The following is a 57671-nucleotide window of genomic DNA, read 5'->3' on the forward strand; positions in this document are numbered from 1 at the left end:
ACGAACGCGTCGAGGTCCTCCTCGCCGCGCGCGAGATCGGTGCCCTCGTAGGCGAACGCGACCGCGACGTCGCACTCGCCGGAGCGCAGCGCGGCCAGCGACTCGGGCGGCTCGGCCTCGGTGAAGCTGACGTGCACGTCGGGGAATCGCTCCTTGACCAGCGCGAGGGCTCGCGGCACGAGCGTCGAAGAGGAGGAGGGGAACGCCATCAGCCGCACCCGGCCCGCGCGCAGTCCCGCGATGGCGGCGACCTCGGACTCCGCGGCGTCCAGCGCCGAGAGCACCGGCACCGCATGCCGTGCCAGCACCGACCCGGCCTCGGTCAGCCGCACGTTGCGACCGAGCCGCTCGACGAGCACGGTGCCGGTGCGCTCCTCGAGCCGGCGCACCATCTGCGAGATCGCCGGTTGTGAGTAGCCGAGCGACGCGGCGGCCGCCGTGAAGCTGCCCTCGTCGTGGATCGCCTTGATCACCCGCAGTCCTGCCGCATCAATCATGACCCCAGAATAACCCGATGTTATTGATGATCGCCACTTGCGGTCGATCGCTAATCGAAGGGGTGGGCGCGAAACTCCGCCCCGGGGCTGATGTATGACGGGGGTCTTCGGCATACGGTCGGACCATGCTGATCTGCTGCGAAGTCCTGCTCGCCGCGACGAGTCCCGCAGGCAAGCGCCTGGCCGGTGGTGCGCAGCTCGACCTGGCGCTCGCCGGCGGGGTGCTGACCGAGCTCGCGGCCCACCAGCGGGTGGCGGTCAAGGGCTCGCGGCTCGTCGTGCTCGACGAGCGCCCGGGCGGTGACCCGTTGCTCGATCATGCGCTCGCGATCTTCGCCCAGGGTGCCGGCAAGAAGCCCGAGAAGGTGCTGCCGAGGCTCGCCAAGGGGATGACCGACCGGGTCTATGACCGGTTGGTCGCCGACGGCGCGGTGCGCCGGGACCTGGGTGGCTTCCTGCGGCCGACCAGGCATCCCGTCGTCGACGCGGCGAGGCGGGAGGCGGTGCTGCGCGCCGGCCGCCAGGTGCTCGCCGGGACCGCCCGGCCCGACCTGCACAGCGGCTCGCTGATCGCGCTGCTCACCGCCGCAGACGCAGTGACCACCGTCTACTACGCCGAGCAGTTCGGCGTCTCCGCCCGGGAGCTGAAGAAGCGCGCCAAGGCCGTCGGAGCGCAGGACTGGGCGGCCGGCGCCGCGGAGGCCGCGATCCGAAGCGCGCAGCACGCAGTGTCCGCCGCACTCGCGACCTCGGCGGTGGCGGCCAACATCGCCCTGAACAGCTGATCCGCCGTGACCGGCTGACCCCGGGGCGGCAGATCTCCGCCTCCGCCCGATGTGAGAGCTTGAAGGCGTGGTGACCACCGACCCGGACGCGTTGCGCGACCTGCTGCGCGCGGGCGGCGTCGTCGCTCTCACCGGCGCGGGGCTGTCGACCGAGTCCGGCATCCCGGACTATCGCGGCCCGGACGGCAATCGCCGCTTCCAGCCGATGACGGCGCAGGAGTTGCTCGCCGATCCGGTTGCCCGCCAACGCTATTGGGCGCGTTCGTATGTCGGTTGGCCGCGCTTCGCCGCGGCGCGGCCGAACCCCGGGCACGTCGCCCTCGCGCAGTTGCAGCGGGCCGGGGCACTGGGGCCGATCATCACCCAGAACGTCGACGGGCTGCACCAGAGCGCCGGCGCCGACCGCGTCGCCGAATTGCACGGCAGCCTCACCCATGTCGTCTGCATGCACTGCGGGGAGCGCTACCGCCGGGAGACCGTCGACGAGTGGCTGACGCTCGCCAATCCTGACTTCGACCGCTCGGCGGAAGGCCCGCTGCGGCCGGACGGTGACGTCGCGATCGCCGACGAGCTGATCAGCAGATTTCACATCGTGCACTGCATCATCTGCGGATCGGATCTGCTCAAGCCGGACGTGGTGATGTTTGGCGAGTCGGTCGCTAAAGACCTTGTCGCACAGTGCTTTTCGTATGTCGAGAACGCGTCTTCGTTGCTCGTCCTCGGGTCGTCGCTCGCGGTCATGTCGGGCTACCGATTCGTCCGGCGCGCGGCTCGGCTCGGCATACCGGTGGCGATCGTGACGCACGGGTGGACGCGCGCCACCGACGACGAGGTCAGCGTGCGGGTGGACGCCCCGCTCGGTGCCACCCTGACCGCTCTCGCGGCCGACCTCGCCCGCGCGCCCGGCTGAACCGCCGAACGCGCGCGGGGGCGGTGGGCTGGTGACTCGCGCCGGCTCAGACCCGCCGCAGCACCGCCGTGACCTTGCCGAGGATCGTCGCGTCGTCGCCGTCGATGGGTTCGTATGCCTCGTTGTGCGGCAGCAGCCAGACCTTGCCGCGGGTGCGCTTGAAGGTCTTCACCGTCGCCTCGTTGTCGAGCATCGCGGCGACGATCTCGCCGTTGCTCGCGGTCGGCTGCTGGCGCACGACGACCCAGTCGCCGTCGCAGATCGCGGCATCCACCATCGAGTCGCCGACCACCTTGAGCAGGAAGAGGTCGCCCTCGCCGACGATCTGCTTGGGCAGCGGGAAGACGTCCTCGACGACCTCCTCGGCGAGGATCGGGCCGCCGGCGGCGATGCGGCCCACGACCGGCACGTATGACGCCGACGGGCGCTCGTCGCCGAGGCCCGTCTCGTCGATGCTCGTCTCGTCGGCCGCGGTCACGCTCGACCCACCGCGGTAGCCGCGCTCGTCGCGACCGGCCTCGGGGTCGATGACCTCGATGGCGCGCGGCCGGTTGGGGTCGCGGCGCAGATAACCCTTGCGCTCGAGCATCGTCAGCTGATGTGCCACCGAGCTGGGGCTGGTGAGGCCGACGGCGTCGCCGATCTCGCGCAGGCTCGGCGGGTAGCCGCGGCGTGCGACGGAGCTGCGGATCACCTGGAGCACCTTGCGCTGCCGTGTGGTCAGGCTCTCACCCGACCGGTCCGGCAGCTTGTGAACTTTCGCCATCGCCTCATCTCCTGATCGACCCCGTGTCCACGAAAACCCGCGCCGTTCGGAGTGTTTCGGCGCGATCCCCGTGCGACCGCCGAGGGGCTGTCGGTGGTCGGTGCTTGTCTGATCTTCGTGCAGAACTTGGTACAGAACCCCGTCCAGAACTTCGCGAAGAACGTCGTGCAGCCAGAGTATGGGGTTCGGACACAGTTGCCAAACATCTGTACGACGCGTGTCTCGACAGTGTCGAACGTCCGTGCTATACATCGTACAGAGGTCCTATCGCACACGCGTTCGCAACAGCCAGCAGTGGCGAAGGCCATGGTCCAGGAGGAAGAGATGAGTGCAGTCACCCAGTGGGAGATCCCGGCGACCGTCCCGCCGCGCCCGCGGCGTCGCCTGCGGTCGGTGCCGACCGGGGCCGGTGCGACGGCGAGCGTGGCCGGTGTGCCGCAGCGGCGCGCGGTGCCGGCGCAGATCGGTGTGCGCCTCACCGCCCGCGGCCGCCGGCTGCTGGTCGCGGCTGCGGTCGTGATCCTCTGCCTGTCGGGGGCGTTCGTCGCCCGCGCCTGGGCGGCGCCCTCGGCGCCCGCCGTGCCGTCGGTCACGGTCCAGCCGGGCCAGACGCTGTCCGAGGTCGCCCATCGCGCCTACCCGCAGCTGACCACGGGCGACGCGGTGACCAAGGTGCAGCAGGCCAACTCCCTCAATTCGCTGCAGGTCCACGCCGGCCAGCGGCTCAGCCTGCCGCGCTGATCGACTCTGCCGCCGGAGAGGCGGCAGCACATGCCATGGGTCCAACCGTGTCCCGGGCTCATGGAACGGGCGGGCGCAGCACGGGATTGTGCTGCGCCCGCCCGTTGTTGACAGATAGGTGCGGCGTGGCCAGGTAAGTGCGGCTGCGGCGGCGACTGCGAGCCGGTGAGACCCGCGACACGCCGTACGACACACCCGCAATCGGCCGCTGACCTGCGCAGATTCGACGCGACGCGCCGACGTCTTGCGTGCTTGTGGTCCAGGTGCCTAACATCCCTACATCTAGTAGTTACATCGTTGGGATTCATCCACATCTAGTCCACACGTCATCCCCAAGTCATCCACCGGATACCCACACCTTCATCCACAGGGAGCGGGTTTTTCCGGTGCTTGATCGCCGGGATGGCCACACCTGCACGACCCCGCGACAGCTTCCGAGGAGGACCGCCATGCACTGCCCGTTCTGCCGGCACGACGACAGCCGCGTCGTCGACAGTCGCACCAGTGAGGACGGCACCTGCATCAAGCGTCGCCGGCAGTGCCCCAACTGCGGCAAGCGGTTCTCCACCATGGAGACCGCCAGCCTGACGGTGGTCAAGCGCTCCGGCGCGAGCGAGCCGTTCAGCCGGGGCAAGGTGCTGGTCGGCGTGCGCAAGGCCTGCCAGGGCCGTCCGGTCAGCGAGGACGACCTCGCCCTGCTCGCCCAGCAGGTGGAGGAGTCCATTCGGGCCCAGGGTGCCGCCGAGATCGACGCCCACGACGTCGGTCTGGCGATCCTCGGCCCGCTGCGCAGCCTCGACGAGGTGGCCTACCTGCGGTTCGCGAGCGTCTACCAGGCCTTCGAGGGCCTGGAGGACTTCGAGGCCGCGATCACCCTGCTGCGCGCCGAGCGGGAGGCGACCGGCGTCGAGCCGGGCGCTGTCCGGGAAACCGCTGTCGGTGGTCGCACGGACAATGCATGAGTGGCTGACGTGTGGGCGGTGTGCGACCGGCGCCGCCCACGGGGACTACGCACGAACACCGCGCGTGAACACCCGTATGAACACCGTCGATGAACGACCAGTAGCAAGCAGTTTTCGAGGCAATTTCACCGATCCGGTTCTGGAAGGAAGTTGGACATGACCGACACGGCAGACGCCAGCCCGCAGTCCCGCCGCGCCACGAGCGCAGGGAAGGGGCTGACCGTCGAGCGCATCTTCACCACGCCTGGCGTGCACCCCTACGACGAGGTCACCTGGGAGCGGCGCGACGTCGTCCAGCAGAACTGGAAGACCGGCGAGACGATCTTCGAGCAGCGCGGCGTGGAGTTCCCCGCCGACTGGTCGCTCAACGCCTCGACCATCGTCACCACCAAGTACTTCCGCGGCGCGCTCGGCACCGAGGCGCGCGAGACGAGCCTGAAGCAGCTCATCGACCGGGTAGTGCTTACCTATGTCAAGGCCGGCAAGGAGCACGGCTACTTCGCCACCGACGACGACGCCGAGATCTTCGAGCACGAGCTGACCTGGTCGCTGCTGCACCAGGTGTTCAGCTTCAACTCGCCGGTGTGGTTCAACGTGGGCACCAAGTCGCCGCAGCAAGTTTCGGCCTGCTTCATCCTGTCGGTCGACGACTCGATGGACTCGATCCTCAACTGGTACAAGGAAGAGGGCTTCATCTTCAAGGGCGGTTCGGGCGCCGGCCTCAACCTCTCCCGCATCCGGTCCTCCAAGGAGTTGCTGTCCTCCGGTGGCACCGCCTCCGGCCCGGTCTCCTTCATGCGCGGCGCCGACGCGTCCGCGGGCACCATCAAGTCCGGTGGCGCCACCCGCCGCGCGGCCAAGATGGTCGTGCTCGACGTCGACCACCCCGACATCGAGGAGTTCATCGAGACCAAGGCGCGCGAGGAGGACAAGATCCGCGCGCTGCGCGACGCCGGTTTCGACATGGACCTCGGCGGCAAGGACATCACCTCGGTCCAGTACCAGAACGCCAACAACTCGGTGCGTGTCTCCGACGAGTTCATGCGCGCGGTCGAGGACGGCACCTCGTTCGGGCTGCGTGCCCGGCACACCGGTGAGGTGATCGAGGAGGTCGACGCCCGCACGCTGTTCGACAAGATCAACAAGGCCGCCTGGGAGTGCGCCGACCCCGGCATCCAGTACGACGACACGATCAACGCCTGGCACACCAACCCCGAGACCGGCCGCATCACCGCGTCCAACCCGTGCTCGGAGTACATGTCGCTGGACAACAGCTCGTGCAACCTGGCCAGCCTCAACCTGCTGAAGTTCCTGCGCGAGGACGACACCTTCGACGCCGCCACCTTCCAGAAGGTCGCCGAGCTGGTCATCACCGCGATGGACATCTCGATCTGCTTCGCCGACTTCCCGACCGAGGCGATCGGCGACACCACGCGCGACTACCGTCAGCTGGGCATCGGCTACGCCAACCTCGGCGCGCTGCTGATGGCCACCGGCCACGGCTACGACTCCGAGGGCGGCCGGTCGCTCGCGGCGGCGATCACCTCGCTGCTGACCGGCGCGGCATACAAGCGCTCGGCGGAGCTGGCCGGCATCGTCGGCCCCTACGCCGGATACGCCCGCAACGCCGAGGCGCACCAGCGGGTGATGCGCAAGCACCAGGCCGCCAACGACGCGGTCCGCACGCTGGACGCGATGGACTCCGAGGTGCACCGCTACGCGACCAAGGCCTGGGCCGACGTCGTGGAGACCGGTGCCCGCAACGGCTACCGCAACGCGCAGGCCTCGGTGCTCGCACCGACCGGCACCATCGGCTTCATGATGGACTGCGACACCACCGGCATCGAGCCCGACTTCTCGCTGGTGAAGTTCAAGAAGCTGGTCGGCGGCGGATCGATGCAGATCGTCAACCAGACGATCCCGCGGGCGCTGGCCAAGCTCGGCTACCAGGACGAGCAGATCGAGGCGATCGTCGAGCACATCGCCGAGAAGGGCCACGTCATCGACGCCCCCGGTCTCAAGCCGGAGCACTACGAGGTCTTCGACTGCGCGATGGGGGAGCGGGCGATCGCTCCGATGGGTCACGTGCGGATGATGGCGGCGGTGCAGCCGTTCCTCTCCGGCGCGATCTCCAAGACCGTCAACCTGCCCGAGAGCGCGAGCGTCGACGACATCGCCGAGGTGCACCTCGAGGGCTGGAAGCTCGGGCTGAAGGCGCTCGCGGTCTATCGCGACAACTGCAAGGTCGGCCAGCCGCTCTCCGACGGCAAGAAGTCGGAGAAGCCGCAGGACGAGGCGCAGGAGCAGCCGGAGAAGATCGTCTACCGGCCGGTCCGGCGGCGGCTGCCCAAGCGGCGCAACAGCCAGACCACGTCGTTCGCGGTGGCCGGTGCCGAGGGTTACCTGACCGCCGGCACCTACGAGGACGGCACCCTCGGTGAGCTCTTCCTCAAGCTCGGCAAGCAGGGCTCGACCCTCGCCGGGATGATGGACGCGTTCTCGATCGCGGTCTCGGTCGGCCTGCAGTACGGCGTGCCGCTGGAGACCTACGTCGAGAAGTTCACCAACCTGCGGTTCGACCCGGCCGGCATGACCGACGACCCGGACGTGCGGATGGCGCAGTCGATCATGGACTACGTCTTCCGTCGCCTGGCGCTGGATCACCTGGACTTCGAGACGCGGTCGTTCATGGGCATCCACACCGCCGCCGAGCGGGCCCGCCAGCTCGAAACCGGTTCGTATGCCGAGGAGTCCGACGACGACGAGGTGGCCGACGAGATCGCGTCCTACTCGCAGTCGGTCGGTGCGACCTCCAAGAAGAGTGACGACGTCGAGCAGGTGGAGGACTCCGCGGCGCCGGCCGATGCGGCCGAGGCCGACTTGGAGTCCGGCTCCGGTGCGGCCGACGCCCGCGCGGTGTCCGGCGAGATCCACTCGTCGGCCGAGCTGCTGGAGAAGTTCCAGGGCAAGGCCGCCGACGCGCCGATCTGCATGACCTGCGGCACCAAGATGCGTCCCGCCGGTTCCTGCTACGTCTGCGAGGGCTGCGGCTCGACCAGCGGCTGCAGCTGATCGCCCCGGTGGCCGGGCGCTGAGCCGCCCGGCCACCCACCGGCAACGGTCCCGTCCCGTGGTTCGAGCCACGAGGCGGGACCGTTTCGCGTCTCCTGGCTCCTCATCCGCGACTGAGGGCTCCTCAATCCGCGACTGACGGCTCCCTCGCCGAATGACGCCCCGATCCGGCCGTCGGTCGCCGGGGAAGGCGTCACTCGGCGGGAAGGGTGCCTCCGGCGGGGAAGTGAGCGTCGGCGCGGAAATCGTTTGCCGACCGGTAAGGTCTGCGGTCGAGAGGGAGAGCGTCCCGAACGCACGGCATGGCCGTCGTCGGCCCGGACCGTGTGAGGAGGAAGCGCCATCGTCACCATCAAGGACGTCGCCGCAGCGGCGGGCGTGTCGGTGGCCACGGTCTCCCGCGCCCTCAACAACCAGGCAACCGTCGACGCCGACCTCGCCGACCGGGTGCGGGTCGCCGCGGCCGAGCTCGGCTACCGGCGCAACGGGGTGGCGCGCAGCCTGCGCCTGCAGCGCACCGACGTCTGGGCGCTGATCATCTCCGACATCGCCAACCCGTTCTTCACCGCCGTCGCCCGGGGCCTGGAGGATGTGGCGCAGGAGCAGGGCTACTCGGTGGTGCTCTGCAACTCCGACGAGGACCCCGCCAAGGAGGCGCGCTACCTCGACGTCGCCGTGCGCGAGCAGGTCAGCGGAGTCGTGCTGTCGCCCAACGAGGTGAGCAGCGACATCTCCCACCTGCAGCGGCTCGGCGTCCCGGTGGTCGCGATCGACCGCCCGTTGCGCGAGCCGGTGGACTCGGTGCTGGTGCGATCCGCCGCCGGCGCCGAAGAGGCGACCGCGCACCTGCTGGAGCAGGGTTGGCGCAGACCCGCCTGCATCACCGGTCCGGAGTCGGCCGGCACCGCGGTGCAGCGGCTCACCGGCTACCGCCGGGCGATGGCAGCGCACAGCAGCCGACCACCGAAAAACCTTGTGCGCTATGCCGATTACCGCGCAGACCGCGCGGGCGAGGCCGCCGCCGACCTGTTGGACGGTCGCTACCCGCCGGACGCATTCTTCGTGGCCAACTCCGAGATGGCGCTCGGGGTGCTGGAGGAGCTGCGCCACCGGCAGCTGCTTCCCGGCCGCGACGTCGGGCTGGTGGCCTTCGACGACGCGCCGTGGACGCCGTTCACCGAGCGGCCGCTGACGGTCGTGGCCCAACCGGCATACGAGATGGGCGTGCTCGCCGGGCGCCTGCTGCTCGACCGCATCGGGGTGCCGCTAGATGCGCAGCCACCCGCGCGCACCCGTCGCCTGCGCACCGAACTCGTCGTGCGGGGGAGCTCGCTGCGCGGGTGACGGCCGCCCGGCGGTCTACGTGCCGGTGTACGTGGCGCTACTTCAGCCCGCTGCTCTTCATCGACTCGATCAGCCAGCGCTGCCCGAGCAGGAACACCAGGATCGTCGGGATGACTGCGATCAGCGACCCGGCGAGCACGTAGTTGTACGCCGAGGCGTACTGGCCCTGCAGACTCGACATGCCGACCTGCACCACCGCGAGGTCCGGGTTGGAGGTGATCACCAGCGGCCAGAGGAAGGCGTTCCAGTTGGCGAGGAAGAACAACACCGAGAGCGAGGCGAGCGCCGGCCGGGAGAGCGGCAGCACGACGTGCCAGAACAACCGCGGATAGCCGCAGCCGTCGAGCTGAGCCGCGTCCTCGAGCTCGGTGGGGAAGTTCAGGTAATACTGCCGCAGCAGGAAGATGCCGAACGCGTTGAAGATCATCGGCACGATCAGGCCCGCGAAGTTGTCGAGCAGCCCGAGTGCCTTGGCGATCAGGAACAACGGCACCAGGATGACCGGCAGCGAGACCAGCATGGTCGACACCATCGCGCTCAGCACCAGGCCGCTGCCGCGAAAACGTAGACGGGACAAGGCGTATGCCGCCATCGAGTGGAAGAGCAGCGCCAGAGCCGTGACGACGACCGACACGATCGCGCTGTTGAGCAGGTAGCGGGGGAACGGCACCTCGGTGAGCACGAACGTGAGGTTGTCGAAGGTCCAGCGGGACGGCAGCCCGCCCGAGAACGACTCACCCTCGGGCTTGAATGCGGTGAGCAGCAACCAGACCAGCGGGAACACGGTGATCAGCGCGACCGCCCAGGCGATCACCGCACGGGCCAGGTGACCCGCGCGGGGGCGCCGGCGGCGCACCGGGCGGGGCGGCGTGCGGGGTGGGGCGTCGACGGTCCTGGTGACGTCGGTGGTCTCAACGGGCATGGAGTCGTCCTCCTCCGGTGACCTTGAACAGCGCTGCGGTGACGATCACCAGGAAGAGCACGAGGATCACCGTGATCGCGGCGGCATACCCGAAATGCCCGAAGCTGAAGGCCTGTTGGTAGATGTAGAACACAACGGTCGACGTCTGGTTGTCCGGGCCGCCCTTGGTCAGCACGAAGACCAGATCGAAGGCTTGCAGGCCGGTGACCGACGCCACCAGCGACGTGATGAGCACGAAGAAGCTGGTCGGGCCGAGTAGCGGCCAGATGACGTGCCGGAATCGCTGCCAGCCGCCGGCGCCGTCGACCCGCGCCGCGTCGAGGTGCTCGCCGTTGATGTCGTTGAGCCCGGCGAGGAAGAGCAGCATCTGATAGCCCATCGAATACCAGACACTGATCAGCACGTAGGTCGGCAGCGCCCACTTCGGGTCGCCGAGGAAGGAGACGTCGCCGAGACCGAACGGCCTGCCCATCTTGGTGAGCACGCCCTGCTTGTCCACCAGCAGGAACTGCCAGAGCAGTCCGATCACCACCAGGCTCAACGCATTCGGCAGGAACAGCAGCGTGCGCACGACGCCGACGCCGGGGAACGTGTTCCACACCAGCAGCGCCAGCCCGAGGCCGAACGCGAAGGACAGCGGCACGAAGAGGACGACATATTTGACCGTCACCCAGATTGCCCGGCCGAGCATCGGATCGGACAGCATGCGGTGGAAGTTGTCCAGGCCGACCCACCGGTAGTTGCCGAAGCCGTCGACATCGAACAGTGAGAGTGCAAGGGCGAAAACCATGGGTATGGCGACAAAGACGAGCAGGCCGACCGCGTCCGGCGCAAGGAAGAGCCATGCTGCCCGCGTTTCCCGCTTGTGCCGGTCGGCGGACAGCGCTGCACCGCGCCTCATCGTTTCGGATGTCACAGGATCGACCCGCCTCGGTAGGTGAGTAGGAAGTTGTCGATGACGTCGGACGCCTGGCGTGCCGCGCCGCCCGGCGCGTTGCCGCTGAGCTGGGTGCTCTGGATCGCGTCCGAGATGGCCTTGTAGACCTCGGGCGGATAGCGGGGCTCCGATCGCAGGGTCGGCGCGATGGAGGTCGCGAAGGTCTTCAAGACCCCGGAGGTGAAGTCGCCATGTGCTTCGGCGGCCTTGCGCACGCTCTCGCGCGGCGGCAGGTTGGTCTTGGCGACGGTGTTCCAGCGGCGCGCCCGGTCGACGCCCGCGGCGTCGGTGGAGGCGAGCGCCCAGGCGACGAAACGCGCTGCGGCCTCCGGGTTCTTGCCGCGTGCATTCACCGCGAAGGCCCAGCCACCACCGTCGGTGACCTGCTTGCCACCCTCGGGGATCGGCAGCGGGAAGATCCCGTAGTCGAACTTGGGGGCCTGGGTCTTGAGGTCGGCAACGGCCCAGATGCCCGACTGCTGCATGGCGCAGTAACCGGCGACGAGGTTGGACGGGGTGTCACCCGAGCCGCCGCCGAGGGCCGCCTTGGGCGAGATGCCGCGGCGCTGGGTCTCCCGCCAGAAGCCGAGCGCGTTGCGCGCGGGCTCGGAGTCGAAGATGCTCTTGCCGTCCGCGACCGCGCCACCCCCGCCCTGCCACAGGAACGGATACCAGACGAAGTTCTGGTAGTAGCCGGGCAGGGTCTCGAAGAGGGCGCCGAATCGGTTGCGGCTGGTGAGTTTCGCGCCGACGTCGAGAAACTGGTCCCAGGTGCGCGGCAGGTCCGACTCCGCCAGGTGCGCCTGCTCGAAGGCCCGCTTGTCGTAGTAGATGACCAGCGGCTCGATCTCCATCGGGAGCGCGTAGACCCTGTCATCGACGGTCCTGGTGTCCAGCGCGCCCTTCACGTAGTCCTCCCGGGCGCCCGCCGGCAGGTAGGGCGTGAGGTCGAGCAGTGCCCCGCCGTTCTGATAGCGCAGGAAGTCACCCGGGCTGAGCAGGAAGATGTCCGGGCCCGACCCCGCGGAGAAGGCGGTCTGCAGGGTGTTGCCGTTCATATATGCCGAGCCGGCGATGAACCGGGGACGCACCTTCACGTCGTTGTTGCGGTTCCACTCGTCGGTGACCGACCGGAACCAGTCGCTGGTGGACGACGGCGTCGGGCTCGGGCCGTAGAAGTTCCAGAAGGACAACTCGTGCGGGTTGTCGGATCCGCAGGCCGTGAGGAGCGCCGCAGCCCCGGCCCCGATACCCATGCCGAGCAGGCCGCGACGGGACACCAGGTTGCTGCGTGGGCGCTGTGCCACAGCGATTTTCGTCATCGATGAGCCCTACTGTCGAAGATGCCCGAACGGAGGCAGCACTAGTGCGCACTCGACGGGAAAACGATTACTGACCATAGGTGTGCGGATCCGGGCGGTCAAGCGATTCGCGTGATCCAGATCACCGGATCCGGTTGACCGGCACGGTCGCGGCTGGGTAGTTTCGGACCGTCCTAGAAAACGATTACTCCTGAATGGACCGGCATGACATTCGACCTGGCGCGCCTCCGGGACGCGCGGACGCGTTCGATCTCCCCGGAGAACTTCGACGGCAGGAAGGGCGGTGGCGCGAGGGCCACCGAGGGCACCGGAGCCGACTGCGCCCGAGAGCTGGGCATCGGGTGGAAGATCTCGCCGAGTGTCGACATCGAGCCGGGAGCCACGTTCGTGCTGGCCGAGATCGACGGTCCGGGAGTCATCGAGCACCTCTGGGCGACGACACATCGGGACAACTGGCGCACCCTGGTGTTGCGCGCCTACTGGGACGGGGCGGCGGAGCCGGCGATCGAGGTGCCGTTCGGTGACTTCTTTGCCAACGGATGGGGGCAGTTCGCGCAGGTGTCGTCGGCGATGGTGGCGGCCAACCCCCACGGCGGCTTCAACAGCTACTGGCCGATGCCCTATCGCTCGGGTGCGCGGCTGACGCTGGAGAACCTCGCGGACGAGCCGGTGACGGTCTACTACCAGCTCACCTACGAGGAGGGTGCCACGCAGGACGGGTCCGGCTACCTGCACGCACACTTCCGGCGCTCCAATCCGTTGCCCTACAAGCAAACCCACCCGATCGTCGACGGCGTGACGGGCAGCGGTCACTACGTCGGCACCTATCTCGCCTGGGGCGTCAACAGCCCCGGCTGGTGGGGCGAGGGCGAGGTGAAGTTCTACCTCGACGGCGATCGTGAGCAACCCGACGGGGCGTTCCCGACGATCTGTGGCACCGGCACCGAGGACTATTTCGGCGGGGCCTGGAACTTCGACGTGCCGGGGCAGGGCTACACGTCCTACACGACCCCCTATCTGGGTATGCCGCAGGTCATCGCGCCCGACGGTCTCTATCGCTCGCAACAGCGCTTTGGGATGTACCGCTGGCACGTGCCCGACCCGATCCGCTTCGCACAGGACCTCTCGGTCGACGTGCAGGCGCTCGGCTGGCGGCCCAACCATCGCTATCGCCCGCTGACCGACGACATCGCCTCGACCGCGTTCTTCTACCTCGACCGGCCCACGGCGGAGCGTCCGCCATTCCCCGGCCGCGAGCAGCTGGAGGTCACCGGCGAGCCGATGGCCCCGATGCAGTGAAACCCGATGCAGTGAAACCCGAGGCAGAGCCGTCCGGCGCAATGCCGTCCGGCGCGGAGAGCGACTCATGACCACACCGGCCGTGCTCGGGGTCGACATCGGGACCTCCAGCAGCAAGGGCGTGCTGGTCGGTCTCGACGGACGCGTGCTGGCGCAGGCTGCGCGGGCGCACCGGGTGGACCGTCCCCACCCGGGTCACGTCGAGATGGACGGCCGCATCTGGTGGGACGAATTCCGCAGTCTCGCAGCCGAACTCGTGACGGCCGACATCGGCGTTGTCGCGGTCGGAGTGAGCGGCATGGGGCCGTGCGTCCTGCTCGCCGACGAGGAGGACCAGCCCGTGCGGCCGGCGATCCTTTACGGCGTCGACACCCGCGCCGGGAAGCAGATCGACGAGCTCGACGCAGAGTACGGGGCGCAGGAGATCCTGCGGCGCGGCGGTTCGGCACTGACGAGCCAGGCCGCAGGCGCGAAGATCGCCTGGGTGCGGGAGAACGAACCCGACGCCTATGCGCGCGCACGCCGGCTTTTCATGCCGGCGTCGTGGCTGGTCCGAAGGCTCACCGGCGCATACGTCCTGGACCATCATTCGGCCAGCCAGTGCACGCCGATGTACGACCTGCGCGACGCGGACTGGGCGCAGCCGTGGGCCGCGCAGGTCGCGCCGGGGATCGAGCTCCCGCGGTTGCGCTGGGCCGGCGAGGCGGCCGGCACCGTCACTGCGGCCGCTGCCGCCGAAACTTCTCTGCCGCAAGGGATCCCGGTCATCACCGGCACCATCGACGCGTGGTCGGAGGCAATCAGCGTCGGCGCACACGAGGTCGGCGATCTGATGCTGATGTACGGCACCACCATGTTTCTCGTCAACACCGTGCGGGAGCCGATCGCGGTGCCGTCGCTCTGGGGCCCGGTCGGCGCGCTGCCCGGCACGTTCAGCCTAGCCGGCGGCATGTCGACGACCGGTGCGATCACCGCCTGGCTGCAAGAGCTCTACGGCGCCCCTGACTTCGCCACGCTCACCGAGGAGGCGGCGCAGGTCGCCCCCGGGTCGGACGGTCTGCTGATGCTCCCCTACTTCGCGGGCGAGCGGACCCCGATCATGGACCCGCAGGCGCGGGGCGTGATCGCCGGACTGACGCTCTCGCACGGGCGGGCGCACCTCTACCGATCTGCGCTGGAGGCAACGGCATTCGGGGTCCGGCAGAACATCGAGACGATGCTGGACGCGGGTGCGGACCTGGACCGTGTCGTCGCCGTCGGCGGCGGTGCGGCCAGCGACCTGTGGCCGCAGATCGTCAGCGACGTCACCGGTCGCGAACAGGTGCTCCCGCAGCGCACCATCGGCGCGTCATACGGTGCCGCCTTCCTGGCCGCCTCGCTCGTCGGCACGCCGTCGATCGAGGAGTGGAACCCGCCGCGCGGCACGTCCCGGCCCGATGCCGCGCGGCACCGCGTCTACGACCGGATGTACCCCCTCTATCGGCGCCTGTATGACGAGACGCGCGACGTCGTGCATGCCCTGGCGGACCTGCACTCCTCGCCCGACTGACCAGAATCCCGCTGACCGCAACACGATTGACAACCCAAGGAGAGCGCCCATGACGACCTACGACCTCCCGACCGTCCGACCGGAAGCCGTCGCGGCGCCGGGGGAGGTCTGGACCGTCGCGAGCGGCGACCTGCGGCTGTCGGCCAACCAGACGTGCTGGCCGGTGCAGGAGCAGCTGGAGAAGGATCTGGGCGCGGCGGTCACCGCGCTCGGGCACACGGTGCGTCGCGGCCATCGGTTCGATCCGGACAAGGGGCACGGTTTCATCGACAGCCAGCGCGCCGGCATCGACATCTTCAAGCAGATCCCGCCGGACGCCCCGCTGATCGTCGCCGAGGGCGTCTGGCAGTACTCCCATCACGTGCTCGCCGGTCTGCGATCGCACCGCGGGCCGATCCTGGTCGTCGCCAACTGGAGCGGTGAATTCCCAGGATTGGTAGGCCTGCTCGGTCTTTCGGGGAGTCTCACCAAGGCCGGTGTCGCGCACTCCGTGCTGTGGAGCAAGGACTTCACCGACGAGTGGGCACGCGACGGTCTGCGCACCTGGCTGGAGACCGGCAAGCTGACCCACGACACCAGCCACGTGCGCGACCTCGGTGCCCAACCGGACAGTCCAGAGCGGGAGCTGGGTCGCGCGTTGGCCCGGCAACTGCAGACCGACAAGGCCATCGCCGGCGTCTTCGACGAGGGCTGCATGGGCATGTACAACGCGATCTTCGACGACGAGCTGATCAATCCGCTCGGCATCTACAAGGAGCGGCTGTCGCAGAGCGCGTTGGTCGCCGAGATGCGACAGGTGACCGACCGCGAGGCGAAGGCCGTGCACCAGTGGCTGCTCGATCGCGGGATGACGTTCCACCTCGGTGAGGACGAGGCCACCGAGCTCACCGAGGCGCAACTGCTCAGCCAGTACAAGATGTATGTCGCGGCGCTCCGCATCGCCGACGACTTCGGCCTCGACGCGGTCGGCATCCAATATCAGCAAGGCCTCAAGGACACCGTGGCCGCGAGCGACCTCGCCGAAGGTCTGCTCAACAACGTCGAGCGGCCCCCGGCATACAGCAGGGACGGTGAGCGCGAGCTCTACGCCGGCAAGGCGCTCCCGCACTTCAACGAGGTCGACTGGGGCGTCGCCGTCGACGCACTGGCGACCAACCGGGTCTGGACCGCGATGGGCCTCGACCCGGCGACGACGCTGCACGACGTGCGCTGGGGTGAGGAGTATGACGGGAGATTCGTCTGGGTGATGGAGATCTCCGGCTCGGTCCCGGCCGCGCATAACGGCGGCTACGACAAGTCCTACTCGATGCGCCAGCCCCCGATGTACTTCCCGCTCGGCGGCGGCACGCTGAGCGGAGTCTCGAAGCCGGGGGAGATCGTGTGGTCCAGGGTCTTCATCATGGACGGCGTGTTGCACGCGGATCTCGGCCGGGCGAGCGCGATCGCGTTGCCGGAGAAGGAAACCCAGCGCCGGCTGGACGCAACAACACCGGCCTGGCCGATCATGCACGCGGTGCTGCACGGGGTGACCCGCGACCAGTTCATGGCCCGTCACAAGGCCAACCACCTCAACGTCGCCTACGCGCCGGACGCCGGCGCCGCCGACCGGGCGCTGGCCGCGAAGGCGGCGATGTTCGACGCGCTGGGCATCGCGGTGCACCTGGTGGGTGACGCCGGCTGAGGCCATGGGGTGGTCACCCCATCACGACCTGGGCGTGGCCGACAACCTGAGCGAGTGCTGCGACGTCTCATGGGTGGACGAGCTGCAGGGGGCAGCACGATCACTCGGGGGGAAGCATGTCTCGCAAGGGTTTTCGCACGGGAGCGATCGCGGCCGCACTGGCGGCGACGCTCAGCACCGCGGCGTTCGTGACCGCGTCGGCCGACACTCAGCAGGGTGCGGTCAGCGCGACGCGATCGCTGCTCGGGGTGCCCGCGGCCGACGGCTCGGGCGCGCCGAGTCCGGAGTCGGCACCGACGACACCGACACCGACAACGACAACGACAACGACACCGCCGGCGCCGTCTCCGTCGGAGTCTCCGTTGTCGCCGTCATCGAGGTCGTCGACGCCGGCGCAACCGTCATCGCCAGCGTCGCCGTCAGCGTCCTCGGCGCCGACGCAGGCACCGGCACCCACGCCCGTGCAGGGCGGCGGCGCGGTGCAGCTGACGTTCGACGACGGACCGGACCCGCGGTGGACGCCGCAGATCCTCGAGATCCTGTCCGAGAACAACGCAACCGCAACCTTTTTCAACATCGGCCAGAGCGCCGCGCACTATCCCGACCTGGTGCGGCAGATCCGGGCTCAGGGGTCGCAGGTGGCCAACCACACCTGGGATCACCCGTCCCTGCCGTCGCTCGGCACCGCCGCGATCACCCGCGAACTCGACCGCACCGATGCCGCCCAGGGACGCACACCCTGCGTCCGGCCGCCGTATGGCGCGACGAGCGCGCGCGTGCGGTCGCTCATCGAGGCACGGGGGCAGCGCCAGGAGCTCTGGGACATCGACACCCGCGACTGGGCGCGACCGGGCGTGGCGTCGATCGAAGCTCAGCTGCTCAGCGCGACGCCCGGCTCGACCGTGCTGATGCACACTGGCGGTGGTGACCGGTCCCAGACCGTCGCCGCACTGCGCGACGCACTGCCGAAGCTGCGGGCGAAAGGCATTGCGCTGCAGGGCATCCCGGGCTGCTGACGGGTGCCCGCACGCGCATCAGCGGGCGAGCGTGTCCGCGGCCGTCTGGGCGAGCGCGTTGAAGGCGGCCGGGGCGACGCTGCCTTGCGACGCGGCCATCACCACCAGCACCTGGTCGCCGGCGGGGCTCTCGGCATACCAGCTGCCGGTTTGCACGCCGACGACCGTGCCGCCCTTGAAGGCGGGGTTGCGCCAGGACACCGGCAGGCGGATGCCGGTGTACGGCACCTGCCGGATCGTGCGCAACGGTTCGAGGCCACGCACCTGGGCGAGGCGGTGGAGTGTGACGTGGGCGCGGGCGATGTCCTCGGGCGTGGCGAAGTAGCCCAGGCCCGACTGCCAGCGCGGCACGACACCGGCGCCGGTCGCCGCCGGCACCGGTGATCCAGGTGCCGTCGCCGGCCGCAGCAGCTCGGTGCGCCGCGCGGTGGAGGCGCCGGACCACGCGTTGCGCGCAGCGACCGCCGCCGGAGCGGTCGACCACTCCAGCCACATGTCCTGCCGGATCGTGATGAAGGGGCTCAACCGGTCCGGGTGCGAATGCCCAGTGCTGACAACGGCTTTGGCCAACGCGTCCTGACCGAGGGTCCGGATCAGCAGGTCGGTCGCGGTGTTGTCCGAGATCTGCATCATCAATCGGGCGGCCTCCTGCACCGTGACGGTCGACCCGGGCGCGCGCCCGATCAGGCTCCCGCTCCCGGCGGCCGCGTCGGTGGCCTGCAGGGTCAGCGGCTGCGACCAGCGCAACCGGTCTGATCGCACCGCCTCGGCGACGGCGACCAGCACGAACAGCTTGACCATCGAGGCGAGCGGTTGCGGGTCGGCCGGCCCGCTGCGATGGACCAGTCGCAGGGTGGAGTCACCCGCGAGGGTGCCGGCGAGCACCGAGACCTGCGGTGCGACGGCCGTGGACCGGGCGTCGACCTGTCGCCAGGCGGCGTCGGCCGGGCCGCTCGGCGGCACGATGCGCAGCGCGGCCGGGCCGGACGGTTCGGGGGAAGGGGAGCGCGACGGCTTCGGCGCGGCCGACGTGGACGGGGCTGCCGTCATCCGGGAGCTGCTGCAACCGGCGAGCAGCAGCGCTGCCGCGCCGAGGGTCGCGGTGCGACGGCTCGGACCGTGGGAGCCGCCGGTCACCGGTAGGTCACCAGCGACCGGTCGTGCTCCAGGTGGCCGTGCTCGTTGAAGGTCAGCGCCGTGAGGCCACGGCCGCTCGAGAGCACCTTGCTGATCGAGGCGTTGACCACCACCGTGTTGAGCTGCGCCCACCGGGTCGCGTCGCCGCCGAGCAGCCGCGCGGCGAGCAGCCCGATCACGCCGCCGGAGGTGACCACGACCGCCGTGTCGTCACCGGCCACCGCCTCCAGGGCGGCGGTGCAGCGCGCGTCGAACTCGGCGAACGTCTCCTGCGCGGCAGCCGCACCCGTGGTCCACGCGGCGACCGCCTCGAGATAGGCCCGGTGGAACTCCTTGCTGTCGGTGAAGTCGCCCGACCGGCCCGTGGTGGCGAGGAAGTCGTCCAGCACCGCGGTGTGGTCGAACTCGTCCCAGCGCGCATCGACCCGCGGCTCGAGGTCCCACCCGGCGGCGTCGGCGAGCGCGGCCAGCGTGTCGCGCTGGCGCCGCAGCCCGCCGCTGACCAGCCGGTCCGGGCGTATGCCGCGGGCGGCGAGCGCCGCTCCTGCGATGCGGGCCTGCTCGCGGCCGCGGTCGGCGAGCACGTCGTAGTCGTCGGCGCCGAAGGACGCCTGGCCGTGTCGGACGAGGTAGATGACTCCCACGTGGCTCGACGCTACCGGTCGGTCGGCGGCGCCCGTCATACGAGACCGATGGCCGTATGCCGGACACCGGGCGAGGCCGCCCAGGCCCGGATGGGAGACTGCCGTGCGTGAAGGCGCTGTTGTTGGAAAGCATCCACCCGCTCGCCGAGTCGATCCTGCGCGACGCCGGCATCGAGGTCGACGTGCGCACCGGCGCGCTCGACGAGTCCGAACTCATCGACGCCCTGCGCGGCGTCGACCTGGTCGGCATCCGGTCCAAGACCGAGATCACGCCGGCCGTGCTCGACAAGGCGACCGATCTGAAGGCGATCGGTGCCTTCTGCATCGGCACCAACCAGATCGCGCTCGGCGACGCCGCCGGCAAGGGTGTGGTCGCGTTCAACGCGCCGTTCTCCAACACCCGCAGCGTGGTCGAGCTCGCGATCGCCGAGATCATCATGATGGCGCGCCGGCTGACCGAGAAGGACAGCTCGCTGCACGACGGCGTCTGGGACAAGAACGCCAAGGGCTCGCACGAGATCCGCGGCCGCCGGCTCGGCATCGTCGGCTACGGCAACATCGGCTCCCAGCTGTCGGTCGTGGCCGAGATGCTCGGGCTGCAGGTCTACTTCTACGACACCGACGACAAGCTCGCGATGGGCAACGCGCACCGTTGCGACAGCCTCGATGAGCTGCTCGGCATCGCCGAGGTCGTCACCCTCCACGTCGACGGGCGCTCGGGCAACGCCGGCTTCTTCGGCGCCGAGCAGTTTGCCAAGATGCGTCCGCGCTCGCTCTTCCTCAACCTGTCGCGCGGCTTCGTGGTCGACTACGAGTCGCTGCGCGACAACCTCCGGTCGGGGCACATCGCGGGCGCGGCCGTCGACGTCTTCCCGAGCGAGCCGAAGAAGCGCGGCGACGCGTTCACCTCGCCGCTGCAGGGCATCCCCAACGTCATCCTCACCCCGCACATCGGCGGCTCCACCGAGGAGGCGCAGGAGGACATCGGCCGCTTCGTGGCGACCAAGCTGCGCGACTACGTCGACCGCGGCACGACCACGCTGAGCGTCAACCTGCCGTCGCTGACCCTGGAGGCCCGGCCCGGCGGCCGGCGCATCAGCCACCTGCACGTCAACACCCCCGGTGTGCTGGCGAAGGTCAACAGCATCTTCGCCGCGCACGGGGTGAACATCGAAGGTCAGCTGCTCAACACCCGCGGTGAGAACGGCTACGTGGTGACCGACGTCGCCGAGTTGCCCGACGCGGCGGTGGAGGAGCTGCGTGCGATGCCGGAGACGATCCGGCTGCGCGTCATCGACTGACGGGCCCTCAGCCGTTCGGCGCGCCGGCCAGCGACACCAGCCGGTCGGCGATCTCGTCGACGATCTCGTGCGACGTCGCAAGGGTCAGACGCAGGAATCCCGGTGTGCCGCAAGCTGTTCCGTTGACGCCGAGCACCCCGGTGCGCGCGGCCACGGTCGCCGGGTCGATGTCCAGCCCGCGCAGGTCGATCCAGTGGATGTATGTCGCGGCGGGCGGCGTGTAGCCGAGCCCCGTCGCGGCGGCGAGCTTCCGCGCGAAGCTGTCGCGGCCGCGTCGCAGGTAGTCGACGAGACCGTCCAGGTGCTGCACGCCGGCTGCGTCATACGCAGCAGTGGCAGCGACGGCACCGAGCGGTGAGGTGCCGTGCCGGGTCACCATCGGAGACTTGGTCCAGAGCTCCCGGTGGCGATCGGTGGTGAGGATGAGTTGCGCGCAGGCGAGCCCCGGCAGGTTCCAGCCCTTGGACGCCGAGACCGCGGTGACGGTGTGCGTCGCGGTGCGCTCGTCGAGCGATGCGTAGGGCAGGTGCTCGGCGCCGGGATAGACCAGGGGAGAGTGGATCTCGTCGGCGAACACGGTGGAGCCGGTGCGCTCCACGACGTCGGCGATCTGGAGGAGCTCGTCGCGCGTCGCGACCTGACCGGTGGGGTTGTGCGGGTTGATCAGCACGAGCAGGCCGCCGCCGTCGAGCGCGTCGGCGAGACGCTGCGGGTCGAGCACGTGCCGGCCGTCGACCCGGTCCATCGGCACGGTGCGCAGCTCCCGGCCGAGGGCGCCCGGCAGCTGCAGGAACGGCATGTATGCCGGGGTCGGCAACACGATCGGGGTCGCAGGATCGACCAATTGCGTTGCGGTGTATTGGAAAGCGGCCAGTACGTCGGGCAGCAGCCGCACGTCGCCGGGGTCGACACCCCAGCCGAAACGGCGCTGCTGGAAGGCGGCTGTCGCGGCGGCGGTGGTGGCCGCGACCTGGTCGGGCAGATAGCCGGTGAGGCCGCGATCGACGGCGTCGGTGATGGCGGCCCGGATGCTCGGTGCCAGCGGCAGGTCGGACTCGGCGATGAACGCGCCGAGCTGGTCGCCGCTGGTGACCGACCACTTCACCGATCCGCGCGCGCGAAGTTGGTCGACGGTCACCCGCTGCATTGCCTGCTCGATGTCCACGAACGTCAGGCTAATGGGCCTCGGGTGCGGCTCTAATGACCCCCGCGGCCCGGACCGATCTGCCGCGGTTCACGGTCGATCGTGCGCTCACACCACGCCATCGCGAACGGCAGTGCGCCCGCGACGAGCAGGATGGCCACGATCAGTGCAACTGCTTCATCGATCCCCACGGGGGACAGCATGCCACTGAATCCTTGGGTGGCGCTGGACGCGCTGGACGCGTGGCCAACAAACTCGTATGCCGTCGCCGGCGCGAGGTCTCCTCCACATCCCCGCACGGTGCGTCGGAGCGTCCACAGCTTCGGCGACCGGCCGTGGCGTCCGGTCCTGCGACGGGTGGAGCGTGTGCAGCACATGCCCGCTCGCCGAAGGAGTCATCATGCAGGTCCGTCAGCTGGTCGCCGGTGTCGTCGCCGGTCTCGCGCTCACCGTCGCCGGGGGAGTGCCGCACGCTGCCGCGTCGCCGGCCGTCGCGCGGTCGTCCGATGCGTGGTTGTCCGATTCCCAGTCTGCGCGGTCCGCGCCGGAGCGTGTGCTCGGCGACGTCCGGCTCGGCCGGCTCCCGGGCGGCCTCGGGGTGCCTTCGGATGCCGAATTCAGCTATGACGACGTCGATTTCACCGCGCGCTACTGGGAGTCGACGACGTCCGTCGGCACCCGCGTGGACCTGGTGGCGGAGGTGATGCGCGGGGCGGTGCTCACCGACGACTACGCGCTACGCGACTGGTTCGTGGCCTACCAGGAGCGGCCGGCACCCGAGGCGGTCTACCGATTGCAGCGAGTGGGTCAGTGGACCGCATGGGTCGGGCACGACGAGGCGTTCTGGCTGGTCGGCCCCGGGGAAGCGGTCTCCGTGCGCATCGATGCGTCCCGGTTCGACGCCGATGCGCTGGTCGCGCTGGTCTCGGGCACGCGCCGCGTGAAGTCGAGCATGAACTCCTCGGGCATGAGCGTCAGCCGCTCGGAGATCTTCAGGTCGTATGCCGGGTCGGCCACGAAGTCGTAGCGATGACAGATCCGCGCAAGCACCAGGATCGCCTCGTGGAGCGCGAACTGCCTTCCGATGCAGGCGCGTTCGCCGGTGCCGAAGGGGAAGTAGGTGTGCGCGGGCCGCTTCCGGACGTTCTCCGGCAGGAACCGGTCGGGGTCGAACCGCTCGGGATCGGCGCCCCACACCTGGGGGTCGCGGTGCGCGGCGGTCGCCATCACGATGCACCAGTCGGTCGAGCGCATCCGGTAGCGGTCGCCGATGACGGTGTCGGCCCGTGGCCCGCGCGCGAAACCCGGTGCGGTCGGCCAGAGTCGCAGGCTCTCGTCCAGCACGCGCCGCAGATAGCGGAATTTCGCGACCTGTTCGAACGTCGGCGTGGCGTCGGGGTCGGCGCCGAGGATCTCGTCGGTCTCCGCGGCAGCCCGTGCGCGCACCTCGGGGTTGGTCGCGAGGTAGTACATCGCGAATGACAAGGCGCCGGAGGTGGTTTCGTGGCCGGCGACCAGGAAGGTCAGGATCTGATGACGGATGTTGACCAGGTCGAGCTTCTCCCCGGTCTCCTGGTGGGAGGCGTGCAGCATCAGGCCGAGCAGGTCGTCCTGCGCGTCGTCACCGGAGGCGACTCGCTGCTGGATGATCCCGTCGACGACCTCGTCGAGGTAGGCCTGCTTCTCGGCATACGCCTTCTGGCCGCGGCGCAGCAGCAGCTTCGACCCGGGCACCGGCCCGAGCGTCCCGCGACGCTGACCGCGGCGCAGCGCCGCGACCATCGCGTCGACGAACGGGTCGACCTGTGGGCGGGTGAACGAACCGAAGTCCTTGCTGAAGGAGGTGCGCCCGATCGTCTCCAGAGTCATTTTCGTCAGGCTCGAGGACACGTCCATGCTCGCCGGCGACGCGTCCCAGGAGCCGATGAGTTCGTCGGCGACGGAGGTCATCGTGCCGTGGTAGCGCTGCATGGCCTGCCGGGTGAACGCCGGCCGCAACAGGTCGTGGGCGAGGCGCCAGTTGGGTTCGTCGGAGTAGGCGGTGAACAGTCCGTCGCCCGCGATCGACCGCAGCGCCCGCACCCCCGGGGCGAGCTTCTTCTCGAACCGGCGCTCGTCGCACAACTCCGCGGCCAGCACGGCATCGCGCACGAAGACCAGCTTCTGACCGAAGATGCGCACCTCGAAGATCGGGCCGAGACCGGCCGAGACCTCCATCGCGTGTTGCACCGGCCTGCCGTGCGACCCGCGCAGCATCGTCGGCAGATCACCGGCGAACGGCCGGCGGCCGGGTGGGTGCGGGAAGTCGACCTGAGGCCAATTGGCCACTGCAGTAGGCATTTTGGGGATGCTCCGCTCTGTGGAGGCACGGGACGTGACTGCCACGAGCACTGTACGTCAGATCACACAACAGGTGTAGTGAAAGGCTGCTGTGAGTTTGCCGGGAGCGCGGTCAGTCGGGGGTGGTTCGGGTGGTTCGGGTGGTGCGGTCCTGCAGCGTCACTGCGGCAGGTCGACGTACGGGATGGCGTAGGCGCCGAGGACCTGGATCCGGTGGTCGCTGGTGCCCGGCCACCGGACCTGCAGGCCCTGCGCGCGGAACGTCCCGGCGATGCGCTCGCCGATCGCGGTCGATCCCTCGCCGTGCTCGTTGAAGACACCGAACCCGACATAGAGGCGCTGCTCGAAGATCATCCGTTCCACGTCGGCGACGGTGCTGAAGCAGTAGCCGTCGACCGGGTGGCCGTCGTCGAGCAACGTCTGCGCCGCGCGGATCACCCCGTCGAGCGAGTCGTGTACGCCATACCCCTCACCGAAGCCGAAGACGATGCCGTCCTCGGTGAGCCGGTCGAGGCCGGTGATGAGCCCGACCGCCGACGGGCTCGGCTCGGTGACATGCGTGTTGTGTTCGTCGATCAGCCGGTCGATGACGTCCGGCACCACCGCGTCGGTGAGGCCGGCCGCCCGCAACTCGGCGTCCTGGCCGATCTCCCAGCGCATCCGCTCGACCAGTGCCGCGCGGGAGTCGGTGCCGATGCAGATGCGCACCATGACCCGGCCGACTGCGGTGTCGAGGTCAGGCCGGAACGTCCCGGCGAAATTGGGATCCGTGTCCCGCGGCCCACCAGTCACCGGTGCATCGTGCCAAACCGGGGGGACGCGCCGAAGGCAGACAACTGTCAAGAATCGGTGAGACGTTGATAGCCTGCGGTCCCGTAACCTTGCCAGCGGTTCGCCGATCCGCCCCCTCACACACCCGGAGCGACAACACCGTGGCCCTGTCCGACATCACCCGCGACGACGTTCTTGCCGCCGTGCAGGAATGCCAGGCGCAGGGACGTGATTCCTTCCTGGATGCCTACGGCTTCCGGCCCGATGTCGAACACGTCCTGCTGCACGACGGCGTGGTGTACGACGCTCCCGCCATCGCCGCGGCCGCGCACGGTTTCGCCCGCCCCGAGTTCGGCCCGCTGACTCCGGTGTCGCTGCCCGCTCCCGACGAGGTCACCGAGCACCTGATCGCCCTCGGTTTCGAGGTGAAACGCACCCCGGTGACGCCGACCCCGAGCCCGGGGCGCCAGCGCGACCTGCGCAGGTGGCGTTCGACCTACGAGCTGATCAAGGTCGCCGCCAACAACGACCCGGCGGCGCAGAGCAGCTGGCAGGAGTTGGACGCCCTGCGGCCGGAGCGGGTCGCCGAGGCCCGTGACCTGCTGGCCGAGCTCGCGCACTCCCGCGATCTGCACCCGTTCGTCGAGGGTTTCTCGGTGTGGTCGCGGCGGCCCGGCCCGTTCGCCGCGCAGGCGGCGTCCATGCCGACCTGGCTCGGGCAGCTGCGCGGCAGCGCCGCCGGTTACGAGCGCGACCTCGCCGACCTGCTGGTCGACACGACCCAGACACCCCGGGACGACGAGGAGGCGAGCACCCGGATCCGGGCGCTCGAGGAGTTCGTCGAGGGCAGGCTCGACACCTCGCGGGTGCCGACCCTCCTCTCGATCTTCTGGTCGACCGACGAGCAGGCCGACTGGCCTACCCTCTGGCCGAGCGGCTCCGAGCCGTTCCAGACCCTCGGCTGGATGGGCCGGCACCTCAGCCACTCCGAGCGCTACCTCGCCTTCGCCGACCTGTGTCGCAGCTTCGAGCCGGACGATCCCCGGCTCGCCGAACGACTCGTCGGCTACCTCGGCGGCAAGCAGACGTTCATCGGCCTCGGCACCGCCCTGCCGGACATCTGCGACGAGGCCGCCGACCTGATCGTCGACCACAAGCCGGTGATCGGCTACCCGACCGCCGACGCCGAGGCGCGCGCCGCCGGCCTCGCGCTGCAGCTGCGCGGGGTCGCGACGCTCGCGGTGCGCTCCCTGCACCATCCGCTGCAGCACGCGACCGGGCTGCGCCTGCACGAGACCAACCTGCAGACCCGCGTCGGGCAGAGCAAGGACGCGCCATACCGCGTCGACGCGCACGCGACCTGGACCCTGCCCGGCGGCACCGGGGCGCCCGGGTTCCGGCTGTGGATCACTCGGTCCGGCGTTGCGGTCGGACTCCACTCGGGCTGGGACGGGCCGGGCTCGGTCGACCGGCACGAGGAGATCGGGCGTGCGGTCGAGCCCCGCCTGCCCGAGGGCATGCATTTCTTCCACCTGCGCCAACCGGAGAGCGCCGACCGGGTCGAGGCCGTGGGGGACGAGTATCCGGGCGGGGAGGTGTATGTCGGCCGCTGGTGGCCGCACCCCGAGGCTCTCGGCCGGGCCGACTTCGAGGCCGACATCGTCGACACCGTCCGGCGGCTGGCGCCTCTCGTCGAGGTCATGTCGGGCAAGGAACCCACGCCGACCGGGCCGGTCGACCTCGACCTGCTCGCCCAGGTCGAGCGCTTCGTGGCCGAACGCCCCTACCCCAACAGTCGCGACGCCTGGCACGAGGAGCAGCGGCGTGCGCTCGCCCAGGCGCTCGAGCCCGCCGGGCTGGACGCCTTCGACCTCGCGGCGTTCCGGCGGCTGCTCACCGGCCGCGCCTACGGCCACCCCGGCACCCACTCGGTGCTGCAGGCGAGCCTCGCCACGATGGACGCGGCCGGTCTCGACGCCTTCGCCCGGGCGCTGAAGGAACTGCTCTGGGGCGAGGGTGACGACATCGCCCGCATCGAGCACATCCTCGGCGACGGCATGCCGGCGCCCGGGCTCGGCGAGGCCGTCGTGATGAAGCTGATGGCGATCGCCCACCCCGGCCGCTACCTGCCGATCTACCCGCTCGGCGGCGCGGCCGGCAAGGTCGCCGTCGCCCGCGCCATCGGCGTCGAGCTGCCGCCGATCGACATGCCCAACCGGGCGCGGCTGCACGTGACCGTCAACGACCGGCTGCGGGCCCGGCTCGAACCCCTGCTGCCCGGGGACCCTTGGGGTCAGGTGCAGTTCGCCCTCTGGATGCTGCACAAGGGCGAGTCGGTCGCCGACCCCGAGCGCGACCTCATCGCCGAGGCCGCCGCCGAACTGCTCGTCGACGAGGACTTCCTGCGCGAGGTGCACGGGCTGCTCGAGGACAAGAAGCAGGTCATCTTCTACGGGCCGCCCGGCACCGGCAAGACTTACCTCGCCCAGCGGCTCGCCGCTGCGCTGCAACCGGACTCCACCAAGCGGCACGTCGTGCAGTTCCACCCGTCGACGTCCTACGAGGACTTCTTCGAAGGCTTCCGGCCGCGGTTGGACGCCGACGGCCAGATGGTCTACGAGTTGCGCAAGGGCCCGCTCGCGATGCTCGCCGAGGCGGCGGAGGCCGACCCGACGACGCCGCACATCATGCTGATCGACGAGATCAACCGGGCAAACCTGCCGCGGGTCTTCGGCGAACTGCTCTACCTGCTCGAATACCGGTCGCAGTCGGTGATGACGTCATACCGGCCCGACGAGGGCTTCGAACTGCCGCCCAACCTCTACTTCATCGGCACCATGAACACCGCCGACCGGTCGATCGCGCTGGTCGACGCGGCGCTGCGGCGGCGCTTCCACTTCGTGCCGTTCATGCCGCACGAGGGACCGATGGAGGGCCTGCTGCGCCGCTGGCTCGCGGCGCACGACGGACCGGTCTGGGTGGCCGGGGTGGTCGACGCCGTCAACGACGAGCTGCGCCGGGCGCTGCGCGGCCCGCACCTGCAGATCGGCCACAGCCACTTCATGGTGGAGGGCCTCACCGACGCCGCCCTGGCCCGCATCTGGACCTACAGCGTCTACCCGTTCATCGAGGATCAGTTCTACGGCCGCGAGGACGTGCTGCGCACCTTCACCTGGCAGAGCGTGCTGGAGCGGCACGGCCCCGACGCCCGCGCCGCCGAGGGCGAGCAGCCGCCGCCGGCCGCGACCTGAGCGTTTGAGTATGACGGCAGTGGACCTGCGCCTCCGCGAGCACAGCGAGAGCGCACCGGTGCGCATGGACCGCAGCGCACGCGCCGCGCTGCTGGAGACGGCGGCGGGCAAGATCGACATCCAGGCGACGGCCGACCCCGACCGGGTCGTGCTGCGCACCGGCTCCTGGGTCGGCGCGCTGTCCGTGCCCGGCTGCACGATCCGGGTGCAGCCCAGCGCTCCGATGGAGAACCTCTTCGCGATGTTCTCCGCCGGGCTCCCGGGCGAGGCGTGGAGTGCCGACCAGGTCGGCTGGAGCGCCGACACCGAGGTGGTCGACGGCGTCGCCGCCTTCCTCCTGCGGGCCATCGACACGGTGACCCGGCGCGGGCTGCTGCACGGCTACGTTGCCCTCGAGGAGGACAGTCACGTCATACGGGGGCGGCTGCTGGTGGAGCACCTGGCGAGCCGGCCGTGGGCGGTCGCCACGCCGCCGTGCCGGTATGACGAGTTCACCCCCGACATCCCGGAGAACCGCCTGCTGCTGTGCGCCGTGCGGCAGATCCTCACCTGGCCGGACCTGCCCCCGCTGGTGCGCCGCGACGGCCTGCGGCTCGCGCAACGCTTCGAGGGGGTCACCGTCACCGACCCGTCCGAACACGACCGCGACATCCTCGTGACCCGCCTCAACGAGCACTACGTGCCCGCCCTCGACCTCGCCCGAAAAGCGTTGGCAGGCATCACGATCCGGCACCTGGAGGGGCAGCAGTCGGCACACGCCTTCCTGGTCGACATGGACGACCTCTTCCGGCGGTGGGTCACGCTCGAGCTGAGCGACCGCCTCTGGCCCGAGATCAGCCTCGACGAGCGGCCGCAGCACGCCCTCGACGAGCAGGAGCAGTGGCACTTCACCCCCGACCTGTTGCTCCGGCGGGACCGGCAGGCGGTGCTGGTCGGCGACGTCAGCTATCACCTCGCCTCCGGCAGCAGCGGGCAGTCCGACTTCTACCCGTTGCTCACCTACGCCTCGGCGCTCGGGCTCGAGGCCGGGCTACTCATCTACGCCCAGGCCGACCAGCCGCCGGCGCCCGAGGTCGTCGTGCGCAGCATCGGCACCCGGCTGCTCTGTGTGCCGCTGCGGCTCAACGTGCCCGCCGCTCGGCTCGCCGGTCAGCTCGACACGCTGGCCGAGCTGGTGCGCGTCGTGTCCTACCGCCGCCCGGTGGCGCGCGCCCGCTGACTGCTCCCGCCCGCCGATCGGCGCGGCCGGTCCGGGCAGCGCGCGGCACTCGGCATACTGAACGCGTGGGAAAGATCGTCTTCTTCGTCGTACTGGTGATCCTGGCGTCGTTCGTCTGGTACTTCGTGAAGTCCAAGGTGAGCAACGCCCACCGCCAGGTGCGGGACCGGGCCGTCGAGGGCAACTTCGGCCGGGCGCTGACGGCCGGCCCGGCGACCAAGCACCTGTCGATGATGGGCCGCACGCTGACGCTCGGCGCCGACCCCCAGCGCGCCGGGGAACTCATCGCGCATGTCGCGACGTCGGACGCCCGTGTCACCGACGTGCGGCCCGAGCAGGGTGCGCTCGTGATCCAGATCGACGGCTCCTACCCGCTCGTGCGCGCCCAGCTGCTGCCGGACCGCACGGTGGTCGGGGTGGAGGCGATGACCTGGGAGATGGGGTTCCCGCAGGGCGCCGCCGTCTGGGACCGCATCGCCACGGCGATCGGCCAGGCCGCGGCACATCAGGGCATCCCCGTCGGCGAGGGCTCGCGGGAGTTCGCCAAGGCCGAACGCCCCGCGGGCGAGCAGGAGATCTGGACCGTTCGCGTAGCCTGAGCACGCTCGCGCGGTGACACGTCGTACGCGCAATGAATTTCGAGGGGTCGAGCCCGCTGCGCGGGTTCGCATGGCAGAAGGACTGACATGAGCAAGACACTCACCCGAAAGTTCGCGTTCGGGGTCGCTCCGGCGATCCTCGTCGCGACCGCCGTCGCCGGGTGCAACAACGAGGGGGCACCGTCGGTGCAGGCACCGCCGTCGACCGCGGTGCAGACGTCGAGCGCGGCGCCGGACGCGCCGAGCAGCACCGCCGGCGGGGAGGTGCCCACGCAGAGCGCCACCGACAGCGGGGTGCCGACCGAGAGCGCGACGCCGTCGTCGTCGGCGGACAAGTCCAAGGTGTGCGCCGCGGACACGTCGTTCCGCACGCCGGCCGCGGTGGCGCCCAGCACCAAGAAGGCGGCGTGGGGCAAGCCGCTGGACGTGACGCAGGAGTATGGCGGCACCGTCACCTTCGTGCCGCAGGCGCCGACCACCAAGGACGGCGACCCCAAGGACATCTTCGGCCCCGACGAGGGTCAGACCAACCTGCTGATCACGGTGACGGTCACCTACAAGTCCGGTGACAGCTCGGACGTCAACGACTCGTCGTTCACCCTGCTCGATGCGGCCGGCAACGTCTGCGACTCCGACATCCTCGGCGATGCCGTGCCCAAGCAGCAGCGCTTCGACGACGCCACGGTCGACACCACGACCAAGACCTACACCGGCACGCTCGTTTACCAGGTGCCGAAGGGTCAGGACTACAAGAAGTACACGCTGCTCTACCCGCCGAAGTACGGCTCGAAGGACGCCGCGGTGGCATGGACGGGCTGACCCGAGCCCTGCCGACCTGCACCGTGCCGGGTGATCGATGAGCCTCGGTCCGGTGCTCGGCGTCGCCGACGAGGAACGGCGGCGTGGCCTGCGCAGAATGCGCCTGGTGGCCACGTCGCTGTTGCTCGTCGCCGCCGTCATCTTCGTGCTCACCCACGGGCACGGGGGAGTGTGGGGTTATGTCAACGCCGCCGCCGAGGCGGCGATGGTGGGTGCGGTCGCCGACTGGTTCGCGGTCACCGCGCTCTTCCGGCACCCGCTCGGGCTCAAGGTGCCGCACACCGCGATCATCCCCGAGCGCAAGGACTCCATCGGCCGCAGCCTCGAGGACTTCGTCACCGACAACTTCCTCACCGCCGACAACGTGCAGCAGCGGCTGGCGACCGCGCAGGTGCCGCTGCGCGTGGGCCGGTGGTTGCAGCAGCCGGCCAACGCGCAGCGCGTGGTGTCCGAGTCGGCGCCGGCGCTCGCGCGCGGGGTGTCGTCGATCAGTGACGAGGAGGTCGGTGACCTCCTGCACCGCATCGTGTTGCCCCGCCTGGCAAAGGAGCCCATCGCGCCGCTGATGGGCACGCTGCTCGAGGGGGTCGTGCGCGACGACTCCCACCGCCAGCTGGTCGACCTGGTCGTGCGCGAACTGCACGACTGGGTGCGGGACAACGAGGAGACCGTGTCCTCGATCATCGGTGCCCGCGCGCCCTGGTGGTCGCCGCGCTGGCTGGACGAGACCGTCACCGCCCGGCTCCATCTGGAGCTGGTGCGCTGGCTCGCCGACGTGCGGGACAACCCCGACCACCAGATGCGCAAGGCGGTCGACAAGCTGCTCGCCGAGCTCGCCGACAAGCTGCAGCACGACCCGGCCACGATGGCTCAGACCGAGCAGCTCAAGGAGCAGGCCCTCGCCCACCCGTCGGTCGGCACCTCGCTGGTCGGGATGTGGGGGTCGGTCAAGCGCGTGCTCGTCGAGGCGTTGCAGGACGAGCACGGCGAGCTCCGGGAGCGTATGGCGCGAGCCCTCGTCGACCTCGGCACGCGCATCACCACCGACGACGCACTGCGCGCGTCCCTCGACCGGCGGCTCGGCCAGGTCGCCGGGCACGTGGTGACGACCTACGGTCACGAGATCTCGACGGTCATCTCCCAGACGATCGACCGCTGGGACGGCGACGAGGCGTCCAAGCGCATCGAGCTGCACGTCGGCCGCGACCTGCAGTTCATCCGCATCAACGGCACCGTGGTGGGCGGCTTGGTCGGGCTGCTCATCTACAGCCTCGCGCAGTTGCTCTGAGCGCGCGCTCGCAAGGCGTCGGAAGTGACCATTCGGGTCGCTCGTCGTTGGCGGTGCGGTCGGTCGGTGGCTGGAAGTGACCGTTCGCGTCACTCGTCGTGGGCGGTGCGGTCGGTCGGTGGCTGGAAGTGACCGTTCGCGTCATTTCAGGTGACGCAGGTCGAGCACGTGGAACACCTTGTCCAACCGCCGCCCGGCGTCGGGCGCGACGAAGTCGGGTAGCCGGCCGTACTCCCGGAACCCGGCGGACAGGTAGAGCCGTTCGGCCGCGGCATTGTCACCCCGGAAGTCGAGCGTCAGCTGCTCGATGCCCGCGGCACGCGCCCGCTCGATGAGAGCGCGCAACAGCAGGCGCCCGACTCCGCGGCCGCTGAACTCGGCTGCCACAGCGAGCTTTTCGAGGTCGGCGTGAGGCCGGTGGGTAGGCCGTGAGTAGCGCCGCCAATAGCCGAAGCCGGCCACCTCGCCGTCGACCCGCGCAAGCAGAAGGTACGCGTCGTCCGGCGCTAGTCCGGCGAGTTCGGCGAGCAGCGCTTCGATCTCGTCCTGCGCGGGCGGCGACGTCCAGCCCAGGGCCGCATCCGCGCTCACCAGGTCGCCGACCAACCGGGTGAGTGCGCGCACGGTTGCCGGGTCGGGCGCGTGGCCCACGCTCTCCACCTTCATGGAGGGCGATTATCGCGCGCCCGAACGGCGGGTCGATCGGCCCGGATCCGCCGCGAACGGCGGTCCCGTCATACGGCGACGTGATCGAGGGTGGAGACATCACCACCCGAGTCACCAAGGAGCCACATGTCTCAGGTCACCATGAACGCCGTCGTCTGCCACCGCGGAGAGCTCAGCGTGCGGGAGGTCCCGGCGCCGCGACCCGGGCCCGGCCAGGTGCTGCTCAACGTCGCACGTGCCGGCATCTGCGGCTCAGACCTGCACCTGCGGGTGCACGCCGACAACCTGGCCGACCTGGCCGCCGGCGTCGGCTACCCCGACGCGGCGCGGTATGACGACGAGGTCATCTTCGGCCACGAGATCTGCGGCGAGGTTGCCGACTACGGTCCCGGCACCGAAAAGCGCTGGGACAAGGGCTCTCTCGTGGTGGCGATGCCGATGATCCGCAACGGCCGGACACCGCAGCTGACCGGTTCATCGACCCACGCGTCGGGTGCGTATGCCGACCAGATCGTCGTGCAGGAGTCGATGACCTTCCCGGTGCCGGACGGCCTGCCGGCCGAACACGCGGTGCTCACCGAGCCGACCGCCGTCGGCTGGCACGCAGTGCAGCGCAGCAGGATCGGCAAGAAGCAGGTCGCCTACGTGATCGGTTGCGGCCCGGTCGGATTGGCGGTCATCGCGACGTTGAAGGCAGCGGGCGTCCGCACGGTGATCGCCTCGGACTTCTCGCCGCGCCGGCGGCAGCTCGCGACGCAGTGCGGCGCCGACGTGGTCGTCGACCCGCGCGTGCAGGACCCCTTCGGGGCGGCTCCGGAGCCACCGAAGCTGGGGAGCGTCCCGGCATACCTGAACCTCGGCTTCGACACCATGGAGAAGCTGCGCAAGGTGCCGAATCTGCCGTGGTGGCTTGCCTTTCGGGCAATGCACGCGATCGGCGCCGGACCCTCCGGGCCGGTCGTCTTCGAGTGTGTCGGGGTCCCCGGCATGATCCAGAGCATCCTCGCGGACGCACCCATGATGACCAAGCTGATCGTCGCCGGAGGCTGCCTCGAACCCGACACCTTCCAGCCGATGATGGGCATCATCAAGGAGGCCGACGTCCTCTTCTCGACCGGCTACACGCCCGGCGAATACCGCGACACCCTCCACATGCTCGCCGACGGCACGGTCGATCCCGCGCCCGTCGTCACCGGCACTGTCGGATTGGGCGGAGTGGCAACGGCATTCGACGCGCTCGGCAACCCCGAGAAGCACGCCAAGATCCTCATCGACCCGCGCAGCGCCGCGGTCACCCCCTGAGCAGATCCGACGAACAACACGCCGACAAAACGACAGGAGACGCCATGTCCCGCCCCGCCCGCCCGGCGTTCGACCCCGAGCTCGACGCCGTCCTCGCCACCGTGAGCGAGCAGGTGCCCACCGTCACCCTCGACATGATCCCTGCCCTCCGGGCCGCCACCCTGCCGATCGACGCGACCGGCGCAGATCTCGAAGCCGCCGGCGTCACCCGGCGCGAGCTCACCATCGAGGGGTATGACGGGGCATCCCTGCAGGCCACGGTGCTCGCCCGCTCCGACCACAGCCACGCCGGGCCGGGCATCTATCACCTGCACGGTGGCGGGATGATCGCCGGCGACCGCATGGTGGGCGTCGACCAGGTCGTGCCGTGGATCGTCGAGCACGACGCGGTCGCGGTGACCGTCGAATATCGCCTCGCGCCGGAGCACCCGGACCCCTATCCGGTGGAGGACTGTTACGCCGGCCTGCTGTGGACCGCGGATCACGCGGCCGAACTCGGCATCGACCCCGGCAGGCTGATCGTCGCCGGTGCCAGCGCCGGGGGCGGATTGGCAGCAGGCACAGCACTGCTCGCGCGCGACCGCAAAGGTCCGGCCCTCGCGGGACAACTCCTCATCTGCCCGATGCTCGACGACCGGGACGACACCGCCTCGACCGTGCAATACGACGACGCCGGCACCTGGGTGCGCGAGAGCAACCGCACCGGGTGGACCGCGCTGCTCGGTGAGCGCCGCGGCACCGACGACGTGTCGATCTACGCAGCACCTGCCCGGGCGACCGATCTCGGCGGCCTCCCGCCCGCGTTCATCGACTGCGGATCGGCCGAGGTGTTCCGCGACGAGGATGTCGCCTACGCCACCGGGCTCTGGCGCGACGGCAGCCAGGCGGAGCTGCACGTCTGGCCGGGCGGCTTCCACGGCTTCGACATGCTCGCGCCGCACACCGCGATCGCCCAGGCCGCAACGGCCGCCCGAAATGCTTGGGTGGCGCGGCTTTTCGCCCACTGAGCCGACACGTCCGCGATAGGCTGGCAGTCGACTCATGGGAGGTCCCGTGCAGGAACTCGTCGGCCGACTGACCGCTCTGGACCCCGACGCGAGCGAGACGCTCAAGGTGGTCTCCTACTTCGACGCGCTCGCCGCGGCGGGCGTCGGTGTGGACGGGTTGTTGCGCGGAGCGGCAGCCCTGTCGGGGGTCGTCGCCGGCGCCGAACGCCACGGCCGGGTCACCCGCCGCGGACCCGACGGCCGTGACATCGGCCCGGAAGCAGAGCACTCGACGCAGCAGGCCACCTCGGTCGGATCGGTGTGGCTGGAGCGGCACGGCGCGCCGCACGCCAACGACGCGATGATCGTCGAACGGCTCGCCGTGTCGGTCGACCTGGTGGAAGCCCGGCATCGCCCGGTCGCCCACCTGGAGACGGTCATCGACGCCGACCGCTCTGCCGACGAGCGCTCCACCGCTCTCGCACCGCTGCGACTCACCCCGTCGTCGTGGATGCGCCTCATCGCGACCCGGCCGGAAACCCAAGCACCCACCGGGTATTCGGCCGTCGTGCCGACACGCTACGGGTTGATCCGGGCGACGCTGCAGATCGCCGACTCCCCGGCGACCGTGGAGCCCGCGGGCCTCGGCCCCTGGGCGCGCGCCGACCACGCGCCGGAGTCCTGGGCCGGAGCCGTGGTTGCCCTGGGCCTCGCCGATGCCGCCGATCCGGTGGTCGACGCGACCGACCTCGGCGCGATGCTGACCCTCGCCCAGGCCCACGACCCCGAGGCGCCGCACCCGGACGTGACCGCGCTCGCCCGCCTCGACCCGCGATCGCTGCAGATCCTCCGGACGCTGGTCGAAGCGGACAGCCTGCGCCGCGCGGCGACGACCCTCGGCATACATCACTCGACGCTGCAGGCCCGCCACGAGGCTTTGACCCGGTCGCTGGGTTATGACCCGCGCACCGCGATCGGCAAGATCCGCTTTGCCGCTGCGGCAATGCTCTTGCGGCTCAACAACTTCCGCGACGCGCATCCGGCGGACTGACACGCGCGGATCCGCCGCGTTCGGCGGTGTCGGCCGCTGATCCGCCGCGCCAACCTGGTCCCACCAACCTCGATCAGGAGCGGAGTGGACACATGACATGGCCTGCAGGAGAAGCGGCATTCGTCACCGGAGCGGCGTCGGGCATCGGTCTCGGCATCGCTCGCGCACTGGTGGCACAGGGGGCGAAGGTGGCGCTCGCCGACGTCGACGCGGAGCGCCTGGCGGCGGTCGAGCGTGAGCTGACCGCGTCGGGCGGCACGGTCACCGCGGTCGAGCTCGACGTCAGCGATGCCGACGGCTGGACGGCCGCCGCTGACGCCGCCGAACAGGCGGTCGGGCCGATCTCGATCCTCATCAACAATGCGGGGGTCAACGGCGGCGGCGCCATCGAGCAGACTCCGCTGAAGTCGTGGCGCTGGGTGTTCGCGGTCAACGTCGAGGGGCAGTTCCTCGGGGTGTCGACGTTCCTGCCGCGGTTCACCGAGCGCGGCGGCGCCGCGCACATCCTCAACACCGCGTCGGTCGCCGGGCTGCTGCCGATGGTCAATGTGGGCGCCTACGTCTCCTCGAAGTTTGCCAGCGTCGGCTTCTCCATGGCGTTGCGTGACGAGTTGCGCGGGAGCGACATCACGGTGTCGCTCCTCGCGCCCGGCACCGTCGCCACCGCCATCAACCGCAACGCCGCGCAGGCCGAGGCGGCACTCCTCGGGACCGAGGTCGACGAGGAGGCGGTCGAGGCCAACGACGGGGTGATCGCGCACGGCGCCGACCCGGATCTGGTGGGGGAGCAGGTCGTCGACGCGATGCGGCAGGGGCAGTTCCTCATCGTCACCCACCGCGAGTTCGGCACCCTGGTCCGGCGCGTCCACGAGGAGGTGGAGGCGGCGTTCGAGGAGTTCGACGGTCGCTACGGCCCCGATCCCGCCGGGCAGATGATGCTCGGCGGCACGGACCCGGTGGCCCGTCCGAAATAAGAGATGGTTATGACATGGTGCGCATGTCGCGATAATGTCGCGCGCAGGTCATGAGTGCCAGCGCCAAGCCCCGGCTCGCTGGCCGGCAACCCTCCTGTCGCGGTGGGGTGCCCCGGGTGAGGACCTGGCCGGCGGTGCCGATCGCCGCCGGCAAGCGCGGACATCACGACCGTGGGTCCGCCGTCGGGCGCGGGTGACCTCGCTGCTCGGCGAACGAGCACGAAAGGCGTCCCATGAGCGACGACACCCCCAACTGGTCCTTCGAGACCCGGCAGATCCACGCGGGCCAGACCGCCGACGCGGCGACCGGTGCGCGGGCGTTGCCGATCTACCAGACCACGTCCTACGTCTTCAACGACACCGAGCACGCGGCAAATCTGTTCGGGCTCAAGGAATTCGGCAACATCTACACCCGGCTGATGAACCCGACGACCGACGTCGTCGAGCAGCGGATCGCCAGCCTCGAGGGTGGCGTCGGGGCGCTCCTCGTGGCGTCGGGTCAGGCCGCCGAGACGCTCGCCTTCCTCAACATCGCGCAGGCCGGTGACCACATCGTCGCCAGTCCGAGCCTGTATGGCGGGACGTTCAACCTGCTCAAGCACACGTTGCCGAAGCTGGGCATCGAGACGACGTTCGTCGAGGACACCTCCGACCCGGCGAGCTGGGAGGCGGCCTTCCGGCCGAACACCAAGCTGGTCTTCGCCGAGACGATCGCCAACCCCAAGCAGGAGATCCTCGACGTCGAGACCGTGGCCAAGCTGGCGCACGACCACGGCGTCCCGCTGGTCGTCGACAACACGGTCGCCACGCCGTACGTCCTGCGGCCGATCGAGCACGGCGCCGACATCGTGATCCACTCGGCGACCAAATACCTTGGCGGACATGGCACTTCGATCGGCGGCGTGATCGTCGACAGCGGCAACTTCGACTTCGGCAAGGACCCGGAGAAGTTCCCCGGCTTCAACACCCCGGAGGAGTCCTACCACGGTCTCGTCTATGCCCGTGACCTCGGCGTCGGCAGTGACCTCGGCGCCAACCTGGCGTTCATCCTCAAGGCGCGCGTCCAGCTGCTGCGCGACCTGGGCGCGTCGATCTCGCCGTTCAACGCGTTCCTGCTCGCCCAGGGCATCGAGACCCTGAGCCTGCGCATCGAGCGGCACATCGACAACGCCCGCAAGGTCGCCGAGTGGCTGCAGCAGCAGGACCAGGTGAAGTCGGTGCGCTGGGCGTCGCTGCCGGACAACGAATACTTCGAGCTGGCACAGAAATACACCCCGCGCGGCTCGGGCGCCGTGGTGTCGTTCGAGATCGACGGTGGCGTCGACGCCGGCCGCAAGTTCGTCGAGGCACTCACCCTGCACTCGCACGTCGCCAACATCGGCGACGTGCGGTCGCTCGCGATCCACCCGGCGTCCACCACCCACTCGCAGGGTCCCGACGAGGACCGGCTCGCGGCCGGCGTGACCCCGGGCCTGGTGCGGCTGGCCGTCGGCATCGAGCACGTCGACGACATCATCGCCGACCTCGAGCAGGGTTTCCGCGCCGCCAAGAGCTGACCGACCGGGGGAGCCCGGGTATGACGAATCGCTCGTCGTACCCGGGCATTTCCTTGCCCCGGCACAAATTCGGTTGCTCGCGCGCATACCCGGCGAGCACGATGACGGCGGCCCACTCGGCGACGCTCTCGTCGCCGGCCGATCGGAAGGAGCGTGACATGACGAAAGTCATCGGCGTGACCCACGCCGCTCACCCGTGCACCGATCGGAGCAACACCCATGCACACACCACACGAGGGCGCCTCCCAGGCTGACCCCGACGCCGGGATCGACCCGCGATTCACCTTCTCCTATCAGCAGATCGGCGACCTGGCGGACGGCCAGCGCTGGTCCACCTGGGGCGACTGCGAGCCGCTGTGCCGTGGTCCCGAGCCCTGGCCGGACTGGCTCGTCACCGATGATGCCGCCGTCGACACCGAGCTCGGAGTCCTGAAGACCGGCAAGGAGGCCGACGTCTTCCTCGTGGAGCGGTCGGCGCCCCTCGACGACCGCAGTGTCGTGATGGCCGCCAAGCGCTACCGCGACAGCGGACACCGCACGTTCCACCGCAACGCCGCCTACACCGAGGGGCGCAAGCTGCCGCGCAAGGGAGGGCGCGACGCGCGAGCGGTCGCCAAGGGCACCGCGCACGGCCGGGCGGTCGCCGCCGGGATGTGGGCGCGCGCGGAGTGGGAGGCGATGGTCCGCCTGCATCAGGCCGGCCTGCCGGTGCCCTATCCGGTGCAGATCGACGGCACCGAGGTGCTGATGGAGCTGGTCACCGCACCCGACGGCTCGCCGGCGCCGCGTCTCGCAGCGGCCCGGCCGACCCCGGAGTTGTTGCAATCATTGTGGATTCAGTTGTCCGAGGCGGTTGTGAGGCTGGCCGCCGCGGGTCTGGTGCACGGCGACCTGTCGGCATACAACCTGCTGGTCGCGGGTGATCGCCTGGTGGTCATCGACCTGCCGCAGGCCGTCGACGTGGTCGGCAACCCGCACGGTTTCGAGCTGCTGCACCGCGACTGCACCAATGTCGGCCGGTGGTTCACCGGCCGCGGGCTCGACGTCGACCCGGAGGAGTTGTTCGCCACCGCACTCGCGCAGGCCGTATGACGCGAGCCGCTCGTCTCCTAGTGCCCTGAGTCAGAAATAGAACAGGTGCGCAACGGGCAAAGGTGCTGGTCAGGCGCGAAGCGACTGTCCAGCACCTTTGCCCGCGCCGCACTAGGGTGGGCACCGTGCGAAGGCTCCGCTTCCGGGCAACTCGCGCGGCCGTGGTCGCGGCCGCGCTGCTCGGCGTCGCGGCCTGCTCGGGGCAGGTGGCATCGGCGCCGCCGAGCTTTTCCGAACGCGGCTGGGGCGGCAGCTCGCCGGCACCCAGCGGCGCCGGGCCGGGCGCGAGCAGGGCGCCGAGGCCGGTCACCGACGCGGGCGCCATCGGCGCGGTGACCCTCCAACCCCGTTGCGGCACAGCCAAGACCGCGGGTCCGACCACGGTGCAGGGCTGGAACGAATGGGTGCACACCTTCACCCGGCCGCTGTGGCAGGCGGGCGACGTCGGCGTGACCGTCCCGCTCAGCGACGGGCGGGTGCTCTGGACCTTCGGTGACACGCTGCGGGTCGGGGAGCGACCGCGCTTCGTGGCCAACTCGATGCTGATCACGTCCGGCAACTGCACCACGCAGGTCGTCACGCCGTCGCACGGCGCGATCATGCCGGACAGCCCGACGGGCAGCGTGTGCTGGCCGTCGTCGGCGGTGGCCCGACCGCAGGGAGCCGGCGACCAGGTGCTGGTCGCCTGCTCGCGGGTGCAGCGCGGCACCAAGCACGGCCTGCTCGAGTTCAGCTACCTCGGCCTCAGCGTCGCCCGGTTCGACGTCGGGCCCGGCGGCGCCCCGGTGCTCGGCGACACTCTCGACGTGACCCCGGACAATCCCGACCAGTCGCAGGTCAACTGGGGCACCGCGATGCTCGCCGACGGCGGATATCTCTACGTCTACGGCACCCGCTCCGGCGGCACCGGCGCGGTCGGCCGCGCACTGCTCGTGGCCCGCACCACCTTCGACACGATCGGGAAGCGGTCGACCTGGCGCTACTGGGACGGCCGGTCCTGGGTCGCGGACGCGGCATCGGCGACGCCGGTCGTGCCGAGCGCCGACGGCGTCTCGCAGTCGCTCACCGTGTCCCGGTTCGGCGCGACCTACGTCGCGGTGTCCAAGGTCGGCGGGGACTTCGGCGACAAGATCGGGCAGTGGCGCGCGACCACCCCGGTCGGGCCGTGGAAGCTCGCCGCCACCGTCCCGGTGGCGCCGAAACAGAGCGAGGCGGGGCTCAGCATCCTCACCTACCAGCCGCTCGCGCATCCCGAGATCCCTCTGGCCAGCGGCAAACTGCTCGTGTCGATGTCCCGGCTGCCCGAGGAACTGCGCAACCTGGTGATCAACCCGCAGCTGGGGCGCCTGCGCTTCTACGAGATGCCGCGCCCCTGACGGGCACCCGGCGACGACGGCCGGCCGGGCGAATAACACCGGCGACACGGACGTTGATCGTTTGCGACAATGACAGACGTTCCCATGACTTCAGCTGACTCGACCGCGCCCGCCCGCCGCTCCCGCGGCCGCCGCCGGCGACCCGACCGCACTCGCCAGGAGACACCGGAGCAGCGCGCCGCCCGGCTCGACCGCAGGCGCGGCCTGGTGCCCGAGATCCGCTATCCCGCGGACCTGCCCGTCGTCGCGGCCCGGGAGGAGATCGCCGACGCCATACGCGATCACCAGGTGGTCGTCATCGCCGGTGAGACCGGCTCGGGCAAGACCACCCAGCTGCCGAAGATCCTGCTCGAACTCGGCCGTGGCATCGACGGGATGATCGGTCACACCCAGCCGCGCCGCATCGCCGCGCGCTCGGTCGCCGAGCGCATCGCCGAGGAGCTCGACGTGCCGCTCAGCGGGGCGATCGGCTACCAGGTGCGCTTCACCGAGCACGCCGGCAAGGACACGCTGGTCAAGGTGATGACCGACGGCATCCTGCTCGCCGAGCTCCAGCGCGACCGCGACCTGCGTCGTTACGACACGATCATCATCGACGAGGCGCACGAGCGATCGCTCAACATCGACTTCATCCTCGGCTACCTGCGGCAGCTTCTGCCGCGCCGGCCGGATCTGAAGGTGATCATCACCTCGGCGACGATCGACCCGCAGCGTTTCGCCGACCACTTCGCGACCCCGGACCATCCGGTGCCGGTCATCGAGGTCTCCGGACGCACCTACCCGGTCGAGGTGCGCTATCGCCCGCTGGTGCGCGCCGACGGCGACCAGGAGGTCGACGTCGACCAGGTCACCGGCATCACCGACGCGGTGACGGAGCTGTGGACCGAGACGCGGGGTGGAGGGGGTCCGCAGGACATCCTGGTGTTCTGTTCCGGTGAGCGGGAGATCCGCGATGCCGCCGACGCGCTCACCGCCCTGCAGTTGCCGTCGACCGAGATCCTGCCGCTCTATGCGCGGCTGTCCGCGGCGGAGCAGCACCGGGTCTTCTCCCGATCCGGCAACCGCCGAATCGTGTTGGCCACCAACGTTGCCGAGACGTCATTGACCGTGCCCGGCATCCGCTACGTCGTGGACACCGGCACCGCCCGCATCTCCCGCTACAGCCAGCGCACCAAGGTGCAGCGGCTGCCGATCGAGCCGATCTCCAAGGCGTCGGCACGACAGCGCACCGGCCGGTGCGGCCGCGTCGCCGACGGCGTGTGCATCCGCCTCTACTCCGAGGAGGACTTCGACGCGCGCCCCGACTTCACCGACCCGGAGATCCTGCGGACGTCGCTGGCGTCGGTGATCCTGCAGATGACCTCGCTCGGTCTCGGCGACGTCGCGCGCTTCCCGTTCGTCGAGGCACCCGACGCCCGCCAGATCACCGACGGCGTGCGGCTGTTGCAGGAGCTCGGAGCCATCGAGGAGCGAGGCGCGCAGGGGCGGCGGAGACTCACGCCATACGGCCGGACGCTGGCGGCGCTGCCGATCGACCCGCGTCTGGCGCGCATGCTGATCGCCGCTGCCGAGAACGGCGCCCTGCGCGAGGTGCTGGTCATCGTCGCGGCGCTGTCGATCCAGGACCCGCGGGAGCGGCCCGCCGACGCGCAGGCGCAGGCCGACCAGGCGCATGCCCGCTTCAAGCACGAGACCAGTGACTTCCTGACCCTGCTCAACCTCTGGCGCTATCTCAAGGAGCAGCGAAAGACGCTGTCCAGCAGTGCTTTTCGCCGGATGTGCAAGCGCGAATACCTGCACTACCTCCGCGTGCGCGAGTGGCAGGATCTGCACACCCAGCTGCGGCAGGCGGCCAAGCAGCAGGGCCTGACCGCCAGCGACAACCCGGCCGGCGAGGACGCGATCCACCAGGCGATCCTGGCCGGGTTGCTGTCCCAGATCGGGCTGCGCGACCCCGACAAGCGCGACTACCAGGGCGCTCGCGGAGCGCGCTTCTCGATCCAGCCCGGCTCGACCCTCTTCCGGCGCCAGCCGGACTTCGTCATGGCCGCCGAACTCGTGGAGACCACCCGCCTCTGGGCACGCACCAACGCGCGCATCGACCCGGTGTGGGCCGAGCAACTCGGCGGCCATGTGGTCAAAAGGCAATATGCAGAGCCACATTGGTCGCGCAAGCGGGGGAACGCGATGGCGGCCGAGCGGGTCACCCTGTATGGCGTGCCGCTCGTCGCCGGGCGACCGGTCTCCTACGCCAAGGTCGACCCCGAAGCCGCGCGCGAGATCTTCATCCGCAGCGCACTGGTCGAAGGCGACTGGGAGACCCGGCATGCGTTCTTCCGCGACAACCGGCAGCTCGTCGCCCGCATCGCCGACCTCGAGGCGCGCGCCCGCCGGCGCGACCTGCTGGTCGGTGACGAGGAGCTCTTCGACTTCTACGATCAGCGCATCCCCGCATCCGTAGTATCCGCAGCGCATTTCGACACCTGGTGGAAGAAGGAGTCGCGCGAGCGGCCGGAGCTGCTGACGCTCACCGAGGACGTGCTGCTCCGCGAGGACAGCGAAGCGGTCGACGCCCGCGACTACCCGAAGACGTGGCGGCAGGGCGGGCTGAAGCTGCGGCTCACCTACCAGTTCGAGCCGGGTGCCGACGCCGACGGCGTGACCGTTCACCTGCCGATCGAGCAGCTCAACCAGATCGAGGACACCGGCTTCGACTGGCTGGTGCCGGGTGTGCGCGAAGAGCTCGTCACCGCGCTCATCAAGTCGCTGCCGAAGGCGACCCGCCGCAACTTCGTGCCGGCGCCCGATCACGCGCGCCGGGTGTTGCCCGACCTCGACCCTGAGGCCGGCCCCATCACCGAGGAGCTCGCCCTCGCCCTGCAGGCACAGACGCGGGTGCGGGTGCCGTCCGACGAGTGGGACTGGGCCAGGGTGCCGGACCACCTGCGGATGACCTTCCGCGTCGAGGACACCCGCGGCCGCCGGCTCGGCGAGGGCAAGGACCTGGCCGCGCTGCAGGAGCAACTCGCCGGCCGCGTGCGCGGAGCGATGTCCCAGGCCGCGTCGTCGATCGAACGAAAAGGCTTGAAAACCTGGGAGATCGGTGAGCTGCCCGCTACCTTCGAGCAGCGTCGCGGCCGCCGCACGGTGCAGGGATTTCCGGCTCTGGTCGATCAGGGTGACACGGTCGCGCTGCAGGTGGTGCCGACCGAGTCCGAGCGCGACCACGTCACGCGGTCGGGCATCCGGCGGCTGATCCTGCTCAATGTCGACGTGCCCTGGAAGCGCATCCAGGGGTTGTTCACCAACGCGCAACGCCTCGCGCTGGGCAACAATCCGCACGGCAGCATGCCCGCCCTGATGGACGACGTGCTCGCCGCGGCCGTCGACGACATCGTCGCCCGGGACCTGCCCGGCGGCACGGTCCGCAACCAGGACCAGTTCGACGAGGCGCTCCGGGTCGTGCGGCAACAGCTTGCGCCGCGCGTGGTGCAGGCGGTCGAGCTGGTGGCACCCGCGCTCGACGACGCCCGCAGGGTGCGGCTCGCCCTCGACGGGCTCACACAACCGTCGGTCGCGCAGCTGAAGCGCGAGCTCGAGCTGCAGTACGCCGCGCTCATCGGTCCCGGCTTCGTCGCCCGGACCGGCCTCGCCCGGCTGCGCGACCTCGACCGCTACCTGCGGGCGATGCTCGAACGCATCGACAAGGCGCCGTCCGACCTCGGCCGCGACCGGCAACGCGCCGAGGAGGTCTCGGCGGTCGAGGCCGAACGCCAGAAGGTGCTGGCCGGGCTGCCCGCCTCCCGTCATACCGATGCGGACGTGGTGGACCTGCGCTGGCAGATCGAGGAACTGCGGGTCAGCCTCTTCGCCCAGCGCCTCGGCACCCCACGGCCGGTGTCGCCCAAGCGGATCTTCAAGGCGATGGACCTGGTCGAGGACGCCGGCTGACCGGCGCGGCGCGGGGCCACCCCGGCGCATCGGCAGGGCCCTCGGGAATCCCCGCCGAGCTCGCCGCGTTGGCGAAGGTAAGACACCGATTTTCAGGGAGTATGCCGTGCAAGACCCACGAGAGCTCTACCAGCTCGAGACCGACACCCACGCCAGCGCGCTCGGTGCGCACACGATGGTGGTCTCGCTGGGTGGCCTGATCGACGCCGGCAACACCCAGAAGCTGATCACCGCGCACCTGCTCGGCTCGCTGGAGCACACGGTCGTCGCGTCGTTCGACGTGGACCAGTTGCTGGACTACCGCGGCCGCCGGCCGGCGATGACCTTCGACCGCGACCACTTCAGCGACTACGACGACCCGTCGATGCTGCTCTACCGGATGGTCGACGCCGAGGGCACCCCGTTCTACCTGCTGGCCGGGCCCGAGCCGGACTACCAGTGGGAGCGGGTCATCGAGGCCATCCGGCAGCTGGTGCGCCGTCTCGGCATCCAGCTGGTGGTGAGCGTGCAGGGCATCCCGATGGGCGTGCCGCACACGCGCCCGGTCGGCATCACCCAGCACGCGAGCAACCCGTCGCTGATCCCCGGCAACGACGCCGCCTTCGGCATGATCCAGATCCCGGGGTCGCTCGACTCCCTGATGCACCTGCGGCTCGGCGAATCCGGCATCGACACAGTCGGATTCGCCGTCCACGTGCCGCACTACCTGGCTCAGATGGACTTCGGCGACGCCGCCGTTGCCGGGCTGCGCGCGGTGACCGGGCTCACCGGACTCGACCTGCCGATGACGGAGCTGTCCGCACTCGCCGGCCTGCACCGCGCCGAGATCGAGCGGCAGGTCGCCGACAGCGACGAGGTGGGCGATGTCGTGCACGGCCTGGAGGAGCAGTACGACGCCTTCACCGAGGGGCTGAAGCGGCAGAGTCTGCTCGCCACCGAGCTCGCGGAGCTGCCGAGCGCGGACGAGATCGGCGCCGAGCTCGAGCAGTTTTTGGCCGAGGAAACCGCCGAGGAAGGCACGGAGGAGACCGCTCCGGAAGCCGACGCCGCGTCCGAGGACGAGGGCCCCGACTTCCTGCGCTGAGGCGTCAGTCCTTCGCCTCCGACCACCGGTTGACGACGCGCAGGTCGGCGACGAAGCGCACCGGCGCCCCGCCGGACCACCGACGGGCGGCCGCCTGCAGGGCGTCCCGCACCGCAGCCGCCGCGGCGTCGGCGCGCTCCTGCGGTGCATGCACCAGGAGTTCGTCGTGCAGGCAGAGCACCACCTCGGCGCCCAACGGCCGCAACGCATCGCGCACGGTGAGCGCCCACGCCTTGAACAGCTCGGCAGCAGCGCCCTGCACCACGGCGTTGCGGGTGAACCGGCCGACCGCCCGCCGGTGCACCTGCTCGTCGGCCTCGGTCACCGGCACGACCCGGCCGCCGTAGGTCGTGACCGGCTCGCCGGCCTCACCGCGCTGTGCGGCGGCGCGCAGATAGGCCATCGCCTGCGGGTAGGTGCGATCCATCCGGCGCAGCGCCTCGGCCGCCGGCCCGGACGTCTGCCCGTACATCGCCGCCAGCACCGCGATCTTCGCCGCCGGTCGCTCCAGGTTGAGCTGCCGCGCGACGGTCGCGTAGAGGTCGTCGTCGGCGGTGGCCCGGGCGAAGGCGGGATCACCGGAAACCACTGCCAGCACTCGCGGTTCGACCTGGCCGAGGTCCGCCCGCACCAGCACGTGGCCGTCCGCCGCGGCAACCCCGGGGCGCAGGGGAGTGGGCAGGCTGTGCAGTCCGGCCCCGGCCGTCATGCGGCCGGCGCCTCCGTCGCATGCGGTCCACGGCCCGCGCAACCGGTCGTCCGCGCCGACGTGCGTGTCCAGCCACTGCCAGCCGTAGGTCGTGGCGATCCGCTCGTCCTTGCGCCAGTCGAGCAGCGCGCCGACCACCGGGTGGGTGTCCCGGTAGGGCTCGAGATGCCAGGCGCGGGTGTCGTCGACCTGCACTCCCAGCGACCGCAACAGGTCTCGCACCTGAGCCGGGTTGCGCAGGTCGATCGTGGACCTGCCGGGCAGCAGGTCGAGCACGGCACGGTCGCGCTCCGCGCGGATGCGTCGCGCGTGGCCTTCGTCGGTCGGCCGCGGACCCGCGTGCTCACCGATCAGCCGCTCCAGCGTGGACCGGTCGATCGGCAGCCCGTGCCGTGTGAGCTCGACGCAGAGGAGCGCAGCCCCCGACTCGCTCGCGCCGGTCGCCGGCCCGCGCTCGCGAGCGGCCAGCAACCGCAGCTGTTTTCGCGCGACGGTGAGTGCCAGCCGGGCGTAGTCGACGAGGTTGTCCCGCTGCCAATGCGGTTGCAGACACACCGGATTGAGATATCCGTCGGCCCGGACGGCGACGCTGTCGTCGTCGATGACGTCGAAGAGATCGTCCGACCGTCGCGCCGGCACGCCCTCGATGTCGAGGCCGTGCGCGACCGCCCACACCCGGTCGGGGGAAGCGTCGAAACCACCGACCAGCAGCCGGTGCGCCTCGGCGAGATCCCAGCAACGGTGCACGAATCCGCCGGCAGCCACCACTGGTGAGACGGCGCCCGCGGCGTCCCACCAGACCCAGCGCGGCGGCTCTCCGGCAGCCTGCTCGGCCCGCTGCATGGCGGCGGCCAACTCCTCGGGCGTTCCTGCGAGCTGCACCCCGTCGTCGCCCACGATCACGCCGTGCCGGCCCGCCGGGTCGAAGGCGACGGCATACAGCAAGCCCCGCACCGGCAACGGGTGCGGGGCTCGCGGTGTGGTGCGGGCTTCGGTCAGCGCTCGCCCTTGCTGTTGTTGTCGCCGTCGGTGTTGTGGCCGGCGTCGTGCTCGCGGTTGCCCGGCCGCGGCATCCACGGGTTGTCCTGCTGGGCGTCACCCTGCTGCTGGTCCGGCCGGACCGCGGGGGTCGTGGTCGTCGGCTGGTCGTGCAGGTCCGCCGGCCCACCGGCATCGGGCGACGAACCGCCCGAGATCGGCAGCCCGGAGATCGCCTGCGTCGGTGCGTCCGAACGGTCGCCGTAGGACGGGTAGCCCGAACCCTGCGAGGACCCCTGCGCGCCGCCGGGCCCCGCAGCGTCGGCCGGACCGCCGCCCTGCCGCTCCTGCTGACCCGGCTGCTCGTAGGCAGGGGTGGAGGGCCGGTCGCCGTGCGAGAGGCGGCCCACCTCGTCCGACGACACGGCGCGCGTCGGCGCGTCGTGGGCGGTGTCCTGCCCGCCCTGCTGCTCGGGACGCAGCGCGCGGTTGACCTCGTCGGAGGAGACGGCCCGCGTCGCGGCGTCGGAGTCGTCGGTCGGCGTGCCGCGCTGCGACTCGAAGCCGGAAGCCCCTCCCGCGTAACCGGATTCGGGGCTGCGCGGGGTCTCACCGGAGCGGTCGGCCTGGTCGCCGCCCGGGCCGTAACCGGCCGCTCCGCCGGCGTAGCCCGACTGCGGGCTCTGGGCACCTGAGTCGCCGTGCCCGCCGTAACCGGCCGCACCGCCGGCGTAACCCGACTGCGGGCTGCCGGCCCGGTCGCCTGCTCGTGACGGGGACTGGGAGTCCGGCGCGGCACCGCCGGCATAGCCCGACGACTCCGGCCGGCCGAAGCCCTGGTGCGCGGCGCGGTCCTGCTCGGCGGCACTCTCCGGGCCGGCGTAGGAGGAGTTGCCGTATCCCTGCTGACCCGGCGCGTAGCCCTGGTTGTTGCCGTAGCCCTGGTTGTTGTCGGAGGTCTGGTTGGTGCCGTAGCCGTGGTTGTTGTCGTTGTTGTTGCCGGTGCCCTGCGGGGCGGCGTAGCCGTACTGGCCTGCGCCCTCACGGGATTCGCCGGTGGGCTGCTGACCGTAGGGCTGCTGGCCTTGCGGCTGGCCGTAACTCTGCTGGCCGAAGCCCTGCTGCTGGCCATAGCTCTGCTGGCCGAAACCCTGCTGCTGGCTCTGCTGGCTCTGCTGGCCGTATGCCTGCTGGCCGCCGGCCGGCGCCTGCTCCTGCTGCGGCTGACCGTATGGCGGCGTCGTCGACCCGTAGCCTCCCGGGGTGCCGTAGCCGTCGTGCTGGCTCTGCTGGTGCTGCTGCCCGTAGCCCTGCTGAGCCTGCCCGTAACCCTGCTGGCCCGGCTGGCCTTGCTGGTAGCCCTGCCCGTAACCCTGCTGGCCCTGCTGGTAGCCCTGCCCGTAACCAGGCTGTCCGCCGGCCGGAGCGGTCTTGTTCTTGCGACCCATCAGCAGCAGCGCCAGCGCACCGAGCACGCCGAGCACCAACAGGATGGTGCCGAGCACGATGCCCGTGGTCCGGAAGCCGCCGCCGATCTTGTCGGCGCGCTGACCGGCATACAGCGAACCGTTGTTGCCCGAGCAGGTGACCGACACCGAGCTCGAGCTGTCGCCGCTGCGGGCGATCTCGTAGTACTTCTTGCCGTCGGCGCTGACCGAGAACTCCTTGGTCGGGCGGCCCATCGTGGCCGAGCCCGCCTGGCAGGTGCTCGCCGTGCGGTCGGCCGCCGAGTCGCTGTAGACCGAGAAGCCGCCGTCGAGCGACAGGTTGCTGCCGCTGGAGAACTGCGTGAGCTTCACGCTGGAGCCGCTCATCAGCCCGATGATCAACAGCACGAGGCCGGTCAGGGCCAGGAGCGCCGGTATGGCGAGGAGCTTCTTGTTGCCCGGGGAGTTGGTCATGTGCCGCAACCTAACGCATCGACTGGCGGCGTTTCAGCCGCCGGTTTGTTCCTGCACCTGTCGTTTGATTCTGGACAGCATTGCGACCATTCCCCGCATCCGCAACGGCGACACCGCCTCGGCCAGCCCGAATTTGAACGGCGTGTCGTCCGGCACCCCCAGCACGTCCTCGGCGGACTGCCCGTCGAGACCGGTGTGCAGGATGCCCGCGAACCCCCGGGTGGTGGGTGCCTCGCGCGGCGCGTCGAAGAAGAGCCGCACGACGCCGTCGGTCACCTCGACCGCGAGGAAGAGCGGCGACTGGCACTCGTGCACCTGCTCCAGCAGGCCGGGCTGGTCGGCATACCGCGCCGGCAATGCCGGCAGTTCCTCGTTGAGCTCGAGCAGCAACTGCAGGCGGTCCTTCGGGCCCACCGAGGTGAAGTCGTCGATGAGCTCGGCGAGCGGCGCCGGCAGATCACTCATGCGGTTCGCCGAGTTCGACCGGCACCCGCACCGAGTTGCCCCACTCGGTCCACGACCCGTCGTAGTTGCGCACCTGCGGGAAGCCGAGCAGGTGGCTGAGCACGAACCAGGTGTGCGAGGAGCGCTCGCCGATGCGGCAGTAGACGATCACGTCGTCGTCGGTCGCGAGGCCCTGCTCCTCCTGGTAGAGCTGCTCGAGCTCCGCGCGCGACCGGAAGCGGCCGTCCTCGCGCACCGCACGGGCCCAGGGCACCGACTTCGCGCCGGGGATGTGGCCGCCGCGGATCGCGCCCTCCTGCGGGTAGTCGGGCATGTGCAACAGCTCACCGCTGAACTCGCCGGGGGAGCGGACGTCGACCATCGGGCGGCCGAGGTGGGCCAGCACGTCGGCGCGGAAGGCGCGCACCGGTCCGTCGGACCGCTCGATCACCGGGTAGTCCGACGGCTCCGCCGTGGGCACGTCCTGCGTCATCGGCCGCTGCTCGGCCTGCCACGCGGCGCGGCCGCCGTCGAGCAGCCGCACGTCCGGGTGCCCGAAGAGCGTCATCACCCACAGCGCGTATGCCGCCCACCAGTTGGACTTGTCGCCGTAGATCACCACCGTGGTGTCGCGGCCGATCCCGCGCTCGGACATCACCTTGGCGAAGATGCCGCCGTCGACGAAGTCGCGGGTGACCGGGTCGTTGAGGTCGGTGTGCCAGTCGAGCTTGAAACTGCCCGGGATGTGGCCGGTGTCGTAGAGCAGCACGTCCTCGTCGGACTCCAGGACCACCAGGTCCTTGGTGCCGGAGTCGAGCTGCTCGGCGAGCCACTCGGTGGTCACCAGGCGCTCGGGGTGGGCGAACTCGGCGAGTTGGGGGCTGGGATCAGCTGGCAGCGACATGTTTCCCACGGTACCCAGCGGGCGAGGCGCCCAAGCATCCCCTCGGTGCCCGTCTCACCAGACGGCCCCGTCATACCTGATCGAGGGGCGGGTGGCGGCTCGCCCGCAGAGGTGATTTCGCCGCCGCGCCCGGCTGACATGATGGGCCCATGTTCGGTTCGAAGAAAAGCCAGCAGCCCGCGCCGTTGGACAAGGGTCCGCTCGGCGGCACCGCCCTCAGCCTCGCGCAACACCTGCTGACCGTCGGGATCGACGGCAAGGCGGGCTTCGACAGTGCCGAGGAGATCGCCCAGGCGGCGCTGCGCGACCACCCGGGTGACCCCGAGCGCGCGGTCGACGCGATCGTCTCCCAGCACCGCAAGCTCGCCGGTGCCGCCGGCTTCGTCACCGGTCTCGGCGGGTTCGTCACGATGATCGTCGCGCTGCCGGCCAACGTGCTCGGCTTCTACGTGCTGTCCACCCGGATGGCGGCCGCGATCGCTGCCGTCCGCGGCTACAACCTGCGCGACGAGACCACTCGCACGGCGCTGCTGCTCACGCTGGTCGGCGCGGACTCCGACGACCTGCTCAAGAAGGCCGGCGTGGTCAGCACCGGTCGCCTCGCCAACCTCGCGACGAGGCAGCTGCCGCCGACCGCGCTGATGGTCGTCAACAAGGCCGTCGGCTTCCGGCTCATCAGCCAGGTCAGCGACAAGCTCCTCACCAAGCTCGGCAAGGGCATCCCGTTCGCCGGCGGCGTCATCGGCGCGGGCATCGACGCCTTCCTCATCACGCGCACCGCGAAGGTCGCCAAGAAGGAGTTCCCGCCGGCCGCGCGGGTGCTGCAGCAGGGCAGCTGAGATGGCCGCCCCTGCCCTGCGCTGGGCATCGCTGCGGCGCGTCGGACGAGCCCTGCAGGAGGTCAGCCGGCCGGGTGGGCCGAGCGTCGCTACCCGTCTCGCCGCGTTGCCGCGTATGACGAAGGCGGTCGCCAAAGGCGAGTATTCGCAGGTGAGTCCGGCGCATCTGGCCCTCGTGGCGGCGGCTGCGGCATACGTCGCCTCACCGGTGGATCTGCTGCCTGAGGCGCTGCTCGGCGTCATCGGCTTCGCCGACGACGCCCTGGTGCTCAGCTGGCTCGCGACGACGCTGGTCGAGGACACCGACGCCTTCCTCGCGTGGGAGCAGGCGCGGCGCAGCACCATCAAGGGCGAACGCCTGCGCTGAGCGCGTTCCACATCCTCCGGCGTGGGCGGGCTTCGTCCACAGCTGCCGGGTTTCGGGCTGTCGAGCGGCCGCGGTCCGGCAGAGGCTGCCGGCATGAGCACTTTGCACGGTGTCGGCGACGTCGTCGCCTATCTGCCCTACGAGCTGGGTTTCACCCCGCACGACTCGGTCGTGCTGATCGCGACGCACCATGGTCGCCTGCAGGTCATTGCGCGGCTCGACGTGCCGCCGGACGAGCACGCGACCGTCGCCGCGGTGCACCTGTTGCAACCGGTCGAGCAGCTGCCGGTCGACGACGTCATCGCGGTGGTGTACGACGCCGGTAGCGCCGCGGACCGATTCGTCGCCGCGATTCGTCGCCGTCTGCGACATCGGGGAGTCGTGCTGTCCCACGTGATCCACGCCCGGGACAACCGATGGTGGGCAGCCGCCTGCAGCTGCGGCGGGTGTCCTCGGGAGTGGACCGCACCGTCGGCGGAGGGTGACGTCGACGCGATCGCCGAGCGGGTGCTGCGCGGAGTGGCACCGGTCGCCGACCGAGAGGCGCTGGCCGGGGAGCTCGACCAGCGGTATCCGGAGGTCGCGGTGGCGGTGTGGGCGGAACTCGACCGGCTCGAACGGCTCGGGCGGCTCGAATCGCTCGAACAGCTCGCTGGGGAAGCCGGTCCGCGGGTCGGGTCCGAAGCCGCGACCGATGCGCTGGCCCGGGTGCTGATCGACGAGGGTTGCCCGGTGTCGCGGCTGCCGGTCGGGGTGCTCGCCGTCGCCACCGGCCTGATCCGGCAGCAGCCGGTGCGGGACGCCGTACTGGCCTGGCTGATGCCGGACCTGCTCGATCCCGGCTTGCGCCCACTCTGGCCGTCGTTGCAGGACCGGCTGGGTCCCTCGCCGACGGCGCGTTGCCCCGACGAGTTGTTCGGTGACCGGGCCCGCACGATCGCCGGCCGACTCAAGGAGTGGGTGCAGTGCCTGCCGCCCGAGGGCGCGGTCCCGGTCCTGCTGCTGGTTGCCGGGCTGCACTGGGCGATGGGCACGGGCGCGGTCACCGTGATGGCACTCGAGCGAGTGTTGCGGGCCGACCCGGATTGCCAGCTGGCGCAGCTGTTCGACGCCGCCGTGCAGGAGGGTTTGCGTCCCAGCCGGCGAGAGGATCGCCGTCCGGCGTAGGAGGCGAGGACCTGACCTTGCTACCGTCGTAACCGTCATGAGTCCCAGCGCTCGCTGACTCCCGCGCAGGTGCGGCGATCGGCGAGCACAGCCCCGGCTGGCTGGGCGGCAACCCTCCACCGCGGTGGGGTGCCCCGGGTGAGGACAAGGTCGACCGCGCAGTGCGGCCGGCAAGCGCGGGGCCCCCTTTTTAAAGACCGGCCCCCGGGGTTCGAGGAGTGGTCCGGTGACCGTCACGCACAGCCGATGGGCGACGTCCGCCTCCCCAGTGGAGTGGTGTGCTCCGCCGCCGGATGCCAACCCGGCCTGCCGGGCGATCCGTCTGCGGGACGTGCCGCTCGAGACCGGTGTGCTGCCCGAGGTCGTGGTCACCTTCCAGACCTGGGGTCGGCTCGCGCCCGACGCCGGCAACGCCGTGCTCGTCGAGCACGCGCTGACCGGCGACTCGCACGTGGTCGGCGACGCCGGACCCGGCCAGCCGACCGCCGGCTGGTGGCCCGGGCTCATCGGGCCGGGGGAGCCGCTCGACACGCGCTCGCTCTTCGTGGTCGCGGTCAACGTGCTCGGCGGCTGCCGCGGCACGACCGGCCCGGGGTCGATCGCTCCGGACGGCCGCCACTGGGGGTCGCGGTTCCCGCACACCACGATTCGCGACCAGGTGCTGGTCGAGGCGGCCGTCGCCGACGCGCTCGGCATCGACGCGTGGTTGCTCGTGCTCGGCGGGTCGATGGGCGGCATGCGCGCGGTCGAATGGGTCGCCGGATATCCCGATCGCACCGACGCCGCGCTCGTCATCGCCAGCACCGCCCGTGCCTGCGCCGACCAGATCGCCTGGGGGCAGGCGCAGACGCTCGCCATCACCGGCGACCCCGCCTATGCCGGCGGCGACTACTACGGCACCGGACGCACCCCCGCGACCGGGCTCGGTCTGGCCCGGCGCATCGCGCACGCCACCTACCGCAGCGCCGCCGAACTCAACGGCCGGTTCGGCAGCGAGCCGCAGCTCGGCGAAGACCCGCTGGAGGGCGGCCGCTTCGCCGTGGAGAGCTACCTGGACCACCAGGCCGGCAAACTCGTCGCCCGGTTCGACGCCGGTGCCTATGTGCAACTCACCCGGGCCATGGCGACCCACGACGTCACCCGCGGTCGCGGCACCCTGTCGGACGTGCTCGGCTCCTACCGCGGGTTGCTGCGGGTGGCGGCGGTCGATTCGGACCGGCTCTTCCCGGTGCCGCTGTCGGAGGAGATGGCTGCGGCATACGGCGACGAGCCGGTGCGACTCATGCGATCGGACCACGGTCACGACGGGTTCCTGGTCGAGACCGACCAGGTGCGCGCGCTGGTGCGCGAGACCGTCGCCGACATCTGGGCGCGGCGGCACCGGCGGCTGGGCGTCGGCTGACCGGGCCCCTCGTGGCGGCTCCGGCACATCGACCGCGGACGCGACCTGCGGCGGGGCGCGCGTCCGGGTAGCGTCGGGGTAGCGTCGACTCAGGTCACGGCACACGGGCCCCCGCGCCCGACGTGCCTTCGCCGACCGACGACCGTGAGAGAGGTGATGGTGCGGTGGCAGTCGTGGTGGGATACGTGCCGACCAAGGAGGGCGCTGCGGCGTTACGCCGGGCGGCCGCGGAGGCGTCGGTCCGGCAGACCCCGCTGATCGTGCTGGACTCCGCACACTCCGAGGGCGACGACCAGGCGGACGATGCCCGCAAGCAGCTGGCCGGCCTCGGCGAGCTCGATGTCAGCTATGAGGTGCGCACCGTCCCGAACGGCGAGGACGCCACCGAGGAACTCCTGCGGATCGCCGAGGACGAGTCGGCCGATCTGCTGGTGATCGGGCTGCGTCGCCGCACCCCGGTCGGCAAGCTGATCCTCGGCACCAACGCCCAGCGCATCCTGCTCGACTCCGCGTGCCCGGTGCTGGCTGTCAAACCGTCCGCGGAATAGCAGTCGCCGCCTCGGCGTTGTCCGGGTGTCGAGCCGAATCGGTGGTGAGCAGAACGCTTTTCGGTGTGCGCACCCGCGCGGAACAACCCGTCCGACCCGCAGGAGAGCAGGTCGATGGGTCGGTCCGTGCCCCGGCTCGTTTTATAATGGTGTCGAAGCACTCGCGAGTGAGGCTCGAACGAGACTCATCGAAGCGCTCGAAGCAGCACTCGCGGCGTTGCCCGGAAACCCCAACCTCGGTAGCCGTCATCCCCGGACGGCGACGTCGTGATGCCAGCACGACCCGATAGCTTTGGAAGGTAGTTGGTGGACCTCGTGTCGAAAACCCCCGCAGCCCCCGAGTTGCCGACGGAGTTCGCGCATCCCGCGTTGCAGCAGCTCCTCGCCATCGGACAGGCGAACGGCTCGATCGACAGCTCGCAGCTGAAGACCGCGCTGGAGACGGCCGAGATCGCGCCGCAGCGGATGAAGACCGTGCTGCGCGCCCTGGACGAGCACGGCATCGCCGTCACCCTCGACTCCGAGACCGCCGCCCGGGCCGTCGCGACCACGACGACCCGCCGGTCGACCGCGCAGAAGGCCACCAAGGCCGCCGCCAAGAAGGCACCGGCCAAGAAGGCCGCCGAACCCAAGGCTGACGCCAAGCCGGCGGCGAAGAAGGCCGCGGCCAAGAAGACCGCCGACGCGCCGGCGGACGAGGACGCCGCCGAGGAGAAGGCACCCGCGAAGAAGGCGGCCGCCAAGAAGGCACCGGCGAAGAAGGCCGCCGCCAAGAAGGCACCGGCCAAGAAGGCCACCGACGAGCAGCCGGAGGCCGAGCCCACCGAGGAGGAGCAGGCAGCCGCGGCAGCCGACGCCAAGCCCGAGGAGGAGAACGAGTCCGGCGGCTTCGTGATCCGCCAGGACGACGAGGACGACGCGCCCGCCCAGCAGGTCGTCACCGCCGGCGCCACCGCCGACCCGGTGAAGGACTACCTGAAGCAGATCGGCAAGGTCGCCCTGCTGAACGCCGAGCAGGAAGTCGAGCTCGCCAAGCGCATCGAGGCGGGGCTGTTCGCCGAGGAGAAGCTCAACGCCGGCGAGAAGATCGAGATGAAGCTCAAGCGCGAGCTGTGGTGGATCGCGCAGGACGGCAAGAAGGCCAAGAACCACCTGCTCGAGGCCAACCTGCGACTGGTCGTGTCGCTGGCCAAGCGCTACACCGGCCGCGGCATGCTCTTCCTCGACCTGATCCAGGAGGGCAACCTCGGCCTCATCCGTGCGGTCGAGAAGTTCGACTACACCAAGGGCTACAAGTTCTCGACCTACGCCACCTGGTGGATCCGGCAGGCGATCACCCGCGCAATGGCCGACCAGGCGCGCACCATCCGCATCCCGGTGCACATGGTCGAGGTCATCAACAAGCTGGCCCGCGTGCAGCGGCAGATGCTGCAGGACCTCGGTCGCGAACCCACGCCGGAGGAGCTGGCCAAGGAACTCGACATGACCCCCGAGAAGGTCGTCGAGGTGCAGAAGTACGGCCGCGAACCGATCTCGTTGCACACGCCGCTCGGTGAGGACGGCGACAGCGAGTTCGGCGACCTCATCGAGGACTCCGAGGCGGTCGTCCCGGCCGACGCCGTCAGCTTCACCCTGCTGCAGGAGCAGTTGCACTCGGTGCTCGACACCCTGTCCGAGCGCGAGGCCGGCGTGGTCTCGATGCGGTTCGGCCTGACCGACGGACAGCCGAAGACTTTAGACGAGATCGGCAAGGTCTACGGCGTCACCCGCGAGCGCATCCGGCAGATCGAGTCCAAGACCATGAGCAAGCTGCGGCACCCGTCGCGCTCGCAGGTCCTGCGCGATTACTTGGACTAAAGGGAAACTGGTCCGCAAAGAGGGGACTCGTCCACCAAAACGGGACTGGTCCACAAAAACGGGACTTGTCACGTGCTACAGCACGTGACAAGTCCCCTTTTTGTGGACCAGTGGCTCGGAACGTGACAAGTCCCCATTGTGCGGACAAGTGGCCCAACACGTGACAAGTGGGCTTCGGACGTGACGAGTCGGGCCGGCACC

The 57671-nt window shown here is 70.3% G+C and carries 48 protein-coding genes and 2 riboswitches (1 of these 50 only partly in view); of the genes, 31 read left to right on the forward strand and 17 right to left on the reverse strand.

All coding sequences use genetic code 11. The features are described from left to right. A protein-coding gene (locus tag HJ588_RS09880) for a LysR family transcriptional regulator (RefSeq protein ID WP_171154451.1) crosses the window boundary here: on the reverse strand, nt 1-497 show its 5' portion. 424 nt of this gene lie to the left of the window's left edge; the window shows 497 of its 921 coding nt (coding positions 1-497); its start codon is at nt 495-497; its stop codon lies beyond the left edge, outside the window. A 125-nt stretch (nt 498-622) separates the two neighbouring features. On the opposite strand from HJ588_RS09880, the gene HJ588_RS09885 reads away from it, so the two are divergent. Both HJ588_RS09885 and HJ588_RS09890 read left to right on the forward strand, forming a co-directional pair. After that, nucleotides 623-1282, forward strand: a complete 660-nt coding sequence (locus HJ588_RS09885) for a GOLPH3/VPS74 family protein (protein WP_171154454.1) — start codon at nt 623-625, stop codon at nt 1280-1282. Nucleotides 1283-1349: 67 nt separating this feature from the next. After that, nucleotides 1350-2192 carry a Sir2 family NAD-dependent protein deacetylase gene (locus HJ588_RS09890; protein WP_343036658.1) on the forward strand — a complete coding sequence of 281 codons (843 nt, stop codon included), beginning with the start codon at nt 1350-1352 and terminating at the stop codon, nt 2190-2192. A 46-nt stretch (nt 2193-2238) separates the two neighbouring features. On the opposite strand, the gene lexA is transcribed toward HJ588_RS09890, so the two are convergent. Next, on the reverse strand, nt 2239-2958 hold the full coding sequence (gene lexA, locus HJ588_RS09895) for a transcriptional repressor LexA (protein WP_171154456.1): 720 nt from the start codon (nt 2956-2958) through the stop codon (nt 2239-2241). A gap of 324 nt (nt 2959-3282) precedes the next feature. Between lexA and HJ588_RS09900 the strand changes: the two genes are divergently transcribed. The 4 genes from HJ588_RS09900 (at nt 3283) to HJ588_RS09915 (ending at nt 9077) form a co-directional block, all read left to right on the forward strand. Beyond that, entirely contained in the window at nt 3283-3699 is a 417-nt protein-coding gene (locus tag HJ588_RS09900; protein ID WP_171154458.1) for a LysM peptidoglycan-binding domain-containing protein, read from the forward strand. Between the two features lie 449 nt (nt 3700-4148). Then, nucleotides 4149-4661: a transcriptional regulator NrdR gene (gene nrdR, locus HJ588_RS09905; protein WP_171154460.1), complete on the forward strand. Its 513-nt coding sequence runs from the start codon at nt 4149-4151 to the stop codon at nt 4659-4661. Nucleotides 4662-4817: 156 nt separating this feature from the next. Further along, a complete protein-coding gene (locus HJ588_RS09910) occupies nt 4818-7733 on the forward strand; it encodes a vitamin B12-dependent ribonucleotide reductase (RefSeq protein ID WP_171154463.1) in 2916 nt (971 codons plus the stop codon). A gap of 351 nt (nt 7734-8084) precedes the next feature. Further along, nucleotides 8085-9077, forward strand: coding sequence for a LacI family DNA-binding transcriptional regulator (locus HJ588_RS09915; protein ID WP_343036694.1), 993 nt, complete (start codon nt 8085-8087; stop codon nt 9075-9077). 37 nt (nt 9078-9114) lie between these two features. On the opposite strand, the gene HJ588_RS09920 is transcribed toward HJ588_RS09915, so the two are convergent. Genes HJ588_RS09920 through HJ588_RS09930 form a run of 3 tightly spaced genes read right to left on the reverse strand, consistent with a single transcriptional unit; the run spans nt 9115 to nt 12258 of the window. Then, on the reverse strand, nt 9115-9999 hold the full coding sequence (locus tag HJ588_RS09920; protein WP_171154465.1) for a carbohydrate ABC transporter permease: 885 nt from the start codon (nt 9997-9999) through the stop codon (nt 9115-9117). After that, the gene (locus HJ588_RS09925) at nt 9989-10900 is read right to left on the reverse strand and encodes a carbohydrate ABC transporter permease (RefSeq protein WP_171154467.1); all 912 of its coding nucleotides are present in this window, start codon (nt 10898-10900) and stop codon (nt 9989-9991) included. Before HJ588_RS09925 ends, HJ588_RS09920 begins: the two co-directional genes overlap by 11 nt. 11 nt (nt 10901-10911) lie before the next feature. Further along, entirely contained in the window at nt 10912-12258 is a 1347-nt protein-coding gene (locus HJ588_RS09930) for an ABC transporter substrate-binding protein (RefSeq protein ID WP_212755387.1), read from the reverse strand. A 204-nt stretch (nt 12259-12462) separates the two neighbouring features. Between HJ588_RS09930 and HJ588_RS09935 the strand changes: the two genes are divergently transcribed. From HJ588_RS09935 to HJ588_RS09945, 3 genes are all read left to right on the forward strand, one after another. Beyond that, nucleotides 12463-13557, forward strand: coding sequence for a glycoside hydrolase family 172 protein (locus HJ588_RS09935; RefSeq protein ID WP_171154469.1), 1095 nt, complete (start codon nt 12463-12465; stop codon nt 13555-13557). Nucleotides 13558-13624: 67 nt separating this feature from the next. Beyond that, the gene (locus tag HJ588_RS09940) at nt 13625-15106 is read left to right on the forward strand and encodes an FGGY-family carbohydrate kinase (protein WP_171154472.1); all 1482 of its coding nucleotides are present in this window, start codon (nt 13625-13627) and stop codon (nt 15104-15106) included. Between the two features lie 49 nt (nt 15107-15155). Beyond that, a complete protein-coding gene (locus tag HJ588_RS09945; protein ID WP_171154474.1) occupies nt 15156-16787 on the forward strand; it encodes a fucose isomerase in 1632 nt (543 codons plus the stop codon). A 208-nt stretch (nt 16788-16995) separates the two neighbouring features. On the opposite strand, the gene HJ588_RS19415 is transcribed toward HJ588_RS09945, so the two are convergent. Continuing rightward, nucleotides 16996-17244, reverse strand: a complete 249-nt coding sequence (locus tag HJ588_RS19415) for a hypothetical protein (RefSeq protein WP_246241796.1) — start codon at nt 17242-17244, stop codon at nt 16996-16998. Between the two features lie 22 nt (nt 17245-17266). Here HJ588_RS19415 and HJ588_RS19420 point away from each other — a divergent pair, with 22 nt between their 5' ends. After that, nucleotides 17267-17803: a polysaccharide deacetylase family protein gene (locus HJ588_RS19420; RefSeq protein WP_343036659.1), complete on the forward strand. Its 537-nt coding sequence runs from the start codon at nt 17267-17269 to the stop codon at nt 17801-17803. Between the two features lie 18 nt (nt 17804-17821). On the opposite strand, the gene HJ588_RS09955 is transcribed toward HJ588_RS19420, so the two are convergent. Both HJ588_RS09955 and HJ588_RS09960 read right to left on the reverse strand, forming a co-directional pair. Beyond that, a complete protein-coding gene (locus tag HJ588_RS09955) occupies nt 17822-18940 on the reverse strand; it encodes a serine hydrolase (protein ID WP_171154478.1) in 1119 nt (372 codons plus the stop codon). Then, nucleotides 18937-19584, reverse strand: coding sequence for a histidine phosphatase family protein (locus HJ588_RS09960; RefSeq protein WP_171154480.1), 648 nt, complete (start codon nt 19582-19584; stop codon nt 18937-18939). Before HJ588_RS09960 ends, HJ588_RS09955 begins: the two co-directional genes overlap by 4 nt. A 107-nt stretch (nt 19585-19691) precedes the next feature. On the opposite strand from HJ588_RS09960, the gene serA reads away from it, so the two are divergent. Continuing rightward, the gene (serA, locus tag HJ588_RS09965; protein ID WP_343036660.1) at nt 19692-20885 is read left to right on the forward strand and encodes a phosphoglycerate dehydrogenase; all 1194 of its coding nucleotides are present in this window, start codon (nt 19692-19694) and stop codon (nt 20883-20885) included. Between the two features lie 7 nt (nt 20886-20892). Here serA and HJ588_RS09970 read toward each other — a convergent pair whose 3' ends face one another. From HJ588_RS09970 to HJ588_RS09985, 4 genes are all read right to left on the reverse strand, one after another. Beyond that, nucleotides 20893-22050 (reverse strand): aminotransferase class I/II-fold pyridoxal phosphate-dependent enzyme, encoded by a 1158-nt coding sequence (locus HJ588_RS09970; protein WP_343036661.1) that lies wholly within the window; start codon nt 22048-22050, stop codon nt 20893-20895. 32 nt (nt 22051-22082) lie between these two features. Beyond that, on the reverse strand, nt 22083-22232 hold the full coding sequence (locus HJ588_RS09975) for a hypothetical protein (protein ID WP_171154484.1): 150 nt from the start codon (nt 22230-22232) through the stop codon (nt 22083-22085). Nucleotides 22233-22836: 604 nt separating this feature from the next. Beyond that, the gene (locus tag HJ588_RS09980; protein ID WP_171154487.1) at nt 22837-24369 is read right to left on the reverse strand and encodes a cytochrome P450; all 1533 of its coding nucleotides are present in this window, start codon (nt 24367-24369) and stop codon (nt 22837-22839) included. A gap of 159 nt (nt 24370-24528) precedes the next feature. Next, a complete protein-coding gene (locus tag HJ588_RS09985) occupies nt 24529-25161 on the reverse strand; it encodes a DUF6891 domain-containing protein (protein ID WP_171154489.1) in 633 nt (210 codons plus the stop codon). Nucleotides 25162-25301: 140 nt separating this feature from the next. On the opposite strand from HJ588_RS09985, the gene HJ588_RS19005 reads away from it, so the two are divergent. The 5 genes from HJ588_RS19005 (at nt 25302) to HJ588_RS10010 (ending at nt 32316) form a co-directional block, all read left to right on the forward strand. Further along, nucleotides 25302-28391: an AAA family ATPase gene (locus HJ588_RS19005; RefSeq protein ID WP_212755389.1), complete on the forward strand. Its 3090-nt coding sequence runs from the start codon at nt 25302-25304 to the stop codon at nt 28389-28391. Between the two features lie 10 nt (nt 28392-28401). Then, nucleotides 28402-29610 carry an McrC family protein gene (locus HJ588_RS09995; RefSeq protein WP_171154490.1) on the forward strand — a complete coding sequence of 403 codons (1209 nt, stop codon included), beginning with the start codon at nt 28402-28404 and terminating at the stop codon, nt 29608-29610. 65 nt (nt 29611-29675) lie between these two features. Continuing rightward, nucleotides 29676-30209, forward strand: coding sequence for a hypothetical protein (locus HJ588_RS10000; RefSeq protein WP_171154493.1), 534 nt, complete (start codon nt 29676-29678; stop codon nt 30207-30209). 87 nt (nt 30210-30296) lie between these two features. After that, a complete protein-coding gene (locus HJ588_RS10005) occupies nt 30297-31028 on the forward strand; it encodes a DUF4352 domain-containing protein (RefSeq protein ID WP_171154495.1) in 732 nt (243 codons plus the stop codon). A gap of 37 nt (nt 31029-31065) precedes the next feature. Beyond that, nucleotides 31066-32316, forward strand: a complete 1251-nt coding sequence (locus HJ588_RS10010; protein WP_246241798.1) for a DUF445 domain-containing protein — start codon at nt 31066-31068, stop codon at nt 32314-32316. Between the two features lie 141 nt (nt 32317-32457). Here the strand turns inward: HJ588_RS10010 and HJ588_RS10015 are convergent, their stop codons facing one another. Next, on the reverse strand, nt 32458-32982 hold the full coding sequence (locus HJ588_RS10015; protein ID WP_171154497.1) for a GNAT family N-acetyltransferase: 525 nt from the start codon (nt 32980-32982) through the stop codon (nt 32458-32460). A gap of 126 nt (nt 32983-33108) precedes the next feature. Here HJ588_RS10015 and HJ588_RS10020 point away from each other — a divergent pair, with 126 nt between their 5' ends. The 9 genes from HJ588_RS10020 to HJ588_RS10060 all read left to right on the forward strand — a co-directional run bounded on the left by HJ588_RS10020 (nt 33109) and on the right by HJ588_RS10060 (nt 46354). Next, nucleotides 33109-34284, forward strand: a complete 1176-nt coding sequence (locus tag HJ588_RS10020; RefSeq protein WP_212755391.1) for a zinc-binding dehydrogenase — start codon at nt 33109-33111, stop codon at nt 34282-34284. Between the two features lie 44 nt (nt 34285-34328). Then, nucleotides 34329-35291, forward strand: coding sequence for an alpha/beta hydrolase fold domain-containing protein (locus tag HJ588_RS10025; RefSeq protein WP_171154500.1), 963 nt, complete (start codon nt 34329-34331; stop codon nt 35289-35291). A 34-nt stretch (nt 35292-35325) separates the two neighbouring features. Then, the gene (locus tag HJ588_RS10030; RefSeq protein ID WP_171154501.1) at nt 35326-36321 is read left to right on the forward strand and encodes a CdaR family protein; all 996 of its coding nucleotides are present in this window, start codon (nt 35326-35328) and stop codon (nt 36319-36321) included. 92 nt (nt 36322-36413) lie between these two features. Next, entirely contained in the window at nt 36414-37295 is an 882-nt protein-coding gene (locus HJ588_RS10035) for an SDR family NAD(P)-dependent oxidoreductase (RefSeq protein ID WP_171154503.1), read from the forward strand. A gap of 46 nt (nt 37296-37341) precedes the next feature. Further along, a riboswitch (SAM riboswitch) is annotated at nt 37342-37458 on the forward strand. A 70-nt stretch (nt 37459-37528) separates the two neighbouring features. Beyond that, a complete protein-coding gene (locus tag HJ588_RS10040) occupies nt 37529-38851 on the forward strand; it encodes a bifunctional o-acetylhomoserine/o-acetylserine sulfhydrylase (RefSeq protein WP_171154504.1) in 1323 nt (440 codons plus the stop codon). A 219-nt stretch (nt 38852-39070) separates the two neighbouring features. Then, a complete protein-coding gene (locus HJ588_RS10045) occupies nt 39071-39943 on the forward strand; it encodes a serine protein kinase RIO (protein ID WP_171154506.1) in 873 nt (290 codons plus the stop codon). Nucleotides 39944-40068: 125 nt separating this feature from the next. Then, a complete protein-coding gene (locus HJ588_RS20000; RefSeq protein ID WP_171154508.1) occupies nt 40069-41319 on the forward strand; it encodes a DUF4185 domain-containing protein in 1251 nt (416 codons plus the stop codon). An 84-nt stretch (nt 41320-41403) separates the two neighbouring features. Further along, complete coding sequence (hrpA, locus tag HJ588_RS10055) at nt 41404-45270, forward strand: ATP-dependent RNA helicase HrpA (RefSeq protein ID WP_171154511.1); 3867 nt, start codon at nt 41404-41406, stop codon at nt 45268-45270. Between the two features lie 106 nt (nt 45271-45376). Continuing rightward, a complete protein-coding gene (locus HJ588_RS10060; protein WP_171154514.1) occupies nt 45377-46354 on the forward strand; it encodes a PAC2 family protein in 978 nt (325 codons plus the stop codon). A gap of 4 nt (nt 46355-46358) precedes the next feature. Here the strand turns inward: HJ588_RS10060 and HJ588_RS10065 are convergent, their stop codons facing one another. The 4 genes from HJ588_RS10065 to HJ588_RS10080 are packed head-to-tail and all read right to left on the reverse strand — an operon-like array spanning nt 46359 to nt 51290. Next, on the reverse strand, nt 46359-48017 hold the full coding sequence (locus HJ588_RS10065) for a DNA polymerase (RefSeq protein WP_343036662.1): 1659 nt from the start codon (nt 48015-48017) through the stop codon (nt 46359-46361). A 41-nt stretch (nt 48018-48058) separates the two neighbouring features. Next, entirely contained in the window at nt 48059-49942 is a 1884-nt protein-coding gene (locus HJ588_RS10070; protein WP_171154516.1) for a hypothetical protein, read from the reverse strand. A 33-nt stretch (nt 49943-49975) separates the two neighbouring features. Beyond that, nucleotides 49976-50407, reverse strand: a complete 432-nt coding sequence (locus HJ588_RS10075; RefSeq protein ID WP_171154518.1) for a SufE family protein — start codon at nt 50405-50407, stop codon at nt 49976-49978. Further along, nucleotides 50400-51290 (reverse strand): sulfurtransferase, encoded by an 891-nt coding sequence (locus tag HJ588_RS10080; protein WP_171154520.1) that lies wholly within the window; start codon nt 51288-51290, stop codon nt 50400-50402. Before HJ588_RS10080 ends, HJ588_RS10075 begins: the two co-directional genes overlap by 8 nt. 149 nt (nt 51291-51439) lie before the next feature. On the opposite strand from HJ588_RS10080, the gene HJ588_RS10085 reads away from it, so the two are divergent. The 6 genes from HJ588_RS10085 (at nt 51440) to HJ588_RS10110 (ending at nt 57470) form a co-directional block, all read left to right on the forward strand. Then, a complete protein-coding gene (locus HJ588_RS10085) occupies nt 51440-52129 on the forward strand; it encodes an EcsC family protein (protein WP_171154522.1) in 690 nt (229 codons plus the stop codon). 1 nt (nt 52130) lies between these two features. Then, nucleotides 52131-52496, forward strand: coding sequence for a YkvA family protein (locus HJ588_RS10090; protein WP_171154523.1), 366 nt, complete (start codon nt 52131-52133; stop codon nt 52494-52496). A 93-nt stretch (nt 52497-52589) separates the two neighbouring features. Beyond that, on the forward strand, nt 52590-53663 hold the full coding sequence (locus tag HJ588_RS10095; RefSeq protein ID WP_171154525.1) for a DUF4192 domain-containing protein: 1074 nt from the start codon (nt 52590-52592) through the stop codon (nt 53661-53663). A 33-nt stretch (nt 53664-53696) separates the two neighbouring features. Further along, a riboswitch (SAM riboswitch) is annotated at nt 53697-53846 on the forward strand. A 43-nt stretch (nt 53847-53889) separates the two neighbouring features. After that, nucleotides 53890-55065, forward strand: a complete 1176-nt coding sequence (gene metX / locus HJ588_RS10100) for a homoserine O-acetyltransferase MetX (protein WP_343036663.1) — start codon at nt 53890-53892, stop codon at nt 55063-55065. Nucleotides 55066-55229: 164 nt separating this feature from the next. Beyond that, complete coding sequence (locus tag HJ588_RS10105) at nt 55230-55613, forward strand: universal stress protein (protein ID WP_171154527.1); 384 nt, start codon at nt 55230-55232, stop codon at nt 55611-55613. A 315-nt stretch (nt 55614-55928) separates the two neighbouring features. Next, on the forward strand, nt 55929-57470 hold the full coding sequence (locus HJ588_RS10110; protein ID WP_171154528.1) for an RNA polymerase sigma factor: 1542 nt from the start codon (nt 55929-55931) through the stop codon (nt 57468-57470). The last annotated feature ends 201 nt before the right edge of the window (nt 57471-57671 follow it).

The sequence above is a fragment of the Flexivirga aerilata genome, from assembly GCF_013002715.1.
Taxonomy (GTDB): domain Bacteria; phylum Actinomycetota; class Actinomycetes; order Actinomycetales; family Dermatophilaceae; genus Flexivirga; species Flexivirga aerilata.

Coding starts and splice junctions, on each gene's coding strand:
- nrdR (WP_171154460.1), top strand. CDS start 4,149: ATGCACTGCCCGTTCTGCCGGCACGACGACAGCCGCGTCGTCGACAGT.
- HJ588_RS09900 (WP_171154458.1), top strand. CDS start 3,283: ATGAGTGCAGTCACCCAGTGGGAGATCCCGGCGACCGTCCCGCCGCGC.
- HJ588_RS09885 (WP_171154454.1), top strand. CDS start 623: ATGCTGATCTGCTGCGAAGTCCTGCTCGCCGCGACGAGTCCCGCAGGC.
- HJ588_RS10075 (WP_171154518.1), bottom strand. CDS start 50,407: ATGAGTGATCTGCCGGCGCCGCTCGCCGAGCTCATCGACGACTTCACC.
- HJ588_RS09930 (WP_212755387.1), bottom strand. CDS start 12,258: ATGACGAAAATCGCTGTGGCACAGCGCCCACGCAGCAACCTGGTGTCC.
- HJ588_RS09945 (WP_171154474.1), top strand. CDS start 15,156: ATGACGACCTACGACCTCCCGACCGTCCGACCGGAAGCCGTCGCGGCG.
- HJ588_RS10015 (WP_171154497.1), bottom strand. CDS start 32,982: ATGAAGGTGGAGAGCGTGGGCCACGCGCCCGACCCGGCAACCGTGCGC.
- HJ588_RS10090 (WP_171154523.1), top strand. CDS start 52,131: ATGGCCGCCCCTGCCCTGCGCTGGGCATCGCTGCGGCGCGTCGGACGA.
- HJ588_RS10080 (WP_171154520.1), bottom strand. CDS start 51,290: ATGTCGCTGCCAGCTGATCCCAGCCCCCAACTCGCCGAGTTCGCCCAC.
- HJ588_RS10010 (WP_246241798.1), top strand. CDS start 31,066: ATGAGCCTCGGTCCGGTGCTCGGCGTCGCCGACGAGGAACGGCGGCGT.
- HJ588_RS09980 (WP_171154487.1), bottom strand. CDS start 24,369: ATGCCTACTGCAGTGGCCAATTGGCCTCAGGTCGACTTCCCGCACCCA.
- lexA (WP_171154456.1), bottom strand. CDS start 2,958: ATGGCGAAAGTTCACAAGCTGCCGGACCGGTCGGGTGAGAGCCTGACC.
- HJ588_RS10085 (WP_171154522.1), top strand. CDS start 51,440: ATGTTCGGTTCGAAGAAAAGCCAGCAGCCCGCGCCGTTGGACAAGGGT.
- hrpA (WP_171154511.1), top strand. CDS start 41,404: ATGACTTCAGCTGACTCGACCGCGCCCGCCCGCCGCTCCCGCGGCCGC.
- HJ588_RS09935 (WP_171154469.1), top strand. CDS start 12,463: ATGACATTCGACCTGGCGCGCCTCCGGGACGCGCGGACGCGTTCGATC.
- HJ588_RS09940 (WP_171154472.1), top strand. CDS start 13,625: ATGACCACACCGGCCGTGCTCGGGGTCGACATCGGGACCTCCAGCAGC.
- HJ588_RS10020 (WP_212755391.1), top strand. CDS start 33,109: ATGTCTCAGGTCACCATGAACGCCGTCGTCTGCCACCGCGGAGAGCTC.
- HJ588_RS09910 (WP_171154463.1), top strand. CDS start 4,818: ATGACCGACACGGCAGACGCCAGCCCGCAGTCCCGCCGCGCCACGAGC.
- HJ588_RS09975 (WP_171154484.1), bottom strand. CDS start 22,232: ATGCTGTCCCCCGTGGGGATCGATGAAGCAGTTGCACTGATCGTGGCC.
- HJ588_RS10095 (WP_171154525.1), top strand. CDS start 52,590: ATGAGCACTTTGCACGGTGTCGGCGACGTCGTCGCCTATCTGCCCTAC.
- HJ588_RS10025 (WP_171154500.1), top strand. CDS start 34,329: ATGTCCCGCCCCGCCCGCCCGGCGTTCGACCCCGAGCTCGACGCCGTC.
- HJ588_RS10040 (WP_171154504.1), top strand. CDS start 37,529: ATGAGCGACGACACCCCCAACTGGTCCTTCGAGACCCGGCAGATCCAC.
- HJ588_RS10070 (WP_171154516.1), bottom strand. CDS start 49,942: ATGACCAACTCCCCGGGCAACAAGAAGCTCCTCGCCATACCGGCGCTC.
- HJ588_RS09995 (WP_171154490.1), top strand. CDS start 28,402: ATGACGGCAGTGGACCTGCGCCTCCGCGAGCACAGCGAGAGCGCACCG.
- HJ588_RS10045 (WP_171154506.1), top strand. CDS start 39,071: ATGCACACACCACACGAGGGCGCCTCCCAGGCTGACCCCGACGCCGGG.
- HJ588_RS10030 (WP_171154501.1), top strand. CDS start 35,326: ATGGGAGGTCCCGTGCAGGAACTCGTCGGCCGACTGACCGCTCTGGAC.
- HJ588_RS09920 (WP_171154465.1), bottom strand. CDS start 9,999: ATGCCCGTTGAGACCACCGACGTCACCAGGACCGTCGACGCCCCACCC.
- HJ588_RS10005 (WP_171154495.1), top strand. CDS start 30,297: ATGAGCAAGACACTCACCCGAAAGTTCGCGTTCGGGGTCGCTCCGGCG.
- HJ588_RS10035 (WP_171154503.1), top strand. CDS start 36,414: ATGACATGGCCTGCAGGAGAAGCGGCATTCGTCACCGGAGCGGCGTCG.
- HJ588_RS09925 (WP_171154467.1), bottom strand. CDS start 10,900: ATGAGGCGCGGTGCAGCGCTGTCCGCCGACCGGCACAAGCGGGAAACG.